The organism is Modestobacter excelsi, from assembly GCF_005930495.1.
Classification (GTDB): Bacteria; Actinomycetota; Actinomycetes; order Mycobacteriales; family Geodermatophilaceae; genus Modestobacter; species Modestobacter excelsi.
The window spans coordinates 1-42369 of record NZ_SJEX01000042.1 but is presented as its reverse complement, the minus strand read 5'-3'; the positions used below and the strand labels follow the sequence as shown (position 1 = coordinate 42369).

46 protein-coding genes and 1 tRNA gene are annotated in these 42369 nt (G+C 73.5%); 19 read left to right on the top strand and 28 right to left on the bottom strand.

Going from position 1 to position 42369, the window contains the following annotated elements:
- Positions 1 to 161 precede the first annotated feature (161 nt).
- Complete coding sequence (locus FHL80_RS14610; RefSeq protein ID WP_138734120.1) at positions 162 to 1160, top strand: glucosyl-3-phosphoglycerate synthase; 999 nt, start codon at positions 162 to 164, stop codon at positions 1158 to 1160.
- A 103-nt stretch (positions 1161 to 1263) separates the two neighbouring features.
- Complete coding sequence (locus FHL80_RS14605) at positions 1264 to 1863, top strand: EAL domain-containing protein (protein ID WP_138734119.1); 600 nt, start codon at positions 1264 to 1266, stop codon at positions 1861 to 1863.
- Here the strand turns inward: FHL80_RS14605 and FHL80_RS14600 are convergent.
- Both FHL80_RS14600 and FHL80_RS14595 read right to left on the bottom strand, forming a co-directional pair.
- Complete coding sequence (locus FHL80_RS14600) at positions 1860 to 2525, bottom strand: HAD family hydrolase (protein WP_138734118.1); 666 nt, start codon at positions 2523 to 2525, stop codon at positions 1860 to 1862. The two genes, FHL80_RS14605 and FHL80_RS14600, sit on opposite strands and share 4 nt — an antisense overlap.
- Before the next feature lie 79 nt (positions 2526 to 2604).
- Positions 2605 to 3711: an NDMA-dependent alcohol dehydrogenase gene (locus FHL80_RS14595; RefSeq protein ID WP_138734117.1), complete on the bottom strand. Its 1107-nt coding sequence runs from the start codon at positions 3709 to 3711 to the stop codon at positions 2605 to 2607.
- Positions 3712 to 3849: 138 nt separating this feature from the next.
- On the opposite strand from FHL80_RS14595, the gene FHL80_RS14590 reads away from it, so the two are divergent.
- Positions 3850 to 4404: a DUF5946 family protein gene (locus tag FHL80_RS14590; RefSeq protein WP_138734116.1), complete on the top strand. Its 555-nt coding sequence runs from the start codon at positions 3850 to 3852 to the stop codon at positions 4402 to 4404.
- 31 nt (positions 4405 to 4435) lie between these two features.
- Positions 4436 to 5125, top strand: coding sequence for a TetR family transcriptional regulator (locus FHL80_RS14585; RefSeq protein ID WP_138734115.1), 690 nt, complete (start codon positions 4436 to 4438; stop codon positions 5123 to 5125).
- A gap of 1 nt (position 5126) precedes the next feature.
- Here the strand turns inward: FHL80_RS14585 and FHL80_RS14580 are convergent, their stop codons facing one another.
- From FHL80_RS14580 to FHL80_RS14570, 3 genes are all read right to left on the bottom strand, one after another.
- Positions 5127 to 5756 (bottom strand): TetR-like C-terminal domain-containing protein, encoded by a 630-nt coding sequence (locus tag FHL80_RS14580; RefSeq protein WP_246078688.1) that lies wholly within the window; start codon positions 5754 to 5756, stop codon positions 5127 to 5129.
- A 102-nt stretch (positions 5757 to 5858) separates the two neighbouring features.
- Complete coding sequence (locus tag FHL80_RS14575) at positions 5859 to 6191, bottom strand: hypothetical protein (RefSeq protein WP_138734113.1); 333 nt, start codon at positions 6189 to 6191, stop codon at positions 5859 to 5861.
- Positions 6192 to 6202: 11 nt separating this feature from the next.
- The gene (locus FHL80_RS14570; RefSeq protein ID WP_138734112.1) at positions 6203 to 7093 is read right to left on the bottom strand and encodes a 1,4-dihydroxy-2-naphthoyl-CoA synthase; all 891 of its coding nucleotides are present in this window, start codon (positions 7091 to 7093) and stop codon (positions 6203 to 6205) included.
- Positions 7094 to 7206: 113 nt separating this feature from the next.
- Here FHL80_RS14570 and FHL80_RS14565 point away from each other — a divergent pair, with 113 nt between their 5' ends.
- Positions 7207 to 8010 (top strand): endonuclease/exonuclease/phosphatase family protein, encoded by an 804-nt coding sequence (locus FHL80_RS14565; protein ID WP_246078687.1) that lies wholly within the window; start codon positions 7207 to 7209, stop codon positions 8008 to 8010.
- Between the two features lie 41 nt (positions 8011 to 8051).
- Here the strand turns inward: FHL80_RS14565 and FHL80_RS14560 are convergent, their stop codons facing one another.
- From FHL80_RS14560 to FHL80_RS14550, 3 genes are read right to left on the bottom strand one after another with little or no spacing between them, the layout of a single operon-like run.
- The gene (locus FHL80_RS14560; RefSeq protein ID WP_138734111.1) at positions 8052 to 8516 is read right to left on the bottom strand and encodes an NUDIX domain-containing protein; all 465 of its coding nucleotides are present in this window, start codon (positions 8514 to 8516) and stop codon (positions 8052 to 8054) included.
- Positions 8516 to 9016 carry a CoA-binding protein gene (locus FHL80_RS14555; protein WP_138734110.1) on the bottom strand — a complete coding sequence of 167 codons (501 nt, stop codon included), beginning with the start codon at positions 9014 to 9016 and terminating at the stop codon, positions 8516 to 8518. The genes FHL80_RS14560 and FHL80_RS14555 overlap by 1 nt, the downstream gene beginning before the upstream one ends.
- Positions 9009 to 10301 (bottom strand): O-acetylhomoserine aminocarboxypropyltransferase/cysteine synthase family protein, encoded by a 1293-nt coding sequence (locus FHL80_RS14550; protein ID WP_138734109.1) that lies wholly within the window; start codon positions 10299 to 10301, stop codon positions 9009 to 9011. The genes FHL80_RS14555 and FHL80_RS14550 overlap by 8 nt, the downstream gene beginning before the upstream one ends.
- A gap of 127 nt (positions 10302 to 10428) precedes the next feature.
- On the opposite strand from FHL80_RS14550, the gene FHL80_RS14545 reads away from it, so the two are divergent.
- Both FHL80_RS14545 and FHL80_RS14540 read left to right on the top strand, forming a co-directional pair.
- The gene (locus FHL80_RS14545; RefSeq protein ID WP_246078686.1) at positions 10429 to 10767 is read left to right on the top strand and encodes a VOC family protein; all 339 of its coding nucleotides are present in this window, start codon (positions 10429 to 10431) and stop codon (positions 10765 to 10767) included.
- A 45-nt stretch (positions 10768 to 10812) separates the two neighbouring features.
- The gene (locus FHL80_RS14540; protein WP_138734108.1) at positions 10813 to 11109 is read left to right on the top strand and encodes a hypothetical protein; all 297 of its coding nucleotides are present in this window, start codon (positions 10813 to 10815) and stop codon (positions 11107 to 11109) included.
- A 22-nt stretch (positions 11110 to 11131) separates the two neighbouring features.
- On the opposite strand, the gene FHL80_RS14535 is transcribed toward FHL80_RS14540, so the two are convergent.
- The 6 genes from FHL80_RS14535 to FHL80_RS27225 form a co-directional block, all read right to left on the bottom strand.
- The gene (locus tag FHL80_RS14535; protein WP_138734107.1) at positions 11132 to 11905 is read right to left on the bottom strand and encodes a TIGR03084 family metal-binding protein; all 774 of its coding nucleotides are present in this window, start codon (positions 11903 to 11905) and stop codon (positions 11132 to 11134) included.
- Positions 11902 to 13455, bottom strand: a complete 1554-nt coding sequence (locus tag FHL80_RS14530) for a class I adenylate-forming enzyme family protein (RefSeq protein WP_138734106.1) — start codon at positions 13453 to 13455, stop codon at positions 11902 to 11904. The genes FHL80_RS14535 and FHL80_RS14530 overlap by 4 nt, the downstream gene beginning before the upstream one ends.
- Positions 13456 to 13458: 3 nt before the next feature.
- Entirely contained in the window at positions 13459 to 14718 is a 1260-nt protein-coding gene (locus FHL80_RS14525) for an ABC transporter substrate-binding protein (protein WP_138734105.1), read from the bottom strand.
- Positions 14715 to 15899 carry a branched-chain amino acid ABC transporter permease gene (locus FHL80_RS14520; RefSeq protein WP_246078685.1) on the bottom strand — a complete coding sequence of 395 codons (1185 nt, stop codon included), beginning with the start codon at positions 15897 to 15899 and terminating at the stop codon, positions 14715 to 14717. Before FHL80_RS14520 ends, FHL80_RS14525 begins: the two co-directional genes overlap by 4 nt.
- A complete protein-coding gene (locus FHL80_RS14515; protein WP_138734104.1) occupies positions 15892 to 16785 on the bottom strand; it encodes a branched-chain amino acid ABC transporter permease in 894 nt (297 codons plus the stop codon). Before FHL80_RS14515 ends, FHL80_RS14520 begins: the two co-directional genes overlap by 8 nt.
- A 73-nt stretch (positions 16786 to 16858) precedes the next feature.
- Complete coding sequence (locus FHL80_RS27225) at positions 16859 to 18424, bottom strand: ATP-binding cassette domain-containing protein (RefSeq protein ID WP_138734103.1); 1566 nt, start codon at positions 18422 to 18424, stop codon at positions 16859 to 16861.
- 161 nt (positions 18425 to 18585) lie between these two features.
- Between FHL80_RS27225 and FHL80_RS14505 the strand changes: the two genes are divergently transcribed.
- Entirely contained in the window at positions 18586 to 19446 is an 861-nt protein-coding gene (locus tag FHL80_RS14505; protein ID WP_138734102.1) for a PaaX family transcriptional regulator, read from the top strand.
- 74 nt (positions 19447 to 19520) lie between these two features.
- Here FHL80_RS14505 and FHL80_RS14500 read toward each other — a convergent pair whose 3' ends face one another.
- Positions 19521 to 19949, bottom strand: coding sequence for a MarR family winged helix-turn-helix transcriptional regulator (locus FHL80_RS14500; protein WP_216870738.1), 429 nt, complete (start codon positions 19947 to 19949; stop codon positions 19521 to 19523).
- Between the two features lie 79 nt (positions 19950 to 20028).
- Between FHL80_RS14500 and FHL80_RS14495 the strand changes: the two genes are divergently transcribed.
- From FHL80_RS14495 to FHL80_RS14470, 7 genes are all read left to right on the top strand, one after another.
- Positions 20029 to 20937, top strand: a complete 909-nt coding sequence (locus tag FHL80_RS14495; protein ID WP_138734100.1) for an SDR family NAD(P)-dependent oxidoreductase — start codon at positions 20029 to 20031, stop codon at positions 20935 to 20937.
- Between the two features lie 8 nt (positions 20938 to 20945).
- Entirely contained in the window at positions 20946 to 21809 is an 864-nt protein-coding gene (locus FHL80_RS14490; RefSeq protein WP_138734123.1) for an amidohydrolase family protein, read from the top strand.
- Positions 21806 to 23350: an acyl-CoA synthetase gene (locus FHL80_RS14485; protein ID WP_138734099.1), complete on the top strand. Its 1545-nt coding sequence runs from the start codon at positions 21806 to 21808 to the stop codon at positions 23348 to 23350. The genes FHL80_RS14490 and FHL80_RS14485 overlap by 4 nt, the downstream gene beginning before the upstream one ends.
- Positions 23347 to 23805: a MaoC family dehydratase gene (locus FHL80_RS14480; RefSeq protein WP_138734098.1), complete on the top strand. Its 459-nt coding sequence runs from the start codon at positions 23347 to 23349 to the stop codon at positions 23803 to 23805. The genes FHL80_RS14485 and FHL80_RS14480 overlap by 4 nt, the downstream gene beginning before the upstream one ends.
- 88 nt (positions 23806 to 23893) lie before the next feature.
- Complete coding sequence (locus FHL80_RS26750; RefSeq protein ID WP_281283484.1) at positions 23894 to 24022, top strand: hypothetical protein; 129 nt, start codon at positions 23894 to 23896, stop codon at positions 24020 to 24022.
- A complete protein-coding gene (locus FHL80_RS14475) occupies positions 24022 to 24462 on the top strand; it encodes an LOG family protein (protein WP_246078684.1) in 441 nt (146 codons plus the stop codon). The genes FHL80_RS26750 and FHL80_RS14475 overlap by 1 nt, the downstream gene beginning before the upstream one ends.
- A complete protein-coding gene (locus FHL80_RS14470) occupies positions 24441 to 25580 on the top strand; it encodes an NAD(P)/FAD-dependent oxidoreductase (RefSeq protein WP_138734097.1) in 1140 nt (379 codons plus the stop codon). The genes FHL80_RS14475 and FHL80_RS14470 overlap by 22 nt, the downstream gene beginning before the upstream one ends.
- A gap of 77 nt (positions 25581 to 25657) precedes the next feature.
- Here the strand turns inward: FHL80_RS14470 and FHL80_RS14465 are convergent, their stop codons facing one another.
- The gene (locus FHL80_RS14465) at positions 25658 to 26548 is read right to left on the bottom strand and encodes a GGDEF domain-containing protein (protein WP_216870737.1); all 891 of its coding nucleotides are present in this window, start codon (positions 26546 to 26548) and stop codon (positions 25658 to 25660) included.
- 429 nt (positions 26549 to 26977) lie between these two features.
- Between FHL80_RS14465 and FHL80_RS14460 the strand changes: the two genes are divergently transcribed.
- Positions 26978 to 27292 (top strand): Rossmann-fold NAD(P)-binding domain-containing protein, encoded by a 315-nt coding sequence (locus tag FHL80_RS14460; RefSeq protein ID WP_216870736.1) that lies wholly within the window; start codon positions 26978 to 26980, stop codon positions 27290 to 27292.
- Here FHL80_RS14460 and FHL80_RS14455 read toward each other — a convergent pair.
- The 6 genes from FHL80_RS14455 to FHL80_RS14430 form a co-directional block, all read right to left on the bottom strand.
- Positions 27254 to 27868, bottom strand: a complete 615-nt coding sequence (locus FHL80_RS14455; protein ID WP_138734095.1) for a maleylpyruvate isomerase family mycothiol-dependent enzyme — start codon at positions 27866 to 27868, stop codon at positions 27254 to 27256. The two genes, FHL80_RS14460 and FHL80_RS14455, sit on opposite strands and share 39 nt — an antisense overlap.
- A gap of 162 nt (positions 27869 to 28030) precedes the next feature.
- Positions 28031 to 28390 (bottom strand): MmcQ/YjbR family DNA-binding protein, encoded by a 360-nt coding sequence (locus FHL80_RS14450; RefSeq protein WP_138734094.1) that lies wholly within the window; start codon positions 28388 to 28390, stop codon positions 28031 to 28033.
- Positions 28391 to 28773: 383 nt separating this feature from the next.
- Positions 28774 to 29712: a hypothetical protein gene (locus tag FHL80_RS14445; RefSeq protein WP_138734122.1), complete on the bottom strand. Its 939-nt coding sequence runs from the start codon at positions 29710 to 29712 to the stop codon at positions 28774 to 28776.
- Positions 29713 to 30379: 667 nt separating this feature from the next.
- Complete coding sequence (locus FHL80_RS14440; protein WP_138734093.1) at positions 30380 to 30667, bottom strand: hypothetical protein; 288 nt, start codon at positions 30665 to 30667, stop codon at positions 30380 to 30382.
- Positions 30661 to 30882 (bottom strand): hypothetical protein, encoded by a 222-nt coding sequence (locus FHL80_RS14435; RefSeq protein ID WP_138734092.1) that lies wholly within the window; start codon positions 30880 to 30882, stop codon positions 30661 to 30663. Before FHL80_RS14435 ends, FHL80_RS14440 begins: the two co-directional genes overlap by 7 nt.
- A 1022-nt stretch (positions 30883 to 31904) precedes the next feature.
- A complete protein-coding gene (locus FHL80_RS14430; protein ID WP_138734091.1) occupies positions 31905 to 32396 on the bottom strand; it encodes a hypothetical protein in 492 nt (163 codons plus the stop codon).
- A 336-nt stretch (positions 32397 to 32732) separates the two neighbouring features.
- On the opposite strand from FHL80_RS14430, the gene FHL80_RS14425 reads away from it, so the two are divergent.
- Positions 32733 to 33341, top strand: coding sequence for an EXLDI protein (locus FHL80_RS14425; RefSeq protein WP_138734090.1), 609 nt, complete (start codon positions 32733 to 32735; stop codon positions 33339 to 33341).
- Positions 33342 to 33660: 319 nt separating this feature from the next.
- Here FHL80_RS14425 and FHL80_RS14420 read toward each other — a convergent pair whose 3' ends face one another.
- The 3 genes from FHL80_RS14420 to FHL80_RS14405 form a co-directional block, all read right to left on the bottom strand.
- Positions 33661 to 34227, bottom strand: coding sequence for a TIGR03086 family metal-binding protein (locus FHL80_RS14420; RefSeq protein ID WP_216870735.1), 567 nt, complete (start codon positions 34225 to 34227; stop codon positions 33661 to 33663).
- A 223-nt stretch (positions 34228 to 34450) separates the two neighbouring features.
- Positions 34451 to 34939, bottom strand: a complete 489-nt coding sequence (locus FHL80_RS14415) for a DUF3237 domain-containing protein (protein ID WP_216870734.1) — start codon at positions 34937 to 34939, stop codon at positions 34451 to 34453.
- Positions 34940 to 35525: 586 nt separating this feature from the next.
- A tRNA-Ser gene (locus FHL80_RS14405) sits at positions 35526 to 35612 on the bottom strand.
- Positions 35613 to 36028: 416 nt separating this feature from the next.
- Between FHL80_RS14405 and FHL80_RS14400 the strand changes: the two genes are divergently transcribed.
- The gene (locus FHL80_RS14400) at positions 36029 to 37813 is read left to right on the top strand and encodes a helicase-related protein (protein ID WP_138734087.1); all 1785 of its coding nucleotides are present in this window, start codon (positions 36029 to 36031) and stop codon (positions 37811 to 37813) included.
- An 80-nt stretch (positions 37814 to 37893) separates the two neighbouring features.
- Here FHL80_RS14400 and FHL80_RS25580 read toward each other — a convergent pair whose 3' ends face one another.
- From FHL80_RS25580 to FHL80_RS14390, 3 genes are all read right to left on the bottom strand, one after another.
- Positions 37894 to 38052 carry a hypothetical protein gene (locus FHL80_RS25580; protein ID WP_216870733.1) on the bottom strand — a complete coding sequence of 53 codons (159 nt, stop codon included), beginning with the start codon at positions 38050 to 38052 and terminating at the stop codon, positions 37894 to 37896.
- A gap of 8 nt (positions 38053 to 38060) precedes the next feature.
- Positions 38061 to 39164 (bottom strand): class E sortase, encoded by a 1104-nt coding sequence (locus tag FHL80_RS14395; RefSeq protein WP_246078683.1) that lies wholly within the window; start codon positions 39162 to 39164, stop codon positions 38061 to 38063.
- Positions 39165 to 39362: 198 nt separating this feature from the next.
- Positions 39363 to 41339, bottom strand: a complete 1977-nt coding sequence (locus FHL80_RS14390) for a fibronectin type III domain-containing protein (protein WP_138734086.1) — start codon at positions 41337 to 41339, stop codon at positions 39363 to 39365.
- A 349-nt stretch (positions 41340 to 41688) separates the two neighbouring features.
- On the opposite strand from FHL80_RS14390, the gene FHL80_RS14385 reads away from it, so the two are divergent.
- A complete protein-coding gene (locus FHL80_RS14385) occupies positions 41689 to 42345 on the top strand; it encodes a TetR family transcriptional regulator (protein WP_138734085.1) in 657 nt (218 codons plus the stop codon).
- Positions 42346 to 42369: the final 24 nt, after the last annotated feature.

Below are 42369 nucleotides of genomic sequence, written 5' to 3'. Positions count from 1 at the left end.
GGTCGCGCCCCACCGCACCCACCGGCCCCATCCACCCCTCGTGCGCGCGGACGGCGGACGGGGCCGCACGACGCACCCGGGTCCCAGGGGCCGCGTGACGTTCATGTGAACGACGCCCCGGCGACGTGCAGGGGGTGGCCGACGTGCTCGACAGTGGGCGGATGCGACCTGACGCCCGCGCATGGTTCGAGAACCGCACCACGTCGGCCACCTCCCTGGCCGAGATCGACGTCCCTGCCCTGCTGTCGGCCAAGCGCCGCGGCGGGCACCGGGTCAGCGTCGTCCTGCCCGCCCGGGACGAGGAGCCGACCGTCGGCGTCCTCGTCCGCGATCTCGTCGACCGCTGGGTGACCGACGTCCCGCTGGTCGACGAGGTGGTCGTCGTCGACTCGAACTCCAGCGACCGGACGGCGGAGGTGGCCCGCGCGGCCGGGGCCGACGTCGTCGCCGCGGCCGACGTGCTCCCCTCCCACGGCGACCGCCGGGGCAAGGGCGAGGCGCTGTGGAAGTCGCTGGCCGCCACCACCGGCGACCTCGTCGTCTTCATGGACTCCGACCTGCTCGGCGACGTCAGCCACTACGTGCCGGGGCTGCTCACCCCGCTGCTGACCGAGGCCCGGGTCGACTACGTCAAGGGCTGCTACACCCGTCCGCTGAGCATCGACGGCGAGCACCGGCCGGCCGGAGGCGGCCGGGTCACCGAGCTCACCGCCCGCCCGCTGCTCAACGCGCTGTGGCCCGAGCTCGCCGGGTTCGTCCAGCCGCTCGGCGGGGAGTACGCGGGGCGCCGGTCGGCGCTGGAGCAGGTGCCGTTCGTGTCCTCCTACGGCATCGAGGTCGGGCTGCTGATCGACCTGCTGCAGGTCTGCGGGCTGTCCGGGCTGGCGCAGGTCGACCTGGGCACCCGCACGCACTCCCACCAGAGCGACCAGGCGCTGGGCGCCATGGCCGGGCAGATCGTGAACACCCTGCTGACCCGGGCCGAGCGGGGCCGGCACGGCCGCCGCCTGGAGCCCGGCGGCCTGCTCACGCAGTTCCGCCACGACGGCGAGCGGTTCGTCCCGATGAGCACCGCGGTGGCGGTGGACCAGCGGCCGCCGATGGCGACGGTGGCGGAGTACGCCCTGCTCCGGGACGCCGGCGAAGGGGTCGTCGGGTGACGCTCTCCGAGGGGTGACCCCGAACAGGTGACCGGCGTGCCCGGGCGGGTGAACCCCGTGCACCCGGTCTCCGGAGGGCGCGGCCGCCGGTCGATGGAGCGGCATGAGGCTCCTGTCCGCACCCGTGCTCCACCAGGTCCAGCTCCGCTACGACGTGCTCAGCGACGTCGGCACCGGCCGGCCGGCCGGGCTGCGGGCCGACGTCGTCTGGGTGCACCCCACCTGGGGCGAGCTCCCGGCCGACGACGCCTGGTCCGCAGCCGAGCGCGCCGGGCTGCAGGCGGTGCTGCGCCGCTGGCTGCTGACCCGGGCCTGCCGCGACGCAGCCGCGTTCCCGGGCACGGTGGGCGTCGGCGTCCAGCTCCCGGCCGGGCTGACCGCGGCCGGGACCCTCCCCGAGGACGTGGCCGACGCGCTCGCCGCCGGCGGCCTGTCCCCCGAGCGGCTGGGGCTCTGCTTCCCCGAGGAGCTGCTGCGGCACGAGCCGGCGACCGTCCTGCCCGCACTGCGGGCGGTGCACGACGCCGGAGTGCGGCTCCTGCTCACCGCCTCCGGCCCGGGGACGACGCTGCAGGCGTCGCGCGCCGAGGTGCCGCTCGACGCGGTCGTCGTGGCGCTGCGCACGGTCGCCGCCGACGTCGGGGCGCCGGACACGCCGGCCCGGGTCGGCGCGCCCGGGCTGCCGGCTCCCCAGCCTGCCTAGGCCAGCGGGGAGTCGTCCAGCGCGGCCCGGAGGTCGCCCGGGGTGTCGTAGATGGAGATCGCGCCGGCATCCCGCAGCTCGTCGTCCCCGAACCCGCCGGAACGGACGGCGATCGCCGGCATGCCGGCGTTCTTGGCCGCCTCGATGTCCCACACCGAGTCGCCGATCATCACGCTGTGGGTGTCCGCGGAGGCGCCGAGCTTCTGCCGCGCCACCTGCAGCAGGTCCGGCGCCGGCTTGGTGGCCTCGGCGTCCTCGCTGGAGGTGATCGCGTCGGCGATCTCGCGGGCGTCCAGCAGGTCGACCGCGATGTCGACGTGCCGCGGCTGCCCGGAGCTGGCCAGCACGAGACGGTGTCCGCGCTCCTTGATCGCGAGCAGCAGGTCGCGGGCGCCGGGCAGCGGCGAGACCTCGCCGATCAGCGCGTCGACCTCCTCGCCCTGGCGCTTGCGCGCCTCCTCGCCGATCCGCTCCTCGAGCTCGTCGCCGCCCAGGCTCTTGATGACCTGGTCGCCGCCCATCCCGATCAGCCGGTGCAGCCGCCAGATCGGGAACGTCTCGCCCATCGCGCGCAGGGCGCGGTACCAGGCGAGGGCGTGCTGGTAGTTCGAGTCGACGAGGGTGCCATCGAGGTCCAGGACGGCGATGGTCGGTTCAGTCATGCCCGTGAGTTGCCCAACCGACCGCCACCTCACGCCCCGCGGGGCCATGTTGGCCAACACGGTCCCCCGCGGGCGGCGCTCAGTGCTGGTGCTGGAGCATGCCGCGGATGACGGTCCCGTCGCGCTGGTCCTGGTAGCCCTGGTTGACCTCGTCGAGGGCGTAGCGCCGGGTGATGAGCTCGGAGACCTTGAGCGTCCCCTGCTCGTAGAGCCGGAGCAGCCGCGGGATGTCGCGGTAGGCGTTGCACATCCCGTAGAGCGCGCCCTGGACCCGCTGCTCGAAGACGGTGGTGATGTTGCCCGGCAGCGCGACCGTGGTGTCCAGCGTGTGGTCGGCCAGGCCGGTGAGCACCAGCGTGCCGCCCTTGCCCAGGCAGCGGTGGGCACCACCGGTGACCTCCGAGCTGGTGGTGCCGGTGGCCAGGACGACGACGTCCGCGCCGGTGCCCCGGGACAGCTCCTTGGCCAGCGACGCGGCCTCCCTGGTGCCGGCCACCGCGTGGGTGGCACCCAGCGTGCGGGCGAACTCGCGGCGGAACTCGACCGGGTCGACGGCGATGACGTGCCCGGCACCGGCCATCGCCGCGCCCTGCACCGCGTTGCAGCCGACCCCGCCGGTGCCGACGACGACCACGACGTCCCCCTGCCGCACCGGGCCGGCGTTCACCGCCGAGCCCCAGCCGGTCGGCACGCTGCAGGCCATCAGCGCGGCGACGTCCAGCGGCAGGTGGGGCTCGATCCGCACGCAGGAGAACTCCGACAGCAGGGAGTGCCGGGCGAAGGCACCGACCATGCAGAAGCCGCCGACCTCCGCGCCGTCCAGCCGGAACGGCCAGGTGCCGTCGGGGAGCTGCCCGGTGCCGATGGTCGCGCCCAGGTCGCAGAGGTTGGACCGGCCCGACGCGCACCACCGGCAGTGCCCGCACGCGGGCAGGAAGGAGGTGACGACGTGGTCGCCGGGCTGCACCGTCCGGACGCCCGCACCGACGGCGAGCACCGTGCCGGCCCCCTCGTGGCCGCCGACGATCGGGTACCGCTGGCTCTCGAAGCGCAGGTGCTCGTCGGAGTGGCACAGGCCGGCGAAGGCCATCTCGACCAGCACCTGGCCCGGCGCCGGGTCGAGGACCTCGAGCTCGACGACCTCCCAGTCGCCGGGCCCGCGCAGCACAGCTCCGTGCGTCTTCATCGATCGTCTCCGGGTCCGCAGGGGTGATCCGGACCACGCTAGGCGCTGCCCGCCGACCGCCCGACCCCTGGTGCCAGGCTGGTCGCGACGACAGCCCGCGGGCACACCGGACGGCCGGGTGCGGCACGATCGACCACCGTGACCGACGCCGAGACCCGTGCCGACACCGCGACCGCGGACCCGGCCGGCCCGGAGCGGCCGGAGGCCGAGGTCTGCCCGGGCTGCGGGGCGGTGCTCGTCCCCGGGCCGGTCGGCAGCTCGCCCGGCGCCTCCGCGAGCTGCGCCGGCCTGTTCGAGGTGACCGTGCGCGGGCTCCGGGAGGAGGCGGCGCAGGACGTGCGGACCGCGGCCCTGCTGCAGCTGGCCACCGACGCCTACGCCGCCCAGCACCCGGTGGCCGGGGAACCGGCCGCAGCCGCGCTGCGGCTGTGCCTGTGGCTGGAGCGCGGCACCGACCCGCTCCGCGCCGGTGGGCTGGCCGGACGGGTGGACGACGCGGCACCCCGGCTGCCGTCCCGGCCGGTCCGCTGGACGACGACCGTGGCCGACCTGGCCGCCGACCTCGACGTGGTGGACCTGCCCGCACTGGTCCGGTCGTGGGCCCACGCGGTGTGGACCGACGGGGCAGCGGCGCACCCCGCCGTCCGCGCTGCGGCGGACGCTGTGCTGACCGGCTCAGCTGCGGGCCGATGAGTTACGGACGAATTCATCTAGATTGTTCGCCGTGACTGCCGACAGCGGGGGCCGCCGGGAGCGCCGCAAGGCGCAGACCCGGGCGGCGGTGCGCGAGACGGCGCAGCGGCTGTTCGCCGAGCGCGGGTTCGACGCGGTCACCATCGCCGACGTCGCCGCCGCTGCCGACGTCGCCGTCCAGACGGTGTTCAACCACTTCGAGACCAAGGAGGCGCTCTTCTTCGCCGGGCGCACCCCGTGGGTCGAGCTGTCCGTTGCGGCGGTCACCGGGCGCGCCCCGGGCACCGACCCGGTGACCGCGTTGCGCGACTACCTGGAGCTCGACCTCGTCGAGGTGCTCGAGCGGGAGGCCCGGCCGGAGAACCGCGGCTACGTCGAGGCGCTGGATGCCTCGACGTCCCTGCAGGCCCGCGAGCGCACCCTGGTCGAGCAGACCGGTGAGCGGGTCACCGTCGCGCTCACCGCGGCGATCGCCAACGGAGAATGGTCAGCGGCACCGGCGATGGACCCGACGGCGGCGCGCGTGCTCAGCCGGCTCGTCGCCGACCTGTTCCTGGTCGCCGGTCGGGCCCTGGTGCTGGAGAACCGCCGTCTCGTGCTGGCCGCCGACCCGGACGGCCACCGCCCGTCCGTCGCCCGGGGGACGACGGCGGGGACGCTCACCGAGGTCGAGCGGTGCGCGCGCGCCCTGGCCGGCCGGCTGTTCGACCCGGCCGGCTGACTCAGCGGCGCGGCGCGGCGCGGTCCGGGTCGGTGATCGGCAGCAGGACGTCGTCGACCAGGTCCTCGACCTGTTCGGTGCTCATCGGGGCGGCGCCGAAGCTCGTGTAGCGCTGCCACCACAGCGCCTGCAGCACCTGACCGAGGAGGGCGACCCGCTCGTCGGGGAGCTCCCGCCCGCGACCGGCCTCCCGGTCGGCGAGCTCGCGCACCGCGCCGGCCAGCGGGTGCACCAGGGCCTCGTCGAGCCCGGCGCGCAGCTCCTCGTCGTGCCGGGCGGCACCCACGAGGCTGGCGGCGGCCCGCTCCTCCCGGCTCAGCGGCCGCGTCCAGGGCCGGAGCAGCGCGCACAGGTCAGCGCTCAGCGACCCGGCGCCCTCCGGCACGGCGACCAGGGTGGTCGTGCTCAGGGCGTGCCGGGCGAGCGCGGCCATCGTGGGCCAGCGGCGGTAGATGCCCGCCTTGCCCGCGCGGGCGCGCGCGGCGACCCGGTCGCTGTTGAGCCGGCCCCACCCCTCGTCGGCGAGGATGTCCATCGCGACGGCGACCAGTTGCCCGGACAGCTCGGTGGACAGCGGCCGACCCGGGGGGCGGGCACCGGAGGTTCGCTGTGGCACGTCCGTGGTGGTCACCGTGCAATCGTTCCCTAGAAAGTGGAGCGACCACAACATCGACGCGCAATCTGATCGATTCCACAGCGCGTCGGTACCGCTCCGTCGGCGTTTCGGAACTGATCAGGCGGATGCCGCGGGCTCGACGTGCACCTGCAACCCGGCGCCGTCGTCCGCCGTCCACCCCTTGCCGGCCGCGGAGGAGACCATCCCGTCGAACTGCGTGCCCCAGTCGGCTGCGGTCGCCTGCGGCTCGGCCGCGGCGCGCAGCGCGGCCACGTCGAGCACGCCGGTGTCCCCGTCGACCAGCCGGCCGAGCCCGGCGGCCCGCAGCGCCTGGTCCGCCTCGTCGTCGGTCACCGCCCCGACGGCCAGGTGCAGCCGGGTCAGGTCGTCCACGTCCACGACCCGCACCTCCGGCACCTCGTCGGCACCACCCATCACCTCGACGATCACGGTGTCTCCTCTCAGACGTGCCAGGGGAAGCGGCCGAAGTCGGCGGGACGCTTCTCCAGGAACGAGTCGCGCCCCTCGACGGCCTCCTCGGCCATGTAGGCCAGCCGGGTCGTCTCCCCGGCGAAGAGCTGCTGGCCGACCAGGCCGTCGTCGATCAGGTTGAACGAGTACTTGAGCATCCGCTGCGCGGTCGGGCTCTTGGCCACCACCCGGCGGCCCCAGTCCAGCGCGGTCGCCTCCAGCTCGGCGTGCGGCACGACCCGGTTGACCATGCCCATCCGGTGCGCGTCCTCGGCGGAGTACTCCTCACCGAGGAAGAAGATCTCGCGGGCGAACTTCTGACCGACCTGGCGGGCCAGGTAGGCCGAGCCGAAGCCGCCGTCGAAGCTGCCCACGTCGGCGTCGGTCTGCTTGAACCGGGCGTGCTCCGCGCTGGCCAGGGTGAGGTCGGCGACGACGTGCAGGCTGTGCCCGCCGCCGGCCGCCCAGCCGGGGACGACGCAGATGACCACCTTCGGCATGAACCGGATCAGCCGCTGCACCTCCAGGATGTGCAGCCTGCCGTTCGCCCCGTCGCCGGCCTCGTAGCCGTACCTGCCCCGCACCCGCTGGTCGCCCCCGGAGCAGAAGGCCCAGCCGCCGTCCTTCTCGCTCGGGCCGTTGCCGGTGAGCAGCACGCAGCCGACGTCGGTGCTGAGCCGGGCGTGCTCGAAGACGGCGAGCAGTTGGTCGACGGTCTCGGGGCGGAAGGCGTTGCGCACCTCGGGCCGGTCCAGGGCGATCCGCACGACACCGGCGTCCACGGCGCGGTGGTAGGTGACGTCGGTGAGCCCCTCGAAGCCCGCGACGGGCTCCCAGGCTGATGCGTCGAAGATCTCCGAGACGTCCGCGCGTGCACTCACGGCCCGAACCTAGCCGTCGCGGGGTCCTCCTGCCTCGCCGACCAGGTCACCTGCTCACGCTCGTGCTCTGCTCACGATGGTGAGCAGAGCACGAGCGTCCGCGGACTGGTCTGATGGCGGGCGTGGACCTGCGGATCGGCACGCTCAACCTCGCCTCCGGCCGGGACGAGGTGGGCCGCTCCGGTGACGCCGCCTCGTTGACCGCCGCCCTCGCCGACGTCGACGCCGACGTCCTCGCCGTCCAGGAGGTCGACGTCGCCCAGCCGCGCTCGGGCGGGGTCGACCAGGCCGCCGCCGTGGCCGCCGGGCTGGGCGCGACCGACTGGCGGTTCGCCGCGGCCGTCGCCGGCACGCCCAGCCCGTTCCGCAGCTGGACGCCGGTCGACCCACCGGTGCTGCGCGGGTCCTGGGAGACGCTGACCGGCCCGCACTACGGGATCGCCCTGGTCAGTCGGCTGCCGGTGCGGCACTGGTCGGTGCTCGCGCTGGGTGCCGGCCGGGCTCGGCTGCCGCTGCAGGCGCCCGACCCGCGGACCGGGAAGACCCGCTGGTGGTGGTTCCCCGACGAGCCGCGGCTGGCGATCGCCGCCGAGCTCGACGGGTGCACCGTGATCGCCACGCACCTGTCCTTCGCCCCGCACACCGCCCTCCGGCAGCTGGGCCGGCTGCGGCGCTGGGCGGCGACCCTGCCGGGACCGGTGCTGCTGGCCGGCGACCTCAACCTCGTCGGCCCTCTGCCGGCGCGGGTCTTCGGGGGGCAGCGGCTGGTCAGCGAGCCGACCTACCCCGCAGCCGCGCCGCGGGTGCAGTTCGACCACGTGCTGGGGCCGGCGACGGTGCACGCCGCCCGCCCGGTGGTCCGCCGGCTCGCGATCGGCGACCACCGGCTGGCGACCGTGACGGTCAGCACCAGCTGAGGTCCGGTCCCGGCGCCGAAAGTGGTCCCGGGTGGGGACGCTCAGGCCAGCAGCGGGCGGAGCGTCGGCAGCGAGGCGGAGAAGCCCGGGTGCAGCTCGGGCAGTGCGGCCAGCGGCCACCAGTCGACGCCGACGCTCTCCTCGTTCAGCGCCAGGGCGCCCGGCTCCAGCTCGCCGGCCGGGGTGGCGAGCACGGTCGTGTAGCTCCAGCCGCCGTGGTCGTCGACGGACTCGGCCCCGAGGACGACGTCGGACCGGCGCAGCCCGAGCTCCTCACCCGCCTCCCGCAGCGCGCCGTCGACCGCCGACTCCGCGGGGTGGAGCGCGCCGCCCGGGGTGCCCCAGGTGCCGCCGTGGTGCGACCACTCGACGCGCAGCTGCAGCAGCACCTCGACGCCGGACGCGCCGGCCCGGTGCAGCAGCAGACCCGCGGCGCCGGCCAGCCCCCAGTGCCGGTGTCCCAGGGCGCAGGTGGTCCAGCCGTCGGTGGGTGAGCGGTGCAGCATCAGGCGGTGGGCAGGCCGCGGGTGCGGCGCGAGCTGATCACCCCGGTGTCGAACCCGGCCCAGTGCAGGCCGCCGGCGAACCGGGCGTGCTCGATCTTCAGGCAGCGGTCCATGACGACCTCGAGCCCGGCGTCCTCCGCGCGGGAGGCGACGTCGTCGTCCCACAGCCCGAGCTGGAGCCACAGCGTGCGGGCCCCGGCCGCCAGCGTCTCGTCCAGCACCTCCGGCAGGTCGCTGGGCCGGCGGAAGACGTCGACCACGTCGGGGGTGCCGGGGACGTCGGCCAGCGACGGGTAGACCGGCCGGCCGAGGATCTCCGTGGCCCGCGGGTTGACGAACCAGATCTCGTACGGCGACGTCGACAGCAGGTAGGTGGCGACGAAGTAGCTGGCCCGCGAGGGGTTGTCCGAGGCGCCGACGATCGCCACGGTCGTCGTCCGGGCCAGGATGGCCTGCCGCTCGCGGGCGCTGGGGCCCTCCCAGGTGCGCACGTCAGACATCCTTCACCGCCGCGGCCAGAGCCTGGTCGAGGTCCCACAGGACGTCCTCGACGTCCTCCAGACCGACCGAGATGCGGATCAGGTCCGGTGACACCCCGCCGGTCTCCAGCTGCTCGACCGACAGCTGGCCGTGCGTGGTGGAGCCGGGGTGGATGACCAGCGTGCGGGCGTCGCCGATGTTGGCCAGGTGGCTGCACAGCTCGACGGACTCGATGAACCGGCGCCCGGCGTCCCGCCCGCCGACGACGCCGAAGCTGAACACCGCCCCCGGGCCCTCGGGCAGGTACCGCTGGGCGAGGGCGTGGTCGCGGTGGCTCGGCAGCCCCGAGTACCGCACCCAGGCGACCCGCTCGTCGGCGTCCAGCCACTCGGCGACCCGCTGGGCGTTGGCCACGTGCTCGCGCATCCGCTGCGGCAGCGTCTCGATGCCCATCAGCAGCAGGAAGGCGCTGTGCGGGGCGAGCGTGGCACCCACGTCGCGGAGCTGCTCGCTGCGCAGCTTGGTGAGGAAGCCGTACTCGCCGAAGTTGTCCCACCAGCGGATGCCGCCGTAGCTGTCGCTGGGCTCGGTCATCCCGGGGAAGCGGCCGTTGCCCCAGTCGAAGGTGCCGGCGTCCACGACCAGCCCGCCGAGCGTCGTCCCGTGGCCGCCGAGGAACTTGGTGGCCGAGTGGAGGACGATGTCCGCGCCGTGCTCGATCGGCCGGCACAGCCACGGGGTGGCGGTGGTCGCGTCGACCACCAGCGGCACGCCGGCGGCGTGCGCGACCTCGGCCAGCCCGGCGATGTCCGCGACGTCGCTGCCCGGGTTGGCCACCACCTCGGCGAACACCAGCTTGGTGCGGTCGGTGATCGCCGCGGCGTAGTCGGCCGGGTCGTTGCCGCGCACGAACGTCGTCTCCACCCCGAACCGGCGCAGCGTGACGTCGAGCTGGGTGATCGTGCCGCCGTACAGCGAGGCGGCGGCCACGATGTGGTCACCGGCGCCGGCGAGCGCAGCGAAGGTGAGGAACTCCGCGGCCTGCCCGGACGACGTGGCGACCGCGCCGAGCCCGCCCTCCAGCGAGGCGATCCGCTCCTCCAGCGCCGCCACCGTCGGGTTGGCGATCCGGCTGTAGACGTTGCCGTACTTCTGCAGGGCGAAGAGGTTGGCCGCGTCGTCGGCGGAGTCGAACACGAACGACGTCGTCTGGTAGATCGGCACGGCGCGGGCGCCGGTGGTCGGGTCGGGCGCCCCTCCGGCGTGCAGGGCACGGGTCCGGAACCCCCAGGTGCGGTCGGCCATCGTCGTCCTCTCGTCGGCTCGTGCCGAGTCTGCCCCCTGCCGCGGGTGGTTGCCGGAGGGGGGAGGTGGGCACCCGGTCGTACACGACCGACGACGAGGGACGAGGAGTCCGGACGTGGCGAGTGGCGTGGCGAGTGTGTGGGTCCCGGTCGACGACATGGACCGGGCGCGGGCGTTCTACCGGGACACCCTGGGCCTGAGCGAGCAGAAGACCACCGAGGACTGGAGCGAGTTCGACGCCAACGGCCTGATGATCGGGCTCAACGCCCGGGAGGGCACCGGCCACTCGCACGGCGGCGCCGTCATCACCTTCCAGCCCGAGGGCGACATCGAGGCCGAGGTGGCGGAGCTGAAGGGCAAGGGCGTGGAGTTCTCCGGCGGCATCAGCGACCACCCGTGGGGCCGGATCGCGCCGTTCAAGGACTCCGAGGGCAACGACCTGCAGTTCTACGCACCGCCGTCCTGACCTCCCTGCCGGGCCCCGGGTGACCGGGCCCGGCAGGATGGCGGCATGGAGACCGTGCAGCTGCGCCGCTACGTGCTCGAGCCCGGCCGGATGGCCGACTTCCTGGCCTGGTTCCCGACGCTGCTCCCGACGCGTGAGCAGTTCGGCTTCCGGGTGCTGTTCGCGCTGGCCGAGCACGAGCACCAGACCTTCACCTGGGCCGTCGCGCACGACGGTGACGAGGCGGCGTTCCTGGCGGCCCAGGAGACCTACCAGGCCAGCCCGGAGCGGGCGAAGGTGTTCGAGACCTTCCCGGCCGGCATCGCGTCGATGGAGATCGGCTTCGCCACCCCCGCCGTCTGACGCCGGGCGCTCAGCCGGGCGCTCAGCCGGGCGGTGGCGGGCCCTCGCTGCCGCGCCCGGGCGCTCCGGCGAACGCCTGGGCGACGTCCAGCCACCGGTCGGCGTCCGGGCCGACGGCGGCCAGCCGCAGTGCCGCGCGGGGCCGGCGCTGCACCACGCGCAGGCAGAAGTCCAGCAGCGGACCGGTCACCCGCTGCTCGGCGTCCTCCGGTCCGGCCGACCAGCGTGAGCCGTCGGCGCGGGTGAGCTCCACCCGGACCGGTGCCCCGGGCGCGGGCAGCCCGTGCGCGGCGAACGCGAAGTCCCGGGTGCGGACGCCGAGGTGGGCGACGTGGTCCAGCCGCCGGGACTCCTCGACAGCCAGTCCCAGCGCGTCCCGGACGTCGACGCCGTGCGCCCAGGTCTCCATCAGCCGCGCGGTCGCCATCGACGCGACGCTCATCGGCGGCCCGAACCAGGGCAGCCGGACCCCCGGGGGTGCGGCGGCCAGCGCCTCGGCCAGCCGCCGCCGGCCGGCCCGCCACCGCGCCAGCAGCACCGTGGGCGGGACGTCGTCCGCCGCCGCGGCGCCGCGGTCGTCCACCGGGTCGTCGGCTGCGCCGGCGGGGAACGCGTCCGGGTCGGTGGCCGCGAGCAGCGCCACCTCGTCGGTCCAGGCCAGGTGCGCCACCTGGGCGGCGACCGTCCACCCGGCCGCGGGGGTGGGCCGCGCCCACTCGCCGGGGTCGAGGGCCACCAGCAGCTCCTCCAGCGCCGCGCCCTCGGCCGCCAGATCGGCCAGCAGGTCCTCGATCACCGGGGCTCCGCCGCGGCCATCCGGCGCAGCTCCGCACGCTGCACCTTCGCCGACGCCGTCATCGGCAGCTCGTCGACGACCCGCCAGGACCGGGGCACCTTGAACGGCGAGAGCCGGTCCCGGCAGTACCCGGTCAGCTCCGCCGGGCTCGGGTCCCGGCTCCCCGCCGGGACGACGAACGCCACCACCAGCTCGCCCCACCGCGGGTCCGGCACGCCGACCACCGCGGCCCGGGCGACGTCCGGGTGCTCGACCAGCACCTCCTCGACCTCCACCGGGGACACGTTCTCACCGCCGGTCTTGATCATGTCCTTGAGCCGGCCGACCACCCGGCAGGCGCCGGCCGGGGACATCTCGGCGAGGTCGCCGGTGTGCAGCCAGCCGACGGGGTCGATCGCCTCGGCGGTGGCCACCGGGTCGTCGAGGTACCCCCGGGTGATCCGCTCGCCACGCACCCACAGCTCCCCCGGCGTCCCCGGGGGGACGGCAGCGCCGTCCGGGCCGGCGATCCGGACGTCGGTGCCGGCCAGCGGCGCGCCGACGGTCTCCCGGCGTACCGGGTCGGGGTCCTCCGGCGAGGTCTGCAGGACGGCACCGCAGGTCTCGGTCATGCCGAAGGTGATCGACAGCCGGGCGCCGAACACCTGCTCCACCCGGTCGACGAACGCCGGCGTCACCGTCATCCCGCCGGTGAACAGCACGCGCAGGTCGGGGAGCGCGGGCGGCCCCGCGGCGGCCAGCAGGTCCAGCAGTGTCGGCGCGGCCGACAGCATGCTCACCCGGCGCCCCTCGAGCGCCTGCAGCACCGGCTCCGGGGCGAAGGGCAGGACGACGTGCTCGGCGCCCGCGCTGAGCGCGCCCACCACGCCGAGCACGTTGCCGGCGGTGTGGAACAGCGGCATCGGGTTGCACCACACCCGCCCGGCGGTCGGGCCCAGCCGCTCGGCGAACGCCGTGCCGGTCGCGACCATCCCGGCGTGGGTGATCCGCACGCCCTTGGCCCGCCCGGTCGTCCCCGAGGTGAACTGCACCTGGGCCAGCGACTGCGGGGCGACGACGGGCAGCTCACCGGGTGTCGCCCGGGGCAGCGCGGCCCGCCAGTCGGCACCGACCCGCACCACCTCGACGCCGTCGACGGCGGCGCACAGGTCGGCCACCGGGTTGCCCGCCACCTCCTCCGCGGCCAGGGCCAGCACGGCGCCGGAGAGCCGCAGCGCGTGCTCGACCTCGGCCGGCCGGGACCGCGGGTTGACCGGGACCAGGGTCATGCCGGCCAGCGCGACCCCGAGCTGGACCAGCACGGGCGCGGGCCCGTTGCCCAGGCAGGTGGCGATCCGGGCGCCGGGGGCGTGCCGGGCGAGCAGCCCGGCGGCGACCGCCTCGGCGTCGGCCAGCAGCTCGGCCGCCGTCCAGGACTCCCCGGTGTCCGGGCTGGACAGCAGCAGGTCCGCAGGCGCACGCCGCACGGCCCGGCGGAGGACGTCCCCGAGGACGCCGTCAGCCGGGCCGGCGGCCGGCGCCCGCAGCTCGCTCACGACGAGTGCGGGCACCGGTCAGCTCCCGTAGGAGAAGGACTCCGCGCTGGGGCCGCTGAGCTCGTCCACCAGCTTGAGCCCGGCCGGTGCCTGCGCGTCGACCTTGGACACGTAGACGCTGGTGGTCGGTGACTGACCGACCTCGGAGTAGTCCAGCCCGTCGGGCAGCAGGCCCTGGGTGTCGACCGAGGAGCTGTCGCGCAGCGCGGCCACCACGCCTGCCGGGGTCAGGTCACCGGAGTCGCAGGCGCCGTCGAGGGCCTGCTTGAGCAGCTCGGCCTGCACGTAGGCCAGCGGGACCTCCCAGCCGATGGCGCCCTGGGGGTCGGCCTTGGTGTACAGGTCGCTCGCCGTCTTCACCGCGGGGGTGTCCGAGGCGTAGGGGGCGACGGCCGTGATGCTGTACACGTTGGCCAGCAGCGCGTCGGCGGCGGGCGTGGTGAGCAGCGAGGGGTTGAACGTCGGGTTCAGCCCGACGATCGGCACGTTCGCCCCCTGCGAGCCGAGCACGCCGGCCAGCGAGGCGAGCTGGGCCGGCGCGGCGCCCAGCACCACGCCGGCGACGCCCTCCTGGGCCAGCGCCGATGCCTGCGCGGACAGGTCGGTGGTCGCCGGGGTGATCTCCTGCGCCACGACCTCCAGGCCGCGCTCGTCCGCGGCGTGCTGCGCGCCGGCCAGCGCGTCGTTGCCGTAGTCCCCGGCGAAGTAGACGACGCCGACCTTGGACCCCTTGGCCACGTTCAGCTCATCGACCATGTAGTCGATGGCGTTGGCGCCCTGGATCGCGTAGGAGGCGCCGGGCAGCTGGTTGTTCTCGTACTGCAGCGCCGAGCCGGCCCAGCCGACCCCGCCGACGTAGACGTCGTCCTGCTGGGCCAGCGGCAGCACCGCGGCGCTGGTCGGGCCGCCGAGGACCTGCTGCAGCGCGATGACGTCGGGCGCCATGCTGCGGTAGAGGGTGACCGCCTTCTGCGGGTCGTAGCCGTGGTCCTGCACGTCGACGGCGACGTCCCGGTCGCACACGCCGCCGTCGGCGTTGACCTGGTCCCAGTAGGCCTTGAACTCGGTCACCTGCACCGCGGCTCCGGCCGCGAACGGGCCGGACAGGTCGGTGAGGACACCGACGTTGATGGAGGAGTCGGTGACGCCGTTGCCGGTCTTCAGGTCGCCGGACCCGCCGGAGCTGCTCGCGTCGCCCGGGTCGGTGCTGCAGGCGGCCATCGCCAACGCGGTGGCCGCGGCGAGCGAGAGCGCGCAGGCGCGGGGCAGGTGCTTCATCGAGTGGTCTCCTTCGACCGTGAGGGGGTGACCTCGGCCGGGTGGCCGTCGTCCTGGGTGCTGGGGGATGCGGTGCCGGGGTTCGCGGTGCTCGCCGCCGGGGGCGCGGCGGGGGTGCGGGAGGCGCGGTGCCGGAGCCGGCGGGCGGCGCCGGCCAGCCCGCCGCGGAGGAACAGCAGGACGGCGATGATCGCCAGCCCGTAGACGATCCGGGACGCCGTGGAGGGGTCCAACCCGCCCGAGCCGGGCGCGGCCAGGAAGGGCAGCGACCCGCTGTACTCGGCCAGGACCAGTGGCAGCGCGGTGACGAACAGCGCGCCGACGACGGCGCCGCCCACCGAGCCCAGCCCGCCGAGGACGATCATCACCAGGAAGTCGACGGAGGCCGTCAGGCTGAAGACGTCGGGGGCGATCCGGCCGTAGGCCAGCGCGAGCATCGCCCCGGCCACCCCGGCGTAGGCGGAGGAGACGACGAACACCGATGCCTTGGCCCGGGCGACCCCGATGCCCATGGCCGCGGCCGCCGTCTCGGAGTCGCGGACGTTGGCCCAGGCCCGCCCGGTGCGTCCCGAGCGCAGGTTGCCGGCCAGCCAGGCGGCGGCGAGCGCGAGGACCAGGAAGAGGTACCAGAGCCGGTGCAGGCCCTCGAACTCCACGCCGGCGACGGCCAGGAAGTCCGGGCTCTTGTTGCTGAAGCTGAACCCGGCGATCGCGAAGGGCGCCACGTTGCGGCCGGTGAAGCCGCCGGTCCACTGGTCGAGGTTGACCAGCAGGTGCCGGACGACGAAGACCAGCCCGAGCGTGGCCAGCCCCAGGTAGATGCCGCGCAGCCGCCCGGCGACCGGGGAGAACGCAGCCCCGATCAGGGCGCTGACGGCCGCGGCCAGCAGCAGGCCGACCACCGGGGGCAGGCCGGCGCCGCCGACCGTCGTCGTCGACTCGCCGGTCGACCACGCGTAGACGTAGGCGCCGATCGCGGCGAAGGCCGCGTGTCCCAGCGACAGCTGGCCGGCGACGCCGACCAGCAGGGTCAGCCCGATCGCGCCGATGGCCGTGGCCATGACGAACAGGCCGGCCTGCAACCAGAAGTCCGACAGCACGAGGGGCAGGGCCAGGGCGACGAGGACGAGGACGAGCCCGCCGATCCGGCTGGCCAACCGAGATGCGCGCAGCTCAGACACGGACGGCCTCCTTGCTGCCCAGCAGGCCCGAGGGCCGCACGAGCAGGACGACGATCATGACGACGTACGGGGCGACCTCGCCGAAGCCGGTGCCCAGGAAAGGCGAGAGGTCGCCCTCGTAGCCGGTGACCAGCGCGCTGGTGAGCCCGATGAGCAGGCCGCCGACGACCGCGCCGGGGACGGAGTCGAACCCGCCGAGCACCCAGGCCGGGATGGCGGCGAAGGCGCTGAGCGCGACGGTCGGGGCCACGCCGGGCGCGGGGAAGGAGGTCAGGAAGACGCCGGCGACGGCGGCGAGCACCCCGGCCAGCGCCCAGCCGGTGGCTGCGGTCCGGGACAGCCGGATGCCCATCAGCGAGGCGGTCGGCCCGTCGGCGGCCGCCGCCCGCATCCCGACGCCGAGGTCGGTGCGGGAGAAGAGGTACCAGAGGCCGGCGAAGGCGACCACGGTCACGCCGGCGGCGACCACCCGGCCGGCCGGCAGCGAGACGTCGCCGAAGCGGACCACGTCGGCGCCCCACGGCGCGCCGAGGGTGAGCACCTTGTTGCCGATCCGCCGGGTGAGCTCGGTGAGCAGCACGATGTCCACGCCGAGCATCAGGATGGCGGCGGTGCCCGGGTTGGGGTCCGCCAGGTGGCGCACCAGCAGGGTGTTGATCAGCACGCCGACCAGCGCGGCGCCGGCCATCCCGACCAGCAGCGCCGGCCAGAAGCCGATCGTCGGGTGCAGCACCGCGACCAGGTAGGCACCGAAGAGCACGATCGACCCGTGCGCGAAGTTCAGCACCCCGGTGGAGGTGAAGACGATCGCGAACCCGGCCGCGATCAGGCTCAGCACCAGTCCGTAGGACAGCCCGTTGAGGACCTGCTCGAGGAAGTAGCTCATGCCCTGACCCCGCTCCCGCGCTCGTTCCGCTCCTCGCTCGCAGGGCTCGCTGCGATGCTCGCTCGCTCGTCGCTCATGCCGCTGCAGCTCCCAGGTAGGCGCGGACGACTTCCGGGTCGCGCTGGACGTCCGCCGGGGCGCCCTCGGCGATCTTCTTGCCGAAGTCGAGGACGGTGACCTGCTCGGCCAGCCCCATGACGAAGGGCATGTCGTGCTCGACCAGCACGATCGACAGCCCCAGGTCGCGGCGGACCTGCCGGATCGTCTCGGCCATGTCCTGCGACTCCCCGTGCGTCATCCCGGCGACCGGCTCGTCGAGCAGCAGCAGCGAGGGGCGGGCGGCGAGCGCCCGGCCCATCTCCACCCGCTTGCGGTCGCCGTAGGACAGCGTGTGCACCGGCGTGCGCAGCAGGTGCGCGATGCCGAGCAGCTCGGCGAGGCCGCCGACGGTCTCCCGGTGCTCGCGCTCCTCGCGCCGCACCCTCGGCGTCCGGAAGGCCCCCGACACGACCCCGGAGCGCATCAGCCGGTGCCGGCCGACGAGCAGGTTGTCCTCGACGGTGTCCTCGAGGGCCAGGGAGATGTTCTGGAAGGTGCGGGCCACGCCGAGCCCGGCCACCCGGTGCGCCGGCAGCGCGGTGAGCTCCGCGTCGCCGTAGTGCACGGTGCCCTCGGTCGCCCGGTACGCCCCGCCCAGGACGTTGACGAGGGTGGACTTGCCCGCGCCGTTGGGGCCGATCAGCGCGTGCACGGTGCCCGGCTCGACGGTGAAGCTGACGTCGGACAGCGCGGTGATGCCGCCGAACCGGACGGTCAGCCCCTCCACCGTCAGCCGCTGCGGCGGCTGGGCGGTGGGGATCTCCGGCTCGGCGACGACGACCGGCTCGGTGGCCACCACCGGAACGGCGACGCCCAGGTAGCGCTCCTGCACCTCGTCGCTGGCCGAGAGCTCCTCAGCCGTGCCGGCCGCGGTGACCCGCCCGACCTCCAGGACCGAGGCGGCGTCGGCGACCCGCAGGCCCATCACCGCGTTCTGCTCGATCAGCAGCACCGCGGTGCCCTGCTTGTTGATCTCGGTGACGATCTCGCCGATCTGGTCGACCAGCAGCGGCGCCAACCCCAGTGACGGCTCGTCGAGCAGCAGCAGCTTCGGGGAGGCCATCAGCGCGCGGCCCATCGCCAGCATCTGCTGCTGACCACCCGACAGCAGGCCGCCGGGCTGGTCGCGCCGCTCGGCCAGGATCGGGAAGAGGTCGAACACCCGGTCCCGCGCCTCGGACCGGGCCTTGCCGTCGCGGATGGTGTAGCCGCCGGCCCGCAGGTTCTCCTCGACGCTCAGGTCGCGGAACACCCGCCGCCCCTCGGGCACCTGCACCAGTCCGCGGCGGACGACCGCGGCGGTGTCCAGATCGGCCAGGTCGTCGCCGGCGAACCGGACGGTGCCCCCGGTGACCGTGCCGCCGTAGGGACCCAGCGCTCGGGAGATCGCGCGCAGCAGCGAGGTCTTGCCGGCGCCGTTGGACCCCAGGACGGCGACGACCTGGCCCTCGTCGACGGTGAGCGAGACGTCGGACAGGGCGCTGATGGTGCCGTCGTAGACGACGTCGAGGTGCTCGACGGACAGCAGGGGCGGGGACATGGACGTCCTCCTGGTTCGGCCGGCAGGACCCGATCGCGCGTCGTCGTGGTCCAGGTCACGCAAAAGCTAGAGAACACCTCGACGTGCGTCAAGAGAGTGTCTAGCTTTACCCGCATCCGATCCGCTGTGCCGGGCTCAGCGGCAGGGACCGGGGAGGCTCCATGAGCGCACTGCCGGCCGTCGAGGACTCACCCGGCGGCGAGGAACCGTCGGCGTCGGGCGCCGCGCACCGGCCGCAGTCGCTGCTGCTCAGCTTCTTCGGCGCCCTGGTCGTGGACGCCGAGCTGCCACCGCTGCCCTCGGTCACCCTGCTCGACCTGCTGGCCGACCTCGGCGTCACCGAGGCGGCGGCGCGCGCCACCCTGAAGCGGATGACCCAGCGCGGGCTGCTCACCCGGGGGCAGGTCGGCCGGACGGCGGAGTACGCCCTCACCCCGCTCGCCGAGGACGTGCTGCGCCGGGCCACCGACCGGGTCGCCTCCCCCGCGCCGTTCGAGCACCCCGACGGCGAGTGGACGCTGCTCAGCTACTCGGTGCCGGAGAGCCGCCGCGACCTGCGGCACCGGGTGCGCTCGCGGCTGACCTGGGCCGGCTTCGGCGGTCTGCGGGACGGGCTGTGGATCGCGCCGGGGACGGTCGACGTCGTCGCCGTCCTGGGCCGCTCCGACCTGGCCGACGTGGCCGGCCTGGCCGACGCCTTCGCCGCCCGGCCGCTGCCGGGGACCGACGTCCATCGCCTGGTCCACCGGGCCTGGGACGTGCCGGCCGTCCGCGCGGCGCACACCTGGTTCATCGACGCCTGGAGCCGCCCGCCCCGGGTTTCCGGGTCGCTGGCCCAGCTCACGCTGCTCGGTGCGGACTGGCTGTCCCTGCTGCGCACCGACCCGGGCCTGCCCGCCGCCCAGCTGGGCCCGGCCTGGCCCGCCGCGGTCAGCAGCGCCGTCTACCGGCGCGTCTTCGACGGCCTCGCCCCCGCCGCCCGGGCAGCCCTGGAGCGCAGCCTCCGCGCCCACCTCCGCTAGCAACCAGCCCGTGCGGCCCCGCTGCAGGGGCCCGCGCCGAGCCTGCGAGGCGTGGGGGGCAGCGGGGTCCTTCTTCAGCCGGTGGCGGTCCAGATGCGGGTGAGCATGTCCCGGAGCCGGTCGCGCTCGGCGTCCCCGAGCAGGCCCAGCGGGGCCTCGACGGCGGCGTCGGCGTCCAGGCCGGCGGCGTCGCGGACCCGTCGGCCCTCGGGTGTGGGGACCACCAGCCGGGTGCGCCGGTCGGCCTCCGCCGCCTGCCGCTCGACCAGCCCGGCGGCGGCGAGCTCGTCGACCAGCAGCACCACCTGGGAGGGGTCCAGGCCGAGCACGGTGGCCAGCTCGCGCTGGCTGAGCCCGTCCGCGGCCTCGCAGGCCAGCACCAGCACCGAGTAGGACCGCACGCGCAGCCCGTGCTCGGCCAGGGCGGCGTTCGTCACCCGCACGACCTGCCCGCTGGCGCGGGAGAGCAGGAAACCCAGGTCGTCGGCCAGGGGCTGACCCATGCGCACCTCCATCGTTGACAAGCTCCACGATACGCACCTACGTTGCCCAGACCACCCCCTGTCTCGTTGAGGAGCACCCGTGGACCTGTCCGGCAAGGTCGCCGTCGTCACCGGATCCGGACGGGGCCTCGGCCTCGCCTATGCCACCGAGCTGGCGCGCCGCGGCGCCTCCGTCGTGGTCAACGACGTCGAGGCCGCGGTCGCCGACGCCGCGGTCGCCTCGATCACCCAGGCCGGCGGCACGGCCGTGGCCGAGGTCGTGCCCGTCGGCTCGAGCGAGGCGGCCCAGGCGCTGGTCGACCGGGCGGTCAGCGAGTTCGGCCGGCTCGACGTCCTGGTCAACAACGCCGGCATCCTGCGGGACACCACGGTGTGGAAGATGACCGACGAGCAGTTCGACGCGGTGATCACCACCCACCTGCGCGGGACGTTCACCTGCACGCGGGCGGCCGTCGTCCGGATGCGGGAGCAGGGTGAGGGCGGGCGGGTCATCTGCGTGGGCTCCCCCACCGGCCAGGTCGGCAACTTCGGCCAGACGAACTACGCCGCGGCCAAGGCCGGCATCGTCGGCATGGTCCGCACCTGGGCCATGGAGCTGGCCCGGGCGGAGATCACCGTGAACGCGATCGTCCCGGTCGCCGCCACCGCGATGACCGAGACGGTGCCGTTCCTCAAGCCCTACGTCGACGCCCTGCAGGCCGGGGAGCCGCTGCCGGCCTTCGCCCGCCAGGAGCTCGGCTTCGGCTCCCCCGAGGACGCCGCCGGGCTGGTCGCCTTCCTCGCCTCCGACGCCGCCGCCGGCATCACCGGCCAGGCGGTCGGCATCGGCGGTGACCGGCTGGCGCTGTGGTCGCACCCCAGCGAGGTCGTCGTCGAGTTCGCCGACGGCACCGGCTGGTCCGCCGACGCCATCGCCGAGGTCTGGCCGAAGGCCTTCCAGGGCTCACTGCAGACGGTGGGGCAGCAGCTGCCGGAGCCCCCCAAGTGACCCTGCAGCTGGACCTCGACGCGCTGGTCGCCATCGACGTCCACACCCACGTGCACGCCGACACCCACGGCCACATGGCCCTGGACGACGAGCTGTCCGCGGCCGCCGCGAAGTACTTCAAGGGCGACCCCTACGACCCGACGGTCCCGGACATCGCCGCGGACTACCGGGCCAAGAACATGGCCGCCGTCGTCTTCACCGTCGACACCGAGATGGCCACCGGTCAGCCGGCGCTGTCCAACGAGGAGATCGCCGACCTGGCAGCGGAGCACCCCGACGTGCTCATCCCGTTCGGCTCGGTCGACCCCGCCCGCGGGGTGGCCGGCATCCGGCTGGCCCGCAAGCTGGTGGAGTCCCACGGCGTCCGCGGGTTCAAGTTCCACCCCTCGCTGCAGGGCTTCGAGCCCAACGACCCCGCGGTCTACCCGCTGTACGAGGAGCTGCAGGCCCTCGGCGTCCCGGCGCTGTTCCACACCGGTCAGACCGGCATCGGCGCCGGCCTGCCGGGTGGGCGCGGGATCAAGCTGCGCTACTCCGACCCGATGCTGCTCGACGACGTCGCCGCCGACTTCCCCGGCCTGACGATCATCATGGCGCACCCCTCGGTGCCCTGGCAGGACTCGGCGATCTCGGTGGCCACCCACAAGGCCAACGCCTACATCGACCTGTCCGGCTGGTCGCCGAAGTACTTCCCGCCGCAACTGGTGAAGGCCGCCAACGGGCTGCTGAAGCACAAGGTGCTCTTCGGCTCGGACTACCCGCTGCTGCGCCCCGAGCGGTGGATCAACGACTTCGAGCAGCTGGACATCAAGCCGGAGGTCAAGCCGCTCATCATGAAGGAGAACGCGATCCGGGCCCTGGGGCTGCGGTGAGGAACGCCGGCCTGGGCTCCTGGCCCGAGCGGCACCTGCGGAGCGCCCCGCACAAGCCGGCGCTGTGGTTCGAGGGCACGACGACCACCCACGGCGAGTTCGCGCTGCGGGTCCGGCGCGCCGCCGAGGCGCTCGCCCGGCTCGGGGTCCAGCGGGGTGACCGGGTCGCCTGGTTCGGCGCCAACCACCCCGCCGGCCTGGAGTCGCTCTACGCCTGCGGCCAGCTCGGCGCGATCTGGGTGCCGGTCAACGCCCGGCTCACCGCCCCAGAGGCGCAGTACGTCCTGGAGCACTCCGGCGCGTCGCTGGTCGTGCACGGCCGGGAGCACGGGACGACGGCGGACACGCTGCGCACCGCGCTGCCCGCCGTCCGAGAGTGGATCGCGGCTGAACCGCCGCTGGCCGGCGGGGCCGGCTCCCTGGACTGGCAGCAGCTGCTCGCCGACGCCGACCCGGTCAAGCGCGACGAGGCGGTGACCCTCGACGACATCTGCCTGATCATGTACACCTCGGGCACCACCGGCCGGCCCAAGGGCGCGGTGCTCACCCACGGCAACATGACCTGGTCGTGCATGAGCCAGGTGCTCGGCTTCGACTTCGCCCCGGACGAGCGGACCCTCGCCCTGGCGCCGCTGTTCCACATCGGCGGGCTGAACGGGACGCTCAACCCGACCCTGATGCGCGGCGGCTGCGGGGTGCTGGTCCGCGGCTTCGACCCGCCGGCCACGCTCGCGGTCATCGCCGAGCAGCGGGTGACGTCGTTCTTCGCCGTCCCCACGATGCTGGACGCGCTCAGCCGCCAGCCCGGCTTCCAGACCCTCGACCTCTCGGCGCTGCGCACCATCGGCGCCGCCGGAGCACCGCTCCCGCTGCCGTTGCTGCGCACCTGGCTCGACCGCGGGGTCACCGTGCAGCAGGCCTACGGGATGACCGAGTCGGCGCCGGCCGGCACGTCGCTGGACAGCGCGGACGCGGTGAGCCACGTCGGGTCGGCCGGCAAGGCGCAGTTCTTCACCGACGTGAGGGTGGTCCGGCCCGACGGGACGGAGTGCCCGCCCGGGGAGGTCGGGGAGATCGTGCTGTCCGGGCCGAACATCATGGCCGGGTACTGGAACTCCCCCGAGGCCACCGCGGCCGCGATCGTCGACGGCTGGTACCACTCCGGGGACGCCGGCTCGACCGACGAGGAGGGCTACCTCTACATCCGCGACCGCTACAAGGACATGATCATCTCCGGGGGCGAGAACGTGTACCCGGCCGAGGTCGAGTCCGTGATGCTCGAGCTGCCCGAGGTGCAGGAGGTCGCGGTCATCGGGGTGCCCGACCCGCACTGGGGCGAGGTCGGCCTGGCCGTCGTCGTCCCCGCACCCGGCACCCCGCAGGACGGCGACGCGCTGCGCGCCACGCTGCGGGAACGCCTCGCGGGGTTCAAGGTGCCCAAGGAGGTCCGCTACGTGGCCGAGCTCCCGAAGACCGCGACCGGCAAGATCCGCAAGCCAGACCTACGACACACGTTCGTGCTCACCGAGGAGGACGCATGACCACCACCACGACGACCCTCGCCGACCTGCCCTCGCTGAAGGGCCAGGAGCTCGGCACCAGCGACTGGTACGAGGTGACCCAGGACGCGGTCAACCTCTTCGCCGACGCCACCGGTGACCACCAGTGGATCCACGTCGACGTGGAGCGCGCGAAGAAGGAGAGCCCGTTCGGCGGCCCCATCGCGCACGGCTACCTGACCCTGTCGCTGCTCGTGCCGCTGGTCTCCCAGACCTACGAGATCACCGACGCGAAGATGGGCGTGAACTACGGCCTGAACAAGGTCCGGTTCCCCGCGCCCGTGCCGGTCGGCTCGAAGGTCCGGGCGCGGGTGACGCTCAAGGACGTCGAGGAGGTCGCCGGCGGGCTGCAGAACACCTTCGCCGTGACCATCGAGCGCGAGGGCGGCGACAAGCCGGTCTGCATCGCCGAGTGGGTCACCCGCGCCTACGCCTGAGGAAGGACCCCCCTGCCCCCCACCGCTCGCACGCTCGCGGCGGGACCCTGCAGGGGGGCCGGAACGGCGATGCGCATACCGTCGCGGCGTGCGCATCGCCGTCTTCACCGGGTCCCAGGCCGGGCCGCCGTCCCACCAGCAGGCCGCCGCGACCTTCGCCGGTGAGCTGGCCCGGGCGGGGATCGGCATCGTCTACGGCGGCGGGCACGTCGGCTGATGGGCGTCGTCGCCGACGCCGCGCTGGCCGCTGGCGGTGAGGTGGTCGGGGTGATCCCGCAGCACCTGGTGGACGACGAGCTGGCGCACCCGGGCCTGCCGCGGATCGAGGTCGTGCAGACGATGCACGAGCGCAAGGCCCGGATGGCCGAGCTCGCCGACGCCTTCGTCGCGCTGCCCGGCGCCGCCGGCACGCTGGAGGAGCTGTTCGAGGCCTGGACCTGGGGGATGCTCGGCCTGCACGCCAAGCCGACGGCGTTCCTCGACGTCGACGGGTTCTGGCAGCCGCAGCTCACCCAGCTGCGCCGGATGGTCGACGACGGCTACCTCGCCGCCAATCGGCTCGAGGCGCTCGGCGTGGTGCACGACGCGGCCGGGCTGCTGGCCTTCGTCGGGGACTACGAGCACCCGGCCCGCAAGTGGACCCCGCCGGCCGCCTGAGCACGGAGCGCGCGGACGTCCTCGTCGTCGGGGGCGGCCCGGCCGGTGCCGCGTGTGCCGCCGCCGTCCGCCGGGCCCGTCCGGACGCCGACGTGCTGGTGCTCGACCGCGCCGCCTTCCCGCGGGACAAGGTCTGCGGCGACGGGATCGCCCCCGAGGCGCTGGACGTGCTGGCCGTTCTCGGCATCGACGTCGCTGCGCTGACCGACGGCTTCCCCACCGTCCCCCGGCTCCGGCTGCGCAGCCCGCGCGGGACGACGGTCGAGCGGGAGACGGCGCGCCCGTCGGTCGTCGTCCCGCGGGCGGTGCTCGACGGGCGGCTGCTCGATCAGGTGCTGGCCGGCGGCGCCCGGTTCCAGCGGCACACGGTGCGCTCGGTCGTCGTCCACCCGACGCACGTCGAGGTCGACGGCCGGTTCAGCGCGCCCGTGCTGGTCGGTGCCGACGGCGCGGAGTCCGTCGTCCGCCGGGCCCTGGGTGTGCTCCCGAACCGGCCGGACCGGCTGGCCGTCGCGATCCGCGGCTACGCCCCCGTGCTGCCGGGGATGGACGGCGTGCAGGTGGTGACGACGACGGAGCAGCGCTGGCCGGCGTACGCCTGGTCGTTCCCGCTCGGCGACGGGCGGGCCAACGTGGGGTACGGGGAGCTCGTCTCGGGCGGGGTGACCCGCGCGGAGCTCGTCGCCGGGCTGCACCGGATGCTGCCGGGGGTCGAGCCGACCGGGCTGCGGGCGCACCGGCTGCCGCTGTCGACCGGCCGGCCGCGGCTGCCGGGCGGGCGGGTGCTGCTGGCCGGGGACGCGCAGTCCCTGATCAACCCGCTGACCGGCGAGGGGATCTTCTACGCGGTGCTGTCCGGCGCGCTCGCCGGGGCGGCGTCGGCGGCCGGGGCGCAGGCCGGGCAGGTGCTGCAGCGGGCGCTGGACCAGCGGCTGGGTGCGCACCTGCGGTCGTCGGGCGTCGCGTCCCAGCTGAGCCGGTGGCCGGTGCTCATGGACGCCGCCGTGCGGGCGGCCGTGGACGAGCAGCGGGTGTTCGACGACGTCGTCGCGCTGGGCCTGGCCGACGGCCGGCTGACCGCCCGGACGCTCGCCGCCACGGTCCGCCGGCTGTTCTAGCTTCATGGCGTGGATCAGGTCACCTGATCAGAAGGCGTCCTCCCGCACCAACGCTGGTGAGGGAGGACGCCCTTTGATCAGGTGACCTGATCAAAGACCCAGGCGGCGCCGAGGCTCACCGGGATGGCGAGCAGTCCGCCGTCCGGGAGGACCAGCGGTGTGGCACGGACGGCGTCCAGCACGTCCGTGGCCCGCCGGACCGCCACGTCGGCGGGGCAGTCGGGCAGCAGCACGGCCAGCTCGTCGCCGCCCATCCGGCTGAGCACCCCGTCGCCGGCGCGCAGCACCGAGCGGAGCACCCCGGCGATGTGCGCCAGGGCGTCGTCGCCGACCGGGTGGCTGTGCTGGTCGTTGATGGACTTGAACGAGTCGACGTCGACGATCACCAGCGCGGTGCCCTGCCCGGTGGGCCGGGTGCTGAGCGCCAGGGACAGTGCCTCGTCGAGCACCCGGCGGTTCACCAGCCCGGTGAGCGAGTCGACGCTGGCCTGCTGCTGGAGCATCGCGACCAGCCCCTCCTGGGTCTCCCCCGCACGGACCAGCATCACGGCCATGACGGCGAGCACGGCACCGGAGAAGCTGAGGTCGGTGACGGCGTTGCCGACCGGCTCGAGGTGGAACAGCACGATCCCGTCACCGCCGATGGCCAGCGCGGTGACGAGGGTGACGGCGCCCCGGCGCAGGTGCACCCCGGCCCACAGCACCGGGAACGCGAGGAACGCCTGCGCGTCGGCCGACGGGTCGCTGGTCACCCAGTTCATCCCGCAGCAGAGGGTGACCCCGATGACCGCGATGAGCACGTAGCCACCTCGGCTGTCGATCCGCTCCGGCGCCGTGAGCCGGAAGGCCACGGCGAGGGCCACGAGCAGTGCCGCGCTGATCCAGGACGCCATGATCCCGGTCGCCGACACGGCGTTGGGGCCGAAGAAGGAGAAGACCACCAGGACGACGGCGCAGACCAGCAGCACCAGGACCGCCGTCCTGGCTGCTGCTGGAGGGTCTCGCGCCCTCGTGGTCCGCGGGATGCGCATGTCCCTGGGATCGGCAGTCGCCCCAACATGCTGGGGCACGATCTTTCAGCGGAGGACCCTCAGGGGTGAGGCGCCGAACGTCGCTCCGGTCGCGGCCCTCGAACGCTCCGGGCGCGGGCCCGCGCCGGGTGGCTGGTCTGCCCCTCCGAGGAGAACACTGAACGGAGTCTGCGCGGTCCTTCCCGGGAGATCGTGCGGGCGAGGCTCCGTCGGTCGAACCAACCGGCCGGCGGGGCCGCCTATCCCCCCGGACCGGGCGAGCTCTCCCCGGTGGACGAGATCAGCTCGTGGCGTCGGGCGAGGGGGCGCCGACGACGCGGTCGAGCCACTCGGCCAGGAGTCGCTGCTCACCGTCGCTCCCGGCCGATGGACCCGTGTCCTGGACGGCGCGCGAGGACGCCGCCGAGGCCCGCGGTCGTCCTCGCCTCGAACGGCGCGTACGACGGCCCGACGACGCTCACCGCGAGCGCGGCGCCGACGTTCGACGGGGTAGCGGCGATGGCGCCCGAGCTGACCGGGCGGACCATCGCCCGGGTGGTGGCCGGCGAGGACGAGTGGGTCGCCGCCCAGGTCGCGGCCGGCCGGCCGGAGTTCGTCGCCCGCTTCCTCCCCGGCATGTACCAGGCCGCCGCCCGGTGGTCCTCAGCCGACCGCGTCCCGGGCCGGGACGCTCGTCCGTGACGCCCCATCGCCGGGTCGCCAGGCCGGGTCGCGGCCGATGAAGGCGATCAGCCTGTCCTGAGGGGAGGCGTCGTGGTCGACGGGCACAGCGGGACCGAACTGCCCGCTGTCGCGCAGCAGCTGCTCCATCGGCTCCATGGCGGCCAGCACGGCGCTGCACCGCTCCTGGCCCAGGTCGGGCTCGCGACCGAGCGCCTTGGCGAGGTCCCAGGAGTGCATCCAGACGTCGGCGGTGTAGAACTGGTCGATCGCCTCGTCCACCGGCTTGTCGCCGGTGTGCGGGTTGCTGAGCACCCGTCCGGCGGGATCGTCGAGGACGGCCTGGATGTCGGTGACGTGCTGCTCCCAGGCGGCCACGGGGTCAGCGGCGACGTCCAGGGCCGGGAGGTCGATCCCGGCACCCATGAGGAAGCCGCGGGACCACTCGACCAGGTGCTGCACGACGTCGAGAGCCGTCCACCCCGCGACCGGACTGGATCGGGTCCAGTCGGCGGCTGAGGCGGACCGGACCAGCTCGGTGAACCGGGCCGCGTCGTGGGCGTGCTGCTGGGCCGGACTCTGGGGGGCGGATGTCATCGGAGGTCCCTTCGCGAACAGTCCGTCGAGCGGATCGAGGTCATCGTCCTCAACCCATCGGTTGACAACAGGTTAGTCGGGTCACCGAGCCGTGGTCAACCCACAGGTTGAGGAAGATGGTGACTCGACAGGCTGTTCCGCGGTCGTCCTGGTGCCCAGGTGTCAGCCCGGGTCGACCGGATGGCGGAGGTCGTAGGCGCGCGACAGCTTCTTCGGGACGACCATGCGCCACGCGTCGACGACGAGCTCGCGGGCTTCGGTCGGGTCGAGTGCAGCGAGGTCCGCGTGGACCCAGTTGAACCGCATGTCCGACGCCGTCGGCAGCTGGAACTTGTGCGGCTCACCCAGGACCAGCGCCTCCCGCTCCTCCTTGGGGAACGCGAAGCCCATCACGGTCTCGTCGAGGGAGAAAGCCACGTAGACGATCTGCTCGACGCGGAACTTCAACCTGCCGCGCACGTACACCGGGTAGGAGCGCTCCAGTCCGGCACCCAGCGGCCGGACGTCCTCGATCACCGCCATGTCAGGACCCGTCCGTCATGGCCGGCAGGCCGCCCGTCACTGCCGCCGTGGCCTGCTCGTCCGGTTCACCGGAGTTCGCCCGTGCTGCGTCGGACACACAGGAATGACTGCGACGGCGGGCCGGAGTCATCGGTCACCGCATTCACCCGCTCGGACTGGCACGCACCTGCTGATGAGAGCGGAGGGCGTGGGATTCGAACCCACGATGGGTGTCACCCCGTAGCGGTTCTCGAGTTCGCTCCCCGCGTACCGCTGACCAGGGCGCACATGTGTTTGCGCAGGTCAGGTCCGCTCTCGAGTCACCGCGCTCAACCGTCGATCACCCCTGCGTGCCCGCCGTACGGGCAGGTAGCGGGCACGACGGGAGCCTCCCGGGCGCCGCCTCACCACGAGGTCCGACCGTCGGTCACCAGAAGGCAGTTCGACGAGCCGAACGGCGCCACCAGAAAGCCCAGCTGCTCCATGCACTCGGCGACCGCGGCGTTCATCGTCCGCTGCACCGCGGTGACCATGCCGGCACCGCGGACCTGGTCGCGGCTCATCCGGTCGTGCTGGTGCCAGCTGATCAGCACGCCGGCGCACCCGGGCTCCGGCGTGAGGCACACCCCACCCGCCGCACCCTCGCCCGCGCAGTCGTGCAGCGGGAGGCCGGCCTCGACGAGCGCCGCGGCCACCTCGACCACGAGCGTGACCGTCGGGTCGTCATCGACGAGCCACTCGTCCCAGTCCTCCGGCAGCCGGTCCAGCTGATCGCCCAGCTCGGTCAGCCAAGCCCGGTCCTCAGGTGTCTGCCGCCGCGTCACCCCACCGTCCGTGCGCCGCACGCCGTGCACCGCGTGCGCCGACGCACCCGCCATGCCGGCGAGGCTGGCCCAGTCCGCCTCCACCCGGTCGGCGAAGGGGCCGGCGACCACCCGGTTGTCCTCCTCGGTCACCAGCCACCAGGCCGGCGTCGGCCGACCGTCGACGAGCTGCCCGGCCGGGCGTGCCTGCGGCAAGGTGGCGACGCTGCCGAGCGCCCCCTGCCCCTCCAGGGCGTACCCGGCGACTCCCTCGCCGGGAGCTGACTCGTCTGGAGCCACCTGCTCAGAAGCGGCCGACCCGCTCAGCGGCCGCGGCTGGTCACTGGTCGCCGCAGAAGCCTTGCCTTCGTCGGTGACGGCGGCAACGCCGGCCATGGCGGGCACGGGCGCCTGCCGCCGTTGGCCCTGCACCCGGTTGCGCTCGAACTCGTACCGCGCGGTGGAGCTCACGCCGAGGGCGATCACCAGGCCGGCAAGGAGGAGGAAGCCGAGCGCCGAGACCGTCGGCCAGAAGAGCATCACGCGTGGCCCCTGCGCACAGGCGCGAGCAGCTCGTAGGACGCCACCTGTCCATCGTCGGTGGCGGGGTGGGTGCGCGGTGACGCGGGCAGTTGCACGCGGCTTCTCCTCGGGAGTCCGTCGCGGCGGGAAGTACCGCGGACAGCCGGAAACGTATGGCGGTCACGGGTGTGGCAGAGGCCTTCACGAAGGGCCGCGCACGTCGCCGTCACCCAATCGTTGTGCGAGCCTCCCGGAGCGCCGGTGACCACCCTCCCCGGTGCCGACGTGTCGACAGAACGACAGCCTCGACCTGCACTTTTGCCCTGTCTCCGCTCGGTGAGCGCACCACGCGGTCGGTGACCTCCGGTTCTCCCTGCCGGATCGGCGTGGCGCGCGGGGCCCCCGTCTGGACCACCGCTCAGTCGGCATGACGAGCGCGAGGCGAGCACCGGCTCCGCGCTGCCCTCACCCACGACGACCGCGCCATCACCCGAGGCCCGCCCGACCTCATCAGCGTTCTGAAGGCCACCGGACTGCGGGATCGGCGAGACCTGCGACAGGGCCTTGGGCGACGGCGATCGCCGTAGCGGCCATCGACACCGCAACCACGGGCCGGAGTCGTCGTTCTTCCAGCTGGAGGCGGCCGGCAGGATCAGCGCCGCGGTCCCGGCGGCGACCGCCACGGTCAGCACGAGGACGGCAACGCGCGCCGTCCGCCCCGGCACCGGGCCGGTGGCGCCGGGGTTCTGCTTGCGCCGCCCCAGTCGCCGAAGAGCGGTATCGAACTGCTGCGGCTGCGCTGCTCGCCGAGTGCCATCAGGGTCAGGCGGGAACCCAGCAGCGCGAGCGTCGCCAGGACGACGAACGGGCCCAGGATGCGCAGCGGCCGGTTCAGCGGCCCCGCCGCCCGGTCCGTCCGTCCCCGCGCGTAGCAGCGCAGCATCCGCCAGCCGGTGACCGCCGTCTTCAGCACGTGCCAGCTGATGAGCCCCCGGACGTCGAGGAGCGTGACAGCTCGGCGAGGAAGAGCACGAGCAGCAGCAGGCCGGTCCAGGCGGTCAGCCGGGCATTGCCCGCCGGCCCGCCGGTCCGCCCGGTGACCGCGTCGCTGCGGTGCGAGCGGCCGGCGGCCTCGTCGACCAGTTCGGTGGCCAGCTTTGGGAGCACCGCCAGACGCTTGAGCCGCACGCGAAGTCGCGCAGCGGTTGGCGCATCTGACAGCTGTCGGGTCCGGGCGCGAGGTGCCCTGGGCGGCATCTACGGAACTGCTCGCCGACCTCGGCGGTCCACTCGTGCGTGTCGGCCAGCCCACAACTGCCGACATTCGCCAGTGCAGGAGCCGCTTTGGGCATCAGTCGTCGGCGAACTACCGTCACACTGCTGGCGCCCTTGACACCCGAACCGAGCACGACAGACCCCGGGAACGACAGACCCGGGGACGACGAACGAGGCCACCGGGGAGTCCGTCTGAGCTGACAGGGCGAGGCAAGCTTGAGTCGGAAGCTGTTGGTGGGAGCAGTCCCCGAGAGCAGTTGGCGCGGCCTTCGGTGTGCATCAGGGGGACCAGAGTCTGTCCCACGGCGGCGGAGGACTGCCGATGACAGAGGTGTGGCGCAGACCTACGGCGCAGACGCCGATGAACGTGTGCCCAGTGCCCGGCCGGTGATCCGGTCGGGTCCAACCCGGGCGCGGCACCGCGCGCCCGACGTCGACGACCGGGATGTCTGGATGGACACGCTGCCGATCGCGGCTGACTGGTCTGATGAATACGGTCGGCACGCTGCTCGAGTGACCTCCGTTCCGGAACTGCGCATCCATCCCGCCGGCATCACCAGCCAAGGTCGGGCGGCCGCAGCCATCTGCCCAAAGAGCGGCCCCGGGCCGGCCCCGGCCGGAGGCGGCGGGGCTGGTCAGTGGCGCCCGGGATGGCTCCACCGTCTGCGCGCTGCTCGTCGCACTACGACCCACCAGCCACGTGAACACAACGGCGTCACCATGACCGCTGCCACGGGTCTCGGTGGTCATGGGAGCACCACGGGTGCCGCTCCGGTTGACGTCGCGCTGAGCCAGCACTCAGGGCCCGCCGTGGGGTGCGATCTGTCCGCTGCGGAAGGGCCGCTCCCAGCGGCCGCTGCCAGTCTGCCTGTGGAGGTGATCCCGGAGGCATTGACAGCGCCGATCACCGCGCCCACCCCAGCCGCCCAATCTGATCAAGGCCCGTCGTCGTGCGCGCGCGCCATGCCCGCCTCCCACGATTGATCAAGATCATGGCCGGCACATGTATTGCCCCCAGCCAGCCCCTCGCAGGGAGCACCGTCGCTACGTCGCCCGCGACGGGTCCCGGTCGAGTCGTACCGCACGCGCAAGAGGTGTACTGACTTCAGGCAGCTCGGGGTGACGTTGATCAGCCCTCGGATGAAGGCTGCGGCGATGTCAGCGGTCAAGTCATTGGGTTCGGTCGTCCGGCGGCGTCTCGGATGCGTGGGGCAGTGCGGCGACGGCGGTGGGCGTGTCGACCCCATGGCGCAGTCGCCGACCGCCCTGGTGCTCGCCGCCTGCTCGTAGCCCCGTGCCGCCGTCTGCCGCTCGTCGATCGCGGCGCGTACGAGAAGCTCCATGTCCTCATCCGACAGCTTTCGGCGCGCGACCTCCAGGACACCGACCCCGACCGGGGTCTCCTGCAGCGCGAGGCTCCTGATCATCCGTGAGCGCGACCGCTTCAGCGTTGTCCGGAGCAGCGAGCGTGGCTCGCAGCACGGCCACCAATGCCTTGTCCCGCTGCTCGAGCGCACCCGGGACACCTGTACGCAGGCGCTCCCGCACGTTCATCGACACCGCTCGGAAGATCCCGGCCACGCTGTCCGGTACCCGAGACAGGCGCGCTCGCGCCGACCCTATCGGGGACACCACGTCGGGCATGGCTCTCGCCACGCTCGCGGCCAGCGCCCGTCCAGCCCCTCTTGACCGATGAGCCGAGAGCCGGTCCAATACTTGTATACGTATACCCACCCTGGTGACGGCAAAGCGGAGGAGCCCGGATGCCCAACAAGACGATCTACGTGTCCGACGACGACATTGCGCTGTACGAGCGGGCCCAGGCCCTGGCCGGCGGAAACCTCTCCGCGGCCGTGTCCCGGGCCCTTCGCCGGTTCGTCGACGCTGAGGAGGCCCGCCAGGGTGGCTACGAGCAGGTGACGGTGCGGGCCGGCAGCGGCCCCGACCGCCGCGAGCAGCGGTTCTCCGGCGTCCTGCTCGGCGAGTGGCGACACCCCACCGCCGACCGGCGCATCGAGCGGTTCCGGGTCTACCGGACCCCGAAAGAGAAATTCGCGCTGCACACCAGTCGGATGCCCGACTGGGCGGCGTGGTCGGACCCGGAGACCTGGCGCGGCGGCTGGCATTGGGACTGGGACCGCTGGGACCGCGAGCGCGGCGGCAATCCGGCCGAGAACTGGCGCGACTTCAAGCAGGGACTCAAGGAGACTCTCCGCCGCGAGGTCTCCCGCGGCTCGTGGTGGGGCCCGACCGAGGAAGCCCTCGACGTCGCCGACAGCCTCGAGGAGTTGCGCGACAAGATGCCGGCCGATTTCTACGACAACCTCACCGGAAAGGGTGGCGGCCCCGACGTCGAGGACCTCGACATCTGATCCTGGCCAGGCGGTGCGAGTCCGGTTGGACCGCTGAGTGGCGCCGGCCCGAGCCGTCTCCCGGTGGAGAGCCGGCCCCTCCTGCAGGCGGGAGGCGTGTCGCCCTCGAGCGCGTGGAACGTCGCCTTGAAGCCGCCTGGAGGGCGACGGGCGCTGGGCAGAAGATCTGGGCGGCGCTACGCCAGGGGCCGGTCCCGCCGTCGACGGACACGAGTCGCTGAAGCCGCCCCCTGTCCCTTTGCGGCCCGTTCAGGGCGAGCCGAGCGAGTCGCACAGCGGGCATCTACGAGTGTCTGATCTGAGTTCACGCAGTGGGGAGTCAGCGACCGGCCAGGGCGAGCAGTCGCTCCTGGACCCCTGCATCGGTGGCCGGGGTCCGCTTCGGCGGGGCGTAGTAGCCGGTGGAAGGGAGCAACTCAGCTCTGGGGGCGAGGTACTGGTAGACGTGATCGGCCAGGGCGTCGTCGATCGTGGCGGGCAAGCCGAGGGCTGTGGACAGGTCCCAGCCGTGCAGGACGTTCTCGGTTGTGCGAATGTCCAGCAGGCGGCTGCCGGGCACGTCGCCGATGAAGTGGTGCACCGTGCGTTCCAGGGCCCCCGGCTCGGTGAACGCGGCACGGACAGCTGTCGCCGCGTCGGCGACGGCCGTCAGGAGGTCGTTGCCTCCCGCTAGGGCCTGCTGCTGGATGAGGGTGGCCAGGTCGCTCGCTGGAGCACCGTGCAGCAGGTCAACGTGGCCGAGCATGGTGGCGATCAGGTGTCCGACGAGTTCGCGGACGTTCCAGTCCGCACAAGGCGTGGCACGGGACCACTGCGACCGATCCACCTGCCCGACCAATTGCACGACTCGGGCGGCGGAGGCGTCGAGGGCGGCAATCGGATCCATGCTCGGACCTCCCCACTGTTCAGGTCCAGGATCTCTACCCGATCCTGCTGCCGACGGCAATGAATTCGTACCGGCCCTGGTACACCCGGAGGCCATCCAGTCGCCTGATTGTGAGAACGACCAAGGAATGTCCCTGAAGCCGCCCTCTGTCCCATAGCGGCCCATTCAGGGACACGGTGAGGGAGCCGTCTCGGAGGCCGGCTCCCGCGCGGCGAGCTGCGTTCTACTGCTCTGGAGCGTTGGTCACCCGATACACCCGATAGTCCACGCGGGGTCCAGAGAGTAGCCGGCCCTGCCCGAGGAACATCGTGTGGTTGACCCAGGAGTAGCGCTCGTCACCAGTCTCGAGACGGAGGCTGGTGAAGAAGTACTGATCCCCGAAGTCGGTTGACACGTTCTCGCCACGGTTGAGAGCGACGAAGGCCGGCGTCACTTCGATGAACCCGGAGTACTGGAAGTAGATGTGGGCGCCGTCGAGGGTCCGCAGGGTTGTTCGAACGTCGACACGGAGGTAACCGTCAGGGCCGATGAGGCTCCAGTCGGCGCCGGCTCCCACGAGTGCACCCTTGAGGCGCTCACCGGTGAGCTCCCCGCCCGTTATCGTGGCAATGGCGCGTTGCCCGAATGGCCCAGGCCCGACCATGACCACGTCAAGATCGGCGTAAAAGGCGAACTCCTCGACGAGCTGAGCTGCGGGTGCGTTGTCTGCCATGACTCCGCCTTGGGTGCGTTCGAGGTGTCGATTGTAGGAGGCCCGCCCTGCGCCGGGGAGCGCCGGCGGTGCGCCAGTCCGTGCTGTCAGGGGTGTCCCCGAAGCCGCCCTCAGGGCGGTGTCACGGACCTGGCGCTGACCCCACGCACCGTTCCCAGATCCTCGCTTGCTTCCCGCAGCTGACCTCTCGCGGGTCGTGGGTGACGGGGGAAGGGTGGGCCGGAGGCCCATCCCGAAGGGACGCGTAGCACCCTCCGGCGGCGCCCACGGTCGTGATCATCGGCGGCGGGGAGCAGGCCCGCTCGTCCACCTGCACGACCTCCGCCATGCCGGCCTGACGCTGGCGGCCCGGAGCGGAGCCACGCTCGCCGAGGAGATGCGGCGGGCCGGCCACTCCTCATCGCGGGCAGCGATGATCCACCAGCACGCAGCAGAGCGACGAGACGCCGAGGTCGCGGCACGGCTGGGTCGCCTCGCGGCGGGCACGAGCGTGAACCGTACGGGCACGCCGCGGGCACGACGCGGGCGCTGAGCTCCGTCAAGGAGCCCAGCGCCCCGTCGCACCAACGCAAACCGCTGCTCGGAGCGGAGGGCGTGGGATTCGAACCCACGATGGGTTTCACCCCATAGCGGTTTTCAAGACCGCCGCCATCGGCCACTAGGCGAGCCCTCCCGGCGGCGTTGAGGCTAGCGCCCCGGCCCGCAAGGATTCCGGCCCGCACATCGAGCTCCTGGGGGATGGTGCCCGGAACGCCGGGCTCGTCACCCGGACGGCCGGGTTCTGGGACACCTGACCACTCGCCTCCAGCGCACCCACCGCCCGCCGAGCCGACGTTGCGGAGCGTTGTCCGATCGAAACCTGTGTACATCGGTGCAGTTCACCGGTACATCCCGCCAAGTGTCACGCCCGATCCGGTGCCGCGGACGGCCTCATGGTGGTCAGGATGTGCCCACGATCCCTCAGGGACCACTGCACTCTCTTCATCGGGCATGATGTGCGGGACGGCGGTGTTCCACATCCATGAAGGTCCGTGTACGCGCGCGTCGACCTCCCACCGCCTGCCCCTCACCGAAGGACACTCCCTGTCTGTGACCGCCCCGCAGCACTCCTCCTCCCGTCGCCGTGAGCGCAGCGCCTCGCGCGAGGCCGCCACTCGCGAGGCCGACCGGACCGCCGCCCGCGACGAGAAGCGCGCCCAGCAGATCTGGGTCGACGGCGCCGCCCCCGAGCTCCCCACCCGAGCCACCCGGCCCGAGAACGTCGTCTTCCACCTCGGCCCGACCAACTCCGGCAAGACCTACGAGTCGCTGCAGGCGCTGGCCGCCATGGGTTCCGGCGTCTACGCCGCCCCGCTGCGGCAGCTCGCCCATGAGGCCTACGCCAAGCTCTCCGCCCAGCTGCCGGAGGGCACCGTCGGCCTCTCCACCGGTGAGGAGGAGATCGACCCCAACGCGCCGATCGTCTGCTGCACCGTGGAGAAGGCTCCCGACCGCGGCGAGATGCTGGTGCTCGACGAGGCCCACTGGGTCACCGACGCCGACCGCGGCCACCACTGGGCACGCCTGCTCCTGACCGGCGAGTACCGGGAGATGCACCTGATCTCCGCGGCCGAGGCCTACCTGGTCCTCAAGCCGCTGGTCGCCGACGCCGAGCACGTCGAGGTCGTCAACCACAAGCGGCTGTCCCGGCTCGACGTCCTCCGTGGCCCGGTCCGGCCGGAGGCCGTCCGACCGCAGACGCTGGTCGTCGCCTTCTCCCGCAAGACGGTCTACGCCGTCGCCGCGGAGCTGGACCAGCACCGCCCGGGCAAGGTCGGCGTCCTCTACGGCGCGCTGCCGCCGGCCACCCGCCGCGAGGTCATCGAGCGGTTCACCACCGGCGAGCTCGACGTGCTGGTGACCACCGACGTCATCGGCCACGGGATCAACGTGCCGGCGACCACGGTGCTCTTCGCCGAGACGACGAAGTTCGACGGCCAGGAGCTCCGGCCGCTGCGCACCTGGGAGGCCGCCCAGATCGCCGGGCGCGCCGGCCGGTACGGGCTCACCGGGCACGGCTCGGTCGGCATCCTGATCGGCATCAGCGGGCTCAAGCCGGTCGCCGCGCTCGTCGGTGCCGGTGCCGCGGTGGCCCGCGGTGACGAGATGAGCGACCTGCCCAAGCGGGCCCCCCGGCTGCGCCCGGAGCTCGCCGACCTCGGCGCCCACGAGGCCGTGGACCTGCCCGAGGCGCTGACCCGGTGGATGGCGTGGGCCCGGGCCGCCACCCGCGACCAGGCGATGACGGCGGACGACGTGACCAGCCTCGTGCTGCGGGTGCACGCCCTGCTGCCGCTGCTGCGCGGCCCGCTCGGTGCGGCCGGTGACCTGGACACCGTCTGGCGGCTGGTGAACCTGGCGATCGACTACAACCCGCCGCGGCGCACCCGTTGGCTGGTGCTGGCCAAGGCCGCGCTGCAGCACGCCGTCGGGCTCCCGGTGCCGCCGGAGCTGGTCCTCCCCGACCTCCCGGTGGGCGGCAGCGTCGAGGAGTTCGAGCAGACCGCGGCCGCCGCGCGCGACGCGCAGACCCTGCTCCGCCAGTTCCCAGGGGTCGCCGGGCTGAGCAGCGACGACGCCGCCTGGGTCGAGGAGGAGTGCTCCGAGACGATCACCGAGATGCTCCCCGGCGCGATCTCGCTGGGTCGCTCCGGCAAGTGCAGCGAGTGCGGCACCGCGATCGCCCCGTGGTTCAGCACCTGCCGGCCCTGCAGCACCCGCGGTCCCGCTGGCCGTGGCGCGCGGGAGGGCGGCGGCCGCGACTCCCGTCGTCCCCGGCCCGGTTCGCGGTCGGGGTCCCGTCAGGGACGACGCCCCAGCCGCAGCGGCCGCTGACCCCGCCCTTCGGCCCGTTCTCCGGCCCCGCTGCAGGGGCCCGCGCCGAGCGTGCGAGGCGTGGGGGGCAGCGGGGTCCTTCAGTGGTCGACGGTTACGTCGTTGAACGGCAACCGGGGCTCGACCCACGGGAAGACGACGAACAGCAGCAGCGCGACGACCGCCAGGACCAGGACCAGCGCGATCACTGCCTTCGCCGCGGTCGGGCCGGGCAGGTGGCGCCAGATGAAGCCGTACACGGTGGTCCTTAGCCTTCGGTCAGGGCCGGCGGGCCATCGGGGAAGTCGGCCTTGCTGACCGGGCTGCCGTCCAGCACGGCGTGCACGATCAGCCGCTGCCGCGCCGAGTACTTGGGGTGGCAGGTGGTCAGTGTCAGGTACGCCCCGCTGGGAGCGGCGTCGGCGGCGTCCGGGGTCGGGGCGATCACCGAGACGTCGGAGGGCTTGACGATCTGCTGCCCGGGGATGCCGCTCGCGTCGGTCGTGTAGTCGCCGGTGGCGGCGTCCCCGAGGACCCGGTAGACGTACCAGTTCTGCGCCGTCTCCACGACGATCGGGTCACCGGGGACGAGCTGGTCGGTGTCCAGGAACGGTGAGCCCTTGCCGACCCGGTGCCCGGCGATCGCCAGGTTCCCCTGCTGCCCGGGCAGGGCGGTGCCGATGTAGTGCCCCGGCCCCTCCGCCAGCTGCTCCTCGCTGACGCCCTCGAGGACGACCCGCGAGTAGTCCTCCCCGAGCCGCGGGATGTGCAGGACGGCCAGCGGCTTGCCCACTGCCGGGGCCACCAGGTTCTCCGGTGCCGCCGCGGCCTTGTCCCACTGGTCGTGGATCTGCTCGGCCAGGTTGCCCTGCGTGCGGTCGTTGAGCAGGTCGGTGACGTAGACCTCGTAGACCACGAACAGCAGCACGACCAGCCCGGCGGTCACCAGCAGCTCGCCGGCGCCGCGGACCAGCACCCGCCAGAGCGGGTCGCGCTGCCGGGGCTGCTCGTCGTCCCAGTCGCCGTCGTCCCAGTCGGTGTCGTCCTCCCACGCGTCGTCCCACTCGCCGTCCTCGTCGGAGTCGGCGTCGTGGGTACCGGCGACGTGCATGTCAGCGACGGAGGGAGCGCCCTGGTGGGTCTGCCAACGGGCGTCGGACTGCGGCTGCGGGACCGCGGCGGATACCGGTGACGCCGGCGCGTGCCGGGCGGTGTCCGCCTCCGCCTCAGGTTCCCGGACGACGACCACCGGCTCCACGACGCGGCGCGGGGGCACCGGCGGGCGCTGCGGGAGCGGTGGTCCGCCGAGCTCGGGGACCCGGTCCCACCGCTGGGTCCGGCCCGTCTCGAGGCCCTGGTCCGGGTCCGCCATGCACTCCCCCGGTTCCCGTGCTGCCCGCAACGACTGCGCGCCGTTCCGAATCGTAGGTCAGCGCCGCCGCGCACCCCGGCACCCCGCGGGGCCACCGAGGTGTCAGGGGACGGATGTGGTGCCCGGGACGCGAGTCGGGCCCTGCTCCGGAGAGGAGCAGGGCCCGACAGGTGGTGAACCGCCTACCGGCGGTGTGGATCAGGCGTTCTTGCGACGCCGCGCCGCGACGAGCAGGCCACCGCCGACGCCGACGGCGGTGAGGCCACCGAGCATGGGCAGCGCGATCGAGGCGCCGGTGTAGGCCAGGCCGCCCGGCTGGGCGCTGGAGGCGACCCCACCGGTGACCGTGAAGTCGGCGCGCAGGACGTAGGGGTTGCCGTCGGCGTCCACACCCGTGGCCACCAGGCTGTGCTCGCCGTTGACCAGGTTCGCCGGGATGGTCACGTCGACGGTGAAGTTGCCGAACTCGTCGGCGACGACGGTCCCGACCACCTGGGGCTCGGAGTAGACGACCAGGGTGATGGTGGAGAAGGGCAGGTAGCCGCTGCCGACGAAGGTCATCTTCTGGCCGGCGGTGACCTTGTCGACCGACCCGTCCTTCGACTTCAGCTCGGCGTTGCCGGCCGGGACGGACTTGGCGACCGTCGGGGCCGGGACGACGCCGGTGACCAGGAACTCGCCGGACTCACCCAGGTTGCCCTCGGTGTCGAAGGCGTGGACGCCGACCGTGTACTGCTGGCCGGCCTCGACGCCCAGCAGGCAGGCGCGCCCGTCGGCGTCGACGACGCAGGTGAGCAGGCCGGCGTCGCTCTGCGGCTCGGCGCCCGGGAGGGCGAAGACCTCGTAGCCGGCGATGCCGGTCGTGTCGGCCGGAGCATGCCAGCTGATCTTGATCGAGGAGGTGCCCACCACGGCCTTCACGTTCACCGGCGCGGCGACGACGACGCCGGGGACCTCGGTGCCGCAGTCGCCGGCAGCGATGGCGCCGATGGCGGCGGACGAGTCGCCACCGGTGTAGGTCGGCTGGTCGTACACCGCGGCGGCAGCAGCCGCCTTGTCGGCGGCGTCCTGAGCGGTCTTGGCGTCGGCAGCAGCCTTGTCGGCGTCCGTCTTGGCCGTGGCGGCCGCGGTGTCAGCGGCCGTGGCGGCCGCCTGCTTAGTGGCGAGGTCGGCGTCAGCGGTCTTGGACGCCGTGTCGGCAGTCGCCTGCACGGCCTTCTTCTCGGTGAGGGTAGCGGCAGCGTCGTCAACGGCCTTCTTGGCGGCGATTCCCTCCGGGGTGGCCGCTGCGGCTTCGGTCGCCTTGAGGGCGGACTGGGCCTCCGTGACGGCGGCCTGGGCATCCGTGAGCGCCGTGGCCATCTCGGCCTTGATGGCGTCGGCAGCCTGGGACGCCTTGTAGTCCTTGCTCGCCACCGTGGCGGCGGTGACAGCAGCCTGGTACGCGGAGTCAGCGGCACTCTGGGCGAGCGCGTAGGCCTCAGCCGCCTGCTGGGCTGTCGTCTTGGCAGTCGTAAGGGCGTCTGCGGAAGCTCCGTCAGCTTCCAGCTGGGCTACGTCGGCGGCGGCCTTCTCGGACAGTGCCTTCGCCTCAGCGGCCTCGGCGGCGGTGTCCTGGGCCGCTGCGGTGGTGCTCAGTTCTGCCGCGTGCGCCTCCGCGAGCTTGGTCTGAGCGTCGGCAGCCGCCGCGTCAGCAGCCTCTGAGGCGGTTTGCGCCTTCGCGGCATTCTCAATGGCGCCGGCGAGCGACTGCTGGGCTGCTGCGAGGTCCTCGGAGTAGACGTCGGCCGCCTTCGCGGCGTCGAGCGCGGTCTGGGCAGCGGCGACCGCATCGGCAGCAGCCTTGGCGACGGCGGCGGCATTGGTGGCGGTCGTGGCGGCGGCCTTCGCCGCAGCGTCGGCCGACTTGGCTGCGGTGGCGGCGATCGTCGCGACCTCAGCGGCCTTGTCGGCGGCGGTCTTGGCGGCGGCAGCAGCAGCGGCGGCCTTGTCGGCGGCGGCACGGGCGTCCGCCGCCGGGTCGCTGGTGACCGGAGCGCAGTCCGCGCCCGTCGTGGTGGTGGCACCCGGGGCGGCCTGAGCGACCCCGGTCATGCTCATCACGGCGGTGGACGCAGCGATGGTGCCGACGGCCAGCAGGCCGCTCCAACGCCGCGCAGGGCTCTTGATGCTCATGGTGTCTCCCCGAATCAACCCGGACTGCCGGGTGGCATGTGCCCCGGACGTCCGGGCGCGAAGTGACAACACCACGTGCACAGGCGAGCCACATCTTCGGCACGAGTCCGTGTTACGTCGCGTTACCGAATCGTTACATGCGGCGATTCGGCCTTTTTGTTATCAAGAACCGACAACCAACACCGCGCTCCTGTTGGCGTCGATCCGCCACGACATCCCCCGCCGAACCATGCCGCGAGGGCCCGGTGCCGGCGGTGCCCACCCACGCCCTGCTCTCGCGGCCCGAGGGCTTCCTGCGAAAGGGTGAGAGCCGTTGGCGGTACCGGAAGTACCGCGTACCGTCCGTAGCGTGAAGGCGGAGACGACGCGGCGCGACCGACGTGACTCACGGTGGGACGAGCACCGCCGGGCCCGCCGGGAACAGCTCGTCGACGCCACGCTGACCGCGGTCGGCCGGGCGGGCGCCGCGGTCGGCATGGAGGAGATCGCCGCCGAGGCAGGCACCAGCAAGACCGTCGTCTACCGGCACTTCGCCGACCGCAGCGAGCTCCACGTCGCGGTCTGCGAGCGGGTCGCCACCCAGCTCACCCGCAAGCTGCGCGAGGCGATCGGCAGCAGCTCCGACCCCCGGCAGATGGTCGCGGCCGCCGTCGACACCTACCTGGCCTTCCTCGAGGCCGATCCCGAGGTCTACCGGTTCGTCGTCACCCACTCGCCGGCCGGCGACGACGGCACCGACCCGATCCGGACCCTGTCCACGCTGGTCGGCGACGAGGTGGGCCGCCTGGTGGCCGACTCCCTGGCCCGGGCCGGCCAGGACACCGCGCCGTCCGCCGCCTGGGGCCACGGCGTCATCGGCCTGGTCCGCGCCGCCGCCGACTGGTGGCTGCGCGCCGACCGCCCCGTGCCCCGCCCGCAACTCGCCGCACAGCTGACCGACCTGGCCTGGGTCGGCCTGTCCGGCGTCGTGACCCCCGCTCCGCGCACCCTGGAGGAGAACTCGTGACCAGCACCCCCGCACCCCTCACCC

Excerpts from the sequence above, each read along its gene's own strand:
- FHL80_RS14610 (WP_138734120.1), top strand. The coding sequence starts at position 162 with ATGCGACCTGACGCCCGCGCATGGTTCGAGAACCGCACCACGTCGGCC.
- FHL80_RS14605 (WP_138734119.1), top strand. The coding sequence starts at position 1,264 with ATGAGGCTCCTGTCCGCACCCGTGCTCCACCAGGTCCAGCTCCGCTAC.
- FHL80_RS14600 (WP_138734118.1), bottom strand. The coding sequence starts at position 2,525 with ATGACTGAACCGACCATCGCCGTCCTGGACCTCGATGGCACCCTCGTC.
- FHL80_RS14595 (WP_138734117.1), bottom strand. The coding sequence starts at position 3,711 with ATGAAGACGCACGGAGCTGTGCTGCGCGGGCCCGGCGACTGGGAGGTC.
- FHL80_RS14565 (WP_246078687.1), top strand. The coding sequence starts at position 7,207 with ATGGCGGGCGTGGACCTGCGGATCGGCACGCTCAACCTCGCCTCCGGC.
- FHL80_RS14560 (WP_138734111.1), bottom strand. The coding sequence starts at position 8,516 with ATGCTGCACCGCTCACCCACCGACGGCTGGACCACCTGCGCCCTGGGA.
- FHL80_RS14555 (WP_138734110.1), bottom strand. The coding sequence starts at position 9,016 with ATGTCTGACGTGCGCACCTGGGAGGGCCCCAGCGCCCGCGAGCGGCAG.
- FHL80_RS14550 (WP_138734109.1), bottom strand. The coding sequence starts at position 10,301 with ATGGCCGACCGCACCTGGGGGTTCCGGACCCGTGCCCTGCACGCCGGA.
- FHL80_RS14540 (WP_138734108.1), top strand. The coding sequence starts at position 10,813 with ATGGAGACCGTGCAGCTGCGCCGCTACGTGCTCGAGCCCGGCCGGATG.
- FHL80_RS14525 (WP_138734105.1), bottom strand. The coding sequence starts at position 14,718 with ATGAAGCACCTGCCCCGCGCCTGCGCGCTCTCGCTCGCCGCGGCCACC.
- FHL80_RS14515 (WP_138734104.1), bottom strand. The coding sequence starts at position 16,785 with ATGAGCTACTTCCTCGAGCAGGTCCTCAACGGGCTGTCCTACGGACTG.
- FHL80_RS27225 (WP_138734103.1), bottom strand. The coding sequence starts at position 18,424 with ATGTCCCCGCCCCTGCTGTCCGTCGAGCACCTCGACGTCGTCTACGAC.
- FHL80_RS14505 (WP_138734102.1), top strand. The coding sequence starts at position 18,586 with ATGAGCGCACTGCCGGCCGTCGAGGACTCACCCGGCGGCGAGGAACCG.
- FHL80_RS14500 (WP_216870738.1), bottom strand. The coding sequence starts at position 19,949 with ATGGGTCAGCCCCTGGCCGACGACCTGGGTTTCCTGCTCTCCCGCGCC.
- FHL80_RS14480 (WP_138734098.1), top strand. The coding sequence starts at position 23,347 with ATGACCACCACCACGACGACCCTCGCCGACCTGCCCTCGCTGAAGGGC.
- FHL80_RS14475 (WP_246078684.1), top strand. The coding sequence starts at position 24,022 with ATGGGCGTCGTCGCCGACGCCGCGCTGGCCGCTGGCGGTGAGGTGGTC.
- FHL80_RS14460 (WP_216870736.1), top strand. The coding sequence starts at position 26,978 with ATGGACCCGTGTCCTGGACGGCGCGCGAGGACGCCGCCGAGGCCCGCG.
- FHL80_RS14455 (WP_138734095.1), bottom strand. The coding sequence starts at position 27,868 with ATGACATCCGCCCCCCAGAGTCCGGCCCAGCAGCACGCCCACGACGCG.
- FHL80_RS14450 (WP_138734094.1), bottom strand. The coding sequence starts at position 28,390 with ATGGCGGTGATCGAGGACGTCCGGCCGCTGGGTGCCGGACTGGAGCGC.
- FHL80_RS14445 (WP_138734122.1), bottom strand. The coding sequence starts at position 29,712 with ATGCTCTTCTGGCCGACGGTCTCGGCGCTCGGCTTCCTCCTCCTTGCC.
- FHL80_RS14430 (WP_138734091.1), bottom strand. The coding sequence starts at position 32,396 with ATGATCAGGAGCCTCGCGCTGCAGGAGACCCCGGTCGGGGTCGGTGTC.
- FHL80_RS14425 (WP_138734090.1), top strand. The coding sequence starts at position 32,733 with ATGCCCAACAAGACGATCTACGTGTCCGACGACGACATTGCGCTGTAC.
- FHL80_RS14420 (WP_216870735.1), bottom strand. The coding sequence starts at position 34,227 with ATGGATCCGATTGCCGCCCTCGACGCCTCCGCCGCCCGAGTCGTGCAA.
- FHL80_RS14415 (WP_216870734.1), bottom strand. The coding sequence starts at position 34,939 with ATGGCAGACAACGCACCCGCAGCTCAGCTCGTCGAGGAGTTCGCCTTT.
- FHL80_RS14395 (WP_246078683.1), bottom strand. The coding sequence starts at position 39,164 with ATGGCGGACCCGGACCAGGGCCTCGAGACGGGCCGGACCCAGCGGTGG.
- FHL80_RS14390 (WP_138734086.1), bottom strand. The coding sequence starts at position 41,339 with ATGAGCATCAAGAGCCCTGCGCGGCGTTGGAGCGGCCTGCTGGCCGTC.